Origin of the sequence: Winogradskyella alexanderae (assembly GCF_020166335.1) — a bacterium.
GTDB classification, from domain to species: Bacteria; Bacteroidota; Bacteroidia; order Flavobacteriales; family Flavobacteriaceae; genus Winogradskyella; species Winogradskyella alexanderae.
The window spans coordinates 57,672-115,342 of the sequence record NZ_JAIUJR010000003.1; the positions used below are offsets into that span (position 1 = coordinate 57,672).

At 36.0% G+C, this 57,671-nt stretch carries 54 protein-coding genes (2 of these 54 cut by a window edge); 19 read left to right on the plus strand and 35 right to left on the minus strand.

What is annotated here, in order from left to right; translation table 11 throughout:
- The 3 genes from LBU54_RS06000 to LBU54_RS06010 all read left to right on the plus strand — a co-directional run.
- Window positions 1–46: the end of a nucleoside-diphosphate kinase gene (locus LBU54_RS06000; RefSeq protein WP_224527203.1), read on the plus strand. The gene continues 374 nt to the left of window position 1, outside the view; only the last 46 of its 420 coding nucleotides appear in the window; its start codon lies beyond the left edge, outside the window; it ends in the stop codon at window positions 44–46.
- 342 nt (window positions 47–388) lie between these two features.
- The gene (locus LBU54_RS06005; protein ID WP_224527206.1) at window positions 389–1,579 is read left to right on the plus strand and encodes a tetratricopeptide repeat protein; all 1,191 of its coding nucleotides are present in this window, start codon (window positions 389–391) and stop codon (window positions 1,577–1,579) included.
- Between the two features lie 7 nt (window positions 1,580–1,586).
- The gene (locus tag LBU54_RS06010; protein ID WP_224527207.1) at window positions 1,587–3,182 is read left to right on the plus strand and encodes a toll/interleukin-1 receptor domain-containing protein; all 1,596 of its coding nucleotides are present in this window, start codon (window positions 1,587–1,589) and stop codon (window positions 3,180–3,182) included.
- Between the two features lie 13 nt (window positions 3,183–3,195).
- Here LBU54_RS06010 and LBU54_RS06015 read toward each other — a convergent pair whose 3' ends face one another.
- The 15 genes from LBU54_RS06015 to LBU54_RS06085 all read right to left on the minus strand — a co-directional run bounded on the left by LBU54_RS06015 (window position 3,196) and on the right by LBU54_RS06085 (window position 17,353).
- On the minus strand, window positions 3,196–3,849 hold the full coding sequence (locus LBU54_RS06015; RefSeq protein WP_224527209.1) for an SGNH/GDSL hydrolase family protein: 654 nt from the start codon (window positions 3,847–3,849) through the stop codon (window positions 3,196–3,198).
- Between the two features lie 224 nt (window positions 3,850–4,073).
- A complete protein-coding gene (locus LBU54_RS06020) occupies window positions 4,074–4,460 on the minus strand; it encodes a hypothetical protein (RefSeq protein ID WP_224527211.1) in 387 nt (128 codons plus the stop codon).
- Between the two features lie 26 nt (window positions 4,461–4,486).
- Entirely contained in the window at window positions 4,487–4,912 is a 426-nt protein-coding gene (locus LBU54_RS06025) for a hypothetical protein (RefSeq protein WP_224527214.1), read from the minus strand.
- A 135-nt stretch (window positions 4,913–5,047) separates the two neighbouring features.
- On the minus strand, window positions 5,048–5,671 hold the full coding sequence (locus LBU54_RS06030) for an outer membrane beta-barrel protein (RefSeq protein WP_224527216.1): 624 nt from the start codon (window positions 5,669–5,671) through the stop codon (window positions 5,048–5,050).
- A gap of 61 nt (window positions 5,672–5,732) precedes the next feature.
- Window positions 5,733–6,200, minus strand: coding sequence for a hypothetical protein (locus LBU54_RS06035; protein ID WP_224527218.1), 468 nt, complete (start codon window positions 6,198–6,200; stop codon window positions 5,733–5,735).
- Between the two features lie 147 nt (window positions 6,201–6,347).
- Complete coding sequence (locus tag LBU54_RS06040; RefSeq protein WP_224527219.1) at window positions 6,348–6,776, minus strand: hypothetical protein; 429 nt, start codon at window positions 6,774–6,776, stop codon at window positions 6,348–6,350.
- A gap of 117 nt (window positions 6,777–6,893) precedes the next feature.
- Window positions 6,894–7,355 carry a VOC family protein gene (locus tag LBU54_RS06045; protein WP_224527221.1) on the minus strand — a complete coding sequence of 154 codons (462 nt, stop codon included), beginning with the start codon at window positions 7,353–7,355 and terminating at the stop codon, window positions 6,894–6,896.
- Between the two features lie 319 nt (window positions 7,356–7,674).
- Window positions 7,675–8,037, minus strand: coding sequence for a hypothetical protein (locus LBU54_RS06050; RefSeq protein ID WP_224527224.1), 363 nt, complete (start codon window positions 8,035–8,037; stop codon window positions 7,675–7,677).
- A 15-nt stretch (window positions 8,038–8,052) separates the two neighbouring features.
- A complete protein-coding gene (locus LBU54_RS06055) occupies window positions 8,053–8,715 on the minus strand; it encodes a DUF5041 domain-containing protein (RefSeq protein ID WP_224527227.1) in 663 nt (220 codons plus the stop codon).
- Window positions 8,716–8,788: 73 nt separating this feature from the next.
- Entirely contained in the window at window positions 8,789–12,055 is a 3,267-nt protein-coding gene (locus LBU54_RS06060) for a T9SS type B sorting domain-containing protein (RefSeq protein ID WP_224527230.1), read from the minus strand.
- Window positions 12,056–12,105: 50 nt separating this feature from the next.
- Complete coding sequence (locus tag LBU54_RS06065; protein ID WP_224527235.1) at window positions 12,106–12,312, minus strand: hypothetical protein; 207 nt, start codon at window positions 12,310–12,312, stop codon at window positions 12,106–12,108.
- 3 nt (window positions 12,313–12,315) lie between these two features.
- Window positions 12,316–13,491, minus strand: coding sequence for an aspartyl protease family protein (locus tag LBU54_RS06070; RefSeq protein ID WP_224527239.1), 1,176 nt, complete (start codon window positions 13,489–13,491; stop codon window positions 12,316–12,318).
- A 153-nt stretch (window positions 13,492–13,644) separates the two neighbouring features.
- Window positions 13,645–14,334 carry a uracil-DNA glycosylase family protein gene (locus LBU54_RS06075; RefSeq protein ID WP_224527242.1) on the minus strand — a complete coding sequence of 230 codons (690 nt, stop codon included), beginning with the start codon at window positions 14,332–14,334 and terminating at the stop codon, window positions 13,645–13,647.
- A gap of 241 nt (window positions 14,335–14,575) precedes the next feature.
- On the minus strand, window positions 14,576–15,427 hold the full coding sequence (locus LBU54_RS06080; protein WP_224527245.1) for a hypothetical protein: 852 nt from the start codon (window positions 15,425–15,427) through the stop codon (window positions 14,576–14,578).
- A 117-nt stretch (window positions 15,428–15,544) separates the two neighbouring features.
- Window positions 15,545–17,353 carry a serine hydrolase gene (locus LBU54_RS06085; RefSeq protein WP_224527249.1) on the minus strand — a complete coding sequence of 603 codons (1,809 nt, stop codon included), beginning with the start codon at window positions 17,351–17,353 and terminating at the stop codon, window positions 15,545–15,547.
- Window positions 17,354–17,535: 182 nt separating this feature from the next.
- On the opposite strand from LBU54_RS06085, the gene LBU54_RS06090 reads away from it, so the two are divergent.
- The 7 genes from LBU54_RS06090 to LBU54_RS06120 are packed head-to-tail and all read left to right on the plus strand — an operon-like array spanning window position 17,536 to window position 21,762.
- Window positions 17,536–17,958 (plus strand): DUF2141 domain-containing protein, encoded by a 423-nt coding sequence (locus LBU54_RS06090; protein WP_224527252.1) that lies wholly within the window; start codon window positions 17,536–17,538, stop codon window positions 17,956–17,958.
- Between the two features lie 14 nt (window positions 17,959–17,972).
- Window positions 17,973–18,596, plus strand: coding sequence for a hypothetical protein (locus LBU54_RS06095; protein ID WP_224527254.1), 624 nt, complete (start codon window positions 17,973–17,975; stop codon window positions 18,594–18,596).
- A gap of 15 nt (window positions 18,597–18,611) precedes the next feature.
- Window positions 18,612–19,967 carry a histidine kinase gene (locus tag LBU54_RS06100; protein WP_224527257.1) on the plus strand — a complete coding sequence of 452 codons (1,356 nt, stop codon included), beginning with the start codon at window positions 18,612–18,614 and terminating at the stop codon, window positions 19,965–19,967.
- Window positions 19,968–19,978: 11 nt separating this feature from the next.
- Complete coding sequence (locus tag LBU54_RS06105; protein ID WP_224527260.1) at window positions 19,979–20,293, plus strand: 2TM domain-containing protein; 315 nt, start codon at window positions 19,979–19,981, stop codon at window positions 20,291–20,293.
- 8 nt (window positions 20,294–20,301) lie between these two features.
- Window positions 20,302–20,640 carry a 2TM domain-containing protein gene (locus LBU54_RS06110; RefSeq protein ID WP_224527263.1) on the plus strand — a complete coding sequence of 113 codons (339 nt, stop codon included), beginning with the start codon at window positions 20,302–20,304 and terminating at the stop codon, window positions 20,638–20,640.
- Window positions 20,641–20,643: 3 nt separating this feature from the next.
- Complete coding sequence (locus tag LBU54_RS06115) at window positions 20,644–20,970, plus strand: 2TM domain-containing protein (protein ID WP_224527265.1); 327 nt, start codon at window positions 20,644–20,646, stop codon at window positions 20,968–20,970.
- Between the two features lie 39 nt (window positions 20,971–21,009).
- Window positions 21,010–21,762: a LytR/AlgR family response regulator transcription factor gene (locus LBU54_RS06120; RefSeq protein WP_224527268.1), complete on the plus strand. Its 753-nt coding sequence runs from the start codon at window positions 21,010–21,012 to the stop codon at window positions 21,760–21,762.
- 7 nt (window positions 21,763–21,769) lie between these two features.
- On the opposite strand, the gene LBU54_RS06125 is transcribed toward LBU54_RS06120, so the two are convergent.
- Window positions 21,770–22,942, minus strand: a complete 1,173-nt coding sequence (locus LBU54_RS06125; protein WP_224527271.1) for an LETM1-related biofilm-associated protein — start codon at window positions 22,940–22,942, stop codon at window positions 21,770–21,772.
- Window positions 22,943–23,040: 98 nt separating this feature from the next.
- Window positions 23,041–23,622, minus strand: a complete 582-nt coding sequence (locus LBU54_RS06130) for a superoxide dismutase family protein (RefSeq protein WP_224527274.1) — start codon at window positions 23,620–23,622, stop codon at window positions 23,041–23,043.
- 181 nt (window positions 23,623–23,803) lie between these two features.
- On the opposite strand from LBU54_RS06130, the gene hemN reads away from it, so the two are divergent.
- Together hemN and LBU54_RS06140 are read left to right on the plus strand one after the other, a co-directional pair.
- Window positions 23,804–25,168, plus strand: a complete 1,365-nt coding sequence (gene hemN, locus LBU54_RS06135; RefSeq protein ID WP_224527278.1) for an oxygen-independent coproporphyrinogen III oxidase — start codon at window positions 23,804–23,806, stop codon at window positions 25,166–25,168.
- Window positions 25,169–25,178: 10 nt separating this feature from the next.
- Complete coding sequence (locus tag LBU54_RS06140) at window positions 25,179–26,012, plus strand: universal stress protein (protein ID WP_224527280.1); 834 nt, start codon at window positions 25,179–25,181, stop codon at window positions 26,010–26,012.
- Window positions 26,013–26,115: 103 nt separating this feature from the next.
- Here LBU54_RS06140 and LBU54_RS06145 read toward each other — a convergent pair whose 3' ends face one another.
- The 8 genes from LBU54_RS06145 to LBU54_RS06180 all read right to left on the minus strand — a co-directional run bounded on the left by LBU54_RS06145 (window position 26,116) and on the right by LBU54_RS06180 (window position 34,735).
- The gene (locus LBU54_RS06145; protein ID WP_224527283.1) at window positions 26,116–26,817 is read right to left on the minus strand and encodes a sulfite exporter TauE/SafE family protein; all 702 of its coding nucleotides are present in this window, start codon (window positions 26,815–26,817) and stop codon (window positions 26,116–26,118) included.
- A gap of 2 nt (window positions 26,818–26,819) precedes the next feature.
- Entirely contained in the window at window positions 26,820–27,266 is a 447-nt protein-coding gene (locus LBU54_RS06150) for a FixH family protein (RefSeq protein ID WP_224527286.1), read from the minus strand.
- 6 nt (window positions 27,267–27,272) lie between these two features.
- Window positions 27,273–28,697 (minus strand): cytochrome c oxidase accessory protein CcoG, encoded by a 1,425-nt coding sequence (ccoG, locus tag LBU54_RS06155; RefSeq protein ID WP_224527289.1) that lies wholly within the window; start codon window positions 28,695–28,697, stop codon window positions 27,273–27,275.
- A 21-nt stretch (window positions 28,698–28,718) separates the two neighbouring features.
- Window positions 28,719–29,702: a cbb3-type cytochrome c oxidase N-terminal domain-containing protein gene (locus tag LBU54_RS06160; protein ID WP_224527293.1), complete on the minus strand. Its 984-nt coding sequence runs from the start codon at window positions 29,700–29,702 to the stop codon at window positions 28,719–28,721.
- Window positions 29,699–29,887: a CcoQ/FixQ family Cbb3-type cytochrome c oxidase assembly chaperone gene (locus LBU54_RS06165; RefSeq protein WP_224527296.1), complete on the minus strand. Its 189-nt coding sequence runs from the start codon at window positions 29,885–29,887 to the stop codon at window positions 29,699–29,701. Before LBU54_RS06165 ends, LBU54_RS06160 begins: the two co-directional genes overlap by 4 nt.
- Window positions 29,888–29,893: 6 nt before the next feature.
- On the minus strand, window positions 29,894–32,086 hold the full coding sequence (gene ccoN, locus LBU54_RS06170) for a cytochrome-c oxidase, cbb3-type subunit I (RefSeq protein ID WP_224527298.1): 2,193 nt from the start codon (window positions 32,084–32,086) through the stop codon (window positions 29,894–29,896).
- Window positions 32,087–32,099: 13 nt separating this feature from the next.
- On the minus strand, window positions 32,100–32,285 hold the full coding sequence (gene ccoS, locus LBU54_RS06175) for a cbb3-type cytochrome oxidase assembly protein CcoS (protein WP_224527300.1): 186 nt from the start codon (window positions 32,283–32,285) through the stop codon (window positions 32,100–32,102).
- Between the two features lie 74 nt (window positions 32,286–32,359).
- A complete protein-coding gene (locus LBU54_RS06180; protein WP_224527303.1) occupies window positions 32,360–34,735 on the minus strand; it encodes a heavy metal translocating P-type ATPase in 2,376 nt (791 codons plus the stop codon).
- Between the two features lie 108 nt (window positions 34,736–34,843).
- Here LBU54_RS06180 and LBU54_RS06185 point away from each other — a divergent pair, with 108 nt between their 5' ends.
- Both LBU54_RS06185 and LBU54_RS06190 read left to right on the plus strand, forming a co-directional pair.
- The gene (locus tag LBU54_RS06185; protein ID WP_224527306.1) at window positions 34,844–35,521 is read left to right on the plus strand and encodes a Crp/Fnr family transcriptional regulator; all 678 of its coding nucleotides are present in this window, start codon (window positions 34,844–34,846) and stop codon (window positions 35,519–35,521) included.
- 22 nt (window positions 35,522–35,543) lie between these two features.
- Window positions 35,544–36,701: an alpha-hydroxy acid oxidase gene (locus tag LBU54_RS06190; RefSeq protein WP_224527309.1), complete on the plus strand. Its 1,158-nt coding sequence runs from the start codon at window positions 35,544–35,546 to the stop codon at window positions 36,699–36,701.
- An 85-nt stretch (window positions 36,702–36,786) separates the two neighbouring features.
- Here LBU54_RS06190 and LBU54_RS06195 read toward each other — a convergent pair whose 3' ends face one another.
- Both LBU54_RS06195 and LBU54_RS06200 read right to left on the minus strand, forming a co-directional pair.
- Window positions 36,787–40,002, minus strand: a complete 3,216-nt coding sequence (locus LBU54_RS06195) for a WD40/YVTN/BNR-like repeat-containing protein (protein WP_224527312.1) — start codon at window positions 40,000–40,002, stop codon at window positions 36,787–36,789.
- 86 nt (window positions 40,003–40,088) lie between these two features.
- Window positions 40,089–40,676 carry a hypothetical protein gene (locus LBU54_RS06200; RefSeq protein WP_224527314.1) on the minus strand — a complete coding sequence of 196 codons (588 nt, stop codon included), beginning with the start codon at window positions 40,674–40,676 and terminating at the stop codon, window positions 40,089–40,091.
- Between the two features lie 90 nt (window positions 40,677–40,766).
- Between LBU54_RS06200 and LBU54_RS06205 the strand changes: the two genes are divergently transcribed.
- From LBU54_RS06205 to LBU54_RS06215, 3 genes are all read left to right on the plus strand, one after another.
- Complete coding sequence (locus LBU54_RS06205) at window positions 40,767–41,915, plus strand: vWA domain-containing protein (RefSeq protein WP_224527317.1); 1,149 nt, start codon at window positions 40,767–40,769, stop codon at window positions 41,913–41,915.
- A 1-nt stretch (window position 41,916) separates the two neighbouring features.
- Complete coding sequence (locus LBU54_RS06210) at window positions 41,917–43,380, plus strand: MoxR family ATPase (RefSeq protein ID WP_224527319.1); 1,464 nt, start codon at window positions 41,917–41,919, stop codon at window positions 43,378–43,380.
- A 247-nt stretch (window positions 43,381–43,627) separates the two neighbouring features.
- Window positions 43,628–45,772: a S46 family peptidase gene (locus LBU54_RS06215; protein WP_224527322.1), complete on the plus strand. Its 2,145-nt coding sequence runs from the start codon at window positions 43,628–43,630 to the stop codon at window positions 45,770–45,772.
- 16 nt (window positions 45,773–45,788) lie between these two features.
- On the opposite strand, the gene LBU54_RS06220 is transcribed toward LBU54_RS06215, so the two are convergent.
- The 4 genes from LBU54_RS06220 to LBU54_RS06240 form a co-directional block, all read right to left on the minus strand.
- Complete coding sequence (locus LBU54_RS06220; RefSeq protein ID WP_224527324.1) at window positions 45,789–46,355, minus strand: YdeI/OmpD-associated family protein; 567 nt, start codon at window positions 46,353–46,355, stop codon at window positions 45,789–45,791.
- 3 nt (window positions 46,356–46,358) lie between these two features.
- Complete coding sequence (locus tag LBU54_RS06225; RefSeq protein WP_224527327.1) at window positions 46,359–47,987, minus strand: M1 family metallopeptidase; 1,629 nt, start codon at window positions 47,985–47,987, stop codon at window positions 46,359–46,361.
- Window positions 47,988–49,334, minus strand: coding sequence for a M28 family peptidase (locus LBU54_RS06230; RefSeq protein WP_224527329.1), 1,347 nt, complete (start codon window positions 49,332–49,334; stop codon window positions 47,988–47,990).
- 186 nt (window positions 49,335–49,520) lie between these two features.
- Window positions 49,521–50,663: a DUF6265 family protein gene (locus tag LBU54_RS06240; RefSeq protein ID WP_224527335.1), complete on the minus strand. Its 1,143-nt coding sequence runs from the start codon at window positions 50,661–50,663 to the stop codon at window positions 49,521–49,523.
- Between the two features lie 64 nt (window positions 50,664–50,727).
- Here LBU54_RS06240 and LBU54_RS06245 point away from each other — a divergent pair, with 64 nt between their 5' ends.
- Both LBU54_RS06245 and LBU54_RS06250 read left to right on the plus strand, forming a co-directional pair.
- Window positions 50,728–51,003, plus strand: coding sequence for a hypothetical protein (locus tag LBU54_RS06245; protein WP_224527337.1), 276 nt, complete (start codon window positions 50,728–50,730; stop codon window positions 51,001–51,003).
- A 27-nt stretch (window positions 51,004–51,030) separates the two neighbouring features.
- On the plus strand, window positions 51,031–51,573 hold the full coding sequence (locus tag LBU54_RS06250; protein ID WP_224527340.1) for a hypothetical protein: 543 nt from the start codon (window positions 51,031–51,033) through the stop codon (window positions 51,571–51,573).
- On the opposite strand, the gene LBU54_RS06255 is transcribed toward LBU54_RS06250, so the two are convergent.
- From LBU54_RS06255 to LBU54_RS06270, 4 genes are all read right to left on the minus strand, one after another.
- On the minus strand, window positions 51,560–52,834 hold the full coding sequence (locus tag LBU54_RS06255; protein ID WP_224527343.1) for a nuclear transport factor 2 family protein: 1,275 nt from the start codon (window positions 52,832–52,834) through the stop codon (window positions 51,560–51,562). The two genes, LBU54_RS06250 and LBU54_RS06255, sit on opposite strands and share 14 nt — an antisense overlap.
- A 96-nt stretch (window positions 52,835–52,930) precedes the next feature.
- Window positions 52,931–54,733, minus strand: coding sequence for an acyl-CoA dehydrogenase family protein (locus tag LBU54_RS06260; RefSeq protein ID WP_224527346.1), 1,803 nt, complete (start codon window positions 54,731–54,733; stop codon window positions 52,931–52,933).
- Between the two features lie 25 nt (window positions 54,734–54,758).
- On the minus strand, window positions 54,759–55,949 hold the full coding sequence (locus tag LBU54_RS06265) for an acetyl-CoA C-acyltransferase (RefSeq protein ID WP_224527349.1): 1,191 nt from the start codon (window positions 55,947–55,949) through the stop codon (window positions 54,759–54,761).
- A 4-nt stretch (window positions 55,950–55,953) separates the two neighbouring features.
- A protein-coding gene (locus LBU54_RS06270; RefSeq protein ID WP_224527352.1) for a 3-hydroxyacyl-CoA dehydrogenase/enoyl-CoA hydratase family protein crosses the window boundary here: on the minus strand, window positions 55,954–57,671 show its 3' portion. 691 nt of this gene lie beyond the right edge of the window; only the last 1,718 of its 2,409 coding nucleotides appear in the window; the start codon falls outside the window, past its right edge — the gene reads right to left on this strand; the stop codon is at window positions 55,954–55,956.

The following is a 57,671-nucleotide window of genomic DNA, read 5'->3' on the forward strand; positions in this document are numbered from 1 at the left end:
TGCTATAGAAGGGGCATTTCATTTCTCGGGTAGAGAGATGTTTTAAACAAAAAATTATAAGATTTAAGAAGGCCATCAGAATTGATGGTCTTTTTTTATGCCTGTTAATCATTATTTTGACTCTGCATAAATTAATTCATAATTAATATGTTAAATAAAAATTTAAAACTCACAGTTTTTAGTTCTTCTTTGTATGTCTTGTTTTTCAAGGACCAATCTGATGTATTTATGCCAACTTCTTTAAGAACATAAATAAACCTTTATATAAATATTTAGAAATTATAAGGGCACAAAAAAGGCTAGCTTTTGTTTAATCTTTTGATAATCAAGAGAATATTTTTGTACCTTTAATGAGCTACGAAAACTAACTAACTCAATTTCAAATACTATGAAAACTAAATCAACAAAACACATTAGTTATATAAGTTTAAGAACAGATCTCTTATTTCTGTGTTTTATTTTGTTTCCTATCGCATGCTTTCCGCAATTTCAAATAGTTGGTATGCAAGTTAATACAAATTCGGGATGGCAAAAATCAAATCAAGCACATTTAACCATTCTTGAGCCTGGAAAACAAGCATATACGGGTAATGTAGTTATTGATTATGCTAAGAAATATCCATCAGGTACAACATTTACGACACATGCAAATACATCCATTTCGGTTTTTTATAAAGGACAGACTCAGATTATGCATCCTAATTCTACCCTAAAGGTAATAGTAGACAATAGTGGGATCAAAGCACAGACTTTAAAAGGTACTGTACAACATGCACTGAACGATGTTAAAAATAAAGTTGGTTTTTACAGAGCAGGTAACGGATATACTTGGGCTCATGCTGAGGGTACACAATTTACAGTTGAAGCGGCAGGTAATAAGAGCAAGGCTGTCAGAATTTCAACTTCAGAAGGTCGTGTTATAATTACAGATGAAGTTCCGGTATCTATTAATCAGGCTGCAGTTACTCAAGGAGGTGGGCGTGAAGGTCATCGGGATTTAAAGGCGGTTGTAAGAACAAGTCATACAGCAGGTCAACAATATACTACAGGTTCAAATGCGCAACCAATCAGATATGCTACTTATGAAGAGGCAATTATGGCATTTGAAAGAGAAGTCATTAAACTTGAAGCAACTGGCATGGCTTATTATGAAGAATTGGCGGACAGTTATACGCTTATTGGTGAGCTTTACCTCGATTTAGGATGGTTTGATAATGCTATTTCCCCATTGAATAAGGCTGTCGAGTATACAAATCTTGCAGATCCAGACGATATTTTAATACTCGATTCTATATTATATCTGGCTGAAGCTTATTTAAATTCAAGCGATAATATTAATAGAAATACTGGATATAATATAACAACAGAACTGATTAATGGATTAATACCAGAGCTTAATAGCTACATAGAGCAATACAATTATGCCAATCAGATGCAAGATGAAGATTGGGCGTGGGATCTTTGTTATGATTTGGTTGATATTAATGAGTATTTAGGCTGGTCTTATATGTTGTTAAATAATATCGATAAAGCCAATGAGTTTTATGTTTGGGCAGATACATACAAAAGCAGACTGTAACTAAGATATGAAAATTTTCACGTTAAAACGTCTTGCTGTTTACTTGGCAACATTCGTAATTATTCTTTTAACCTTAATTCTCGCAACTAGTTTTTGGAAAAGTTGGGATTATTCACTTTACAAAACTGTATATATTGACAAAGAATCTGTTGCAGAAAAACTTTCTCAAAATATTGCAATAGTCAATATTGAACGTCCTGATTTAGATAGTAAAAGTGCATCACTTGCAGAGTTTAGAAAACGAATAATTTCATTCTTAAATACGGTTGGTGAATATGAAAACACAAAAAATGAAGATCCTGAAGCTATAATTTTAGATGTTGCATTTTCAAGTGATACCATAAAACTCAAAGAATTAGAGGTAGCGCTTAAAGAACTTAAGGATAGAAGGATTAAGGTCTATGCTGTCTACAGTTTAAAAGAATATTTTAATAATATTCCAATTTTTGAGGCTAATGACGCTCAACAAGCACAAGTTTTATATGATAGCATTTTAGAAGGTGGAAGACTACACTCTGGATTTGAGATAGTTGATGGTTTAATTTCATATCCTTCAGATATATTTTTAAAAGGCGCTTTTAAAGATTCAATTCAGATAGAATCTATTATAAAGCGAGTTGCTTTAGATGATGGTAATACCAAATTCACAAAAGAGTTTCAGAATTTAACTACGCCTTTTGGCCCAATTGAAGCCATGCAAGAGCGAACTTATCAATTTCAAAATTCTGAGAGTGATTCATCTTTAGGTACATTTGAGCCATCATTAAATACAGACGATAAGTTTGTTTTTGTAGGCGATCTTACGCATGATTTTGAAACTAATATGGCTACACCAAGAACTTATTTTTTAGCATGGGCTTTAAATGAAGAGATTGTAACAGACCGTATTGCTAAACAACCTATTACCAATCTATCAATAATTATTGGACAAACCCTTTTCTTTAGCTTGTTCACGGTTTTGATTTTTGCGTTGTTATTTAAATACCTTAAGAGATTGCAAACCAAACCAAAGATACTAGCCCTGTTGGCCTTTTCCATTACATTATTATTCTTAATAGTTTATGGTCTATTGGTTTATGCCTTTGGAAAAGTTATCCCAATAGGATTAACCATTATGGCAATGGCCTTGGTAGCAATTCTGAGTTGGAGATTTGCTCATAAGTTTCTTGTAACTGGAGTTGCAGAAGGTTCTGAAAAATATGATGTTTTCATCAGTTACTCTCATGGTAATAGTGATTGGGTAAAAAAGAATGTTTTTGAGCCATTGAATGAATTTCGAAAACCTAATGGGGATAAGCTAAGTATTTTCTTTGATGTAAAAAGCATTGGTATAGGAGAGCCATTTACCGCTAAGTATATGTGGGGAATTGTTGATTCTAAGGTCTTTATACCTGTTATGTCTGAGGAATATTATGGTAAAAACCACTGCAAGAATGAAATGGATCTTGCCTATAAAAGATTTGTGGAAGAGTTAATAGATATTAAGCCTATTGTTTTTTCATTTGAATGTGTACCGGATATCTACACACATATGAATTTTTTAGATATTAATGTTATACCTGATTTTATTAATAAGATTAAAGAAGACCTTTCAAACAAATAGTTATTTTAAGGTATTATTTTTTGTCTTTAAGTAAATACTCAACAATAACCCTTGCGGCCACTTTACTTCCTAATAAAGACCTATGAAATCCATCTGGTCCATAGTATTGAAAATTGTCAGTTCGGTCAAAATATGCTTTCCAAACTTCACCAACAGGTAGGAGTATAGCGTCATTAAGTTGTGCAGCGTCTCTATGATTTTTAATTACACCATCATAGGTGTGGTAATAGGTTTGTGAAGGCCATACCATATAATAACAAAGTTTAGTATTACTTTTTTCACAAAGTTGTTTATAATCTTTACCAGATTCTATAAGCATTTGCCTGCCTTCATTTTGAGATGATGGCCCTTGTTGTACAATGACATAGTCGTATTTGTTTTTTGCTATTAGTTTTTGCACTTTGCCTTCAGCCCAGTGGTCTACAATGGCATAATTTGGTTTTGCTACTAGGTCATACTTTAACCTAATACCATGGGTTTTTGCATTTTGTTTTACAAGTTCTGGTAAATTGTTATAGTAAGTGAGGCTGTTACCTACAAATAATATTGAAACACCTTTCTTATGAACGGCATTAGCTTGCCCAAAAAGTATTCCTACAAACAAAACATAACATAAAAGGATGCCTGCTAGTCTTAGTGTGCTATTATCGTTTCCAAGTGCCACCATAGCGATAGTTTGGATTATCTTTTTTAACCTCTAATAAGCAAAATTCGCAAACAAAACCCCACGCTTTAGGCTGTTTGTATTGGATCCTAAACATGGTAGGAAAGTCTTTATTACAAATTTCACACTATTTAATTCTCAAGATTCCAGTGTATTTAAATGCCGTTTTTGGTTGTGTTTTGACACATAAATATACTCATGTTGGCCTAGGAAACTGAAGAAAACGTTTAGTTTATCAAATCTTCTGTAATTATAAGCTTGTATTCAAACCGATTTACAGTAGGCTCATCCAATTCCCATAAATCGTCCTCCAGAGGATCTTGTTCGTATACATAAATGAAGTTGTCATTTTCATTTCTGTAGAGTTTTATGGTGTTGAAAACAAATGCCTCAGAAGGTGCAACTGCATTTGCCTCAGAGTTTAATGTACTACCTATTGTTGTAAGTGATTGACTTGGGATATCAATAAAACTTCCCGAATCATTGAGTAACAAAAGGTCTGAATTTGTTGTATTGTCAATGATGTAGGTGGTTTCAAAACCAGTGGTAATATCGTCTTCGCATTGCATCGCCAGAAAAAGTGGCAGTAGCAACAGTAATATGTGTTTTTTCATAGTTAGCTATTAAAAAAATCAAGTGCTTAATTTATTCTCGCCCAATCTTGCGTAATAATTGTATCGCCTTCTGTGAAGTCTATAGTAAGTGTTCCTTGTGTTTCGTCAATTGAGTACGTAATCAACAACTGATCATTATCGTCGTCTATAAAAAGAATGGTTTGGTTGTTTAAGTCTACTTCAAATGTACCGCTATTTACTAAACCTTGGGTATCGTTATAGGTTAATAGTCCAATATTGTCTCTAATATTATCATCTGGATCAAATTCTAGAAATTCACAACATCTAGGAATCATATCTGAGATGTTTCCATTTAAAATTTCATTTTGGATTTCCCAACTTCCCAATAATCCTGTTGACTCTAGATTGTCAAATGGTGCCGGATCGTTGCTTTCGCATTGAAAGGCCACTAAGAATGGCACAAGCATAAGTATTAGAAGCTTCTTTTTCATGATATTGATTTATCTAAAATTAGTTAGTAAAATATAATTCTGTGTTTCGGTTTTGTTATTAAAATGTTAGTATTAATCTGTTCATATAGATTTTGAAATCTTGCTAATAAACATTTAATGGTTGCTATTAATTATCTATAAGTCAAACATAAATAGCAATCCAAAAGTATTTAGATTCCGCATGCGTTGTTTATCTTCAAGGCCAGACCCACTATTGGATTCAAGTTTTGTAAAATCTGATTGTCCCGTAAAGTTAATACCAGTGCTAAATCGATCTGAAACTTGGAATAACAAGCCAAGGCTTAGTTGAAACCCAAAATTCCAACCTTCAAAGACATCTTCTACAACAGTATCAACAAATCGGTACTCGTCTTTTATAATTCCTTGGGCATAAGGGCCTAAGTTTCCGTAAACCTTAAATGTGTCACTAAATCCATAGTCGTACGTAAACAACAAAGGGATTTTTATAAAGTCGCGCTGATGATAAAATTCACCTAAAGTACTAAAACCGTTGCCTGTTAGTTCGTTAAGGCCTACTCCTGTTGCGACACCGTACTTTTCATTGAATTTATAATAAAGAAGTAACTCTGCAGTATTACTATTTAAATTGTAGTCTGCTTCATCATCGTTGTTTACAATACCATAACCAATACCACCATAAGCAATGAACTTAAATTTTGAGTCGCTTTCATCTTGGGCTGTTACAACATTTGCTATTACAAGGCATAGTATTGCTAAAAGGTATTTTGAATATTTCATAAGTTAGAAGATTTAAGATTGGTTAAATGTTAAAAGAAATCATATGTAAGTTATGTAAAATTTAATCTGATAGATTGATGATCTCAAAGGACCAACTCCCATCGTTTTTGAATTTTCTATTAAAATTTGGCGATTTTGCTCCGGCAAAAACCATTCCAGCTCCAGGAAGAATCAACCAATAGGCTGTACTGTCTACTAAAACGCCTATGAGCGCTCCGAATCCAATGGCTAGACTACCAGCATAAATTAAAAAGGTACTAGATAAAATAGAGGTTAATAATGGATTTCGCTTTAGTTCTGCAATTGCATCCAATTCTAATAGCTCATTGTCAATTCTTATTGAATTGCCCTCAATACTAAAACGACCCGTTAGTTTACGACCATCTTGGGTCTTTATTTTAATGCGTTTATTCTCTTTAATGATAATTTCCTTACCTGTACTAATTTTAGTGATTTTTATGACTTGTTCCTGTGAAAAGACGAAGCATGAAATCAATAGGAACAAATTGAGAATAATAGGATATTTCATAGCTTATTTATTTTTATTGTAGATGAAAAACCTTTCAAAAGGTTGCGTAATAATTTTGTTAAAATTAAAAACTCTAATTTACTTTTCGTGATTAAAAAAAGGCTATTCCATTATGAGATAGCCTTTTTTTAATTATAATTAATAGCATCAGTTGCCTGCACTAAGCGAATAACTGCCATCGCCATTGAAAGAGGCCAGGACAATGGTAACTGTCCATTCACCAGGTTCGCCAGCATTAGTTACACCGTCAATAGTATCAGGCTCTGTCCCACCAGTAATTGTTCTGTTTAAAACAACGTCGCCATTAGCATCTGCTACGATCAATTCAAAAACTCCAGTAGAAGTAGCCGTAATATCCGCATTGTAATCTGCCGTGGCCAGATTATTAGTCCAGTTAATAGTTCTAGAACCACTACCGCCATCTCCGGTAAAATCGCCCCCTATATCTCCGTTAGGACCTTCATTGACTGTAATGTTTACAGTTGGGCCATCGTCATCAGAACACGATGAAAATGTTGTAGCAAAAAGTGCCATTGCACAAAAAAGTGTAAGTAGTTTAAAATTTGAGGTTTTCATATTTAAATAATTGTTTAATTTATTTGCTATATAACAAGTAAGCACATAAAATTCCTACCCTAAATTCAATTTTTACAAAGAAATATAAACAAAGGGTGTCCTGTAATTAAATTACTGTTATATCTCAGTTAGTTTTAGCCACTCCGCATACGTTACTACACGTTTTTCTTCTACAGGTTGTGTAGGCCCTGGTAAAATACCAATAAACTCTAAATCATGTCCATCTGGATCTTTAAAATAAATAGATATGGCTGGCATCCAACAGAATACCATAGGTTGTTCGTTATCGTCCTGTAGAAAATTCCAGAATACTAAGTTGTGCGACTTTAAAAAGTTTACGGATTCGTTTAATACCCATTCCGGGTCGCATTCAAAAGCAAAGTGCCTGATATCAATTTCGTCCTTGGGTCTTTCCCAAAGTCCTAGCATGGCCTGTTTATCTTCCCCAATCCAAAAGAAGGCTACTTTGCGTTCTGGATTAAAACGGCAAAGCGTTAAACCTAGAATATCCTTGTAGAACGCCACGGAGCGCTCTAAATCTTCGACAAACAAATGGGTCTCGTAAAGTCCTTTAATCATAAAATTATATTAAATATTGGCACCTATGTAGCAATTCTGTAAGAAATGAAATCTTTTTCGACTAGTGGTGCGTATAACATATTAGTTTATTTGGATTAACCTCAAATTAATTAGTAACTAAAGTTAGGATAAAAATGAAAAAGTTAAATAATAAAATAAGTCTCATAAAACCACAACTCCTATTATTTACTGTATTATTATTGCCGTTTTACGTAGTATATTGGTTGGTAGACGATAATAGAAAACAATTTAAACAGTCTTAAAGACATAGTATAAAAAAGAAAGAAGGCCTCATAAACGCCTTCTTTTTTTATTTTAGCTAGAGTTTTTTAATAAGTACAGCTATATAAGCACCGAGCAACGCAAAAGGAAAGGACTGCAATCCTGCCAATACAATTTCAAATGGTGCTACGTTATGAGAGGTCGAGTCCCACAAAGATACATCGTAAACAATACGCAGTACTATGGATGTTATAACCCCCAACATAAGGAATAAAGCAACATTTATAGGCGCTTTTTTGGATACTAATTTTAATACAAATCCACCAATAAAAGTTCCTGATCCCACAAAAAGCCACATATTGAGATTGTTGAGCTGTAGCTCTTTATATGGAACGTTCCAATAGGCTAGCGCACCTATAACTAAACCAACAAGTATTATCCAATATTTTAATTTATCCATGACTACTTTTTAGCATTACTCCATCTCAGAAATCCTGAAACTCAGCACAACATAATTTGGTGAATTGTCCAACAGTTCTTGGGTGCCTTCATCATTTTCCTTAAGGTTAACCACACCACAGAAACGGTGAAAATTAAACTGTTTGTCTAACCACGATGAAGCAAAGATGAGTAAGGGTACGTTTTCGTTGAGTTTCCACTGGGTGTCTTCATAGGCGCGCCAGTTGTAAAACTGTCTGTGGTCTGTTTTACCAAGATTAATCTCTTTGGTAGAGCCCATAGCATAAGTCCTGATATTGATTTTAGCGAAATTTTCTTCTGTCTTGGTAAAGATCTTGATTTGGTCTATATAGGCAGGATTGTATTCCTCGTCTATCCAAAAGCCGTACTCGTTATTATAATCTACAAGGGTATCTGTTTTTATCAGCTTACTGTTTACATACTCCTCTGCAAAGATTTGGAATTTATACAGTTTGTCCATTTCACCAATGTTGAACTTGTGCACACGAATTCCAGCCAATTCTAATGCTTCTAAAAGATCTAAGGTACTCATATCTGCCTGGTTGTACATGTCGTTTGAATCTTCTTTCTCTAATTGTGATCTGGTATCAACGACTTTAGTCTGGGCGTAGCTTATTAAAGCGTTACATAAGAATGTGATTAAAAGTGTTTTTCTCATAATTCCAATTTTTAATTTTTAGATTGCATTATTATTCTCGCAATTAAATTTACTGGATAAAACAACTTGTTTTCTACCTTTTCAATGCGAAATGTCCAGAAAAAGATCGGCCATCACCAAGATCTGTTGTAAACCAATAATCACTAGACTTCATTTTTTTACCGTTATATAGACCGTCCCATCCTGTATCATTAGACGAGATGAGTGCAATCAATTTTCCGTAGCGATCGTAAACTAAGGTACTTGAATTTGGATAATTCGCTATGCCCTTTATCTGCCAATAATCATTAAAGCCATCGTTATTTGGTGTGAAGAATTTAGGATAATCCACAATGACAACTTCTTCGGCATCTTCGCCACAACCTTCTTTGTCTCTCACAACAACCGTATAAATACCTCCTTGAATGTTCGGGAAATAATTAGAGTCCTGGAAAAATTGTCCATCAATAGAATACTCAAAATCTCCATCACCAGAAGCAATGATTTCAATAAAGTTATTACCTAATTCCCCAAAGTTCACACTTTGTATTTCTGGTAATACAGAACGTACCAGACTAAAGTTAAAGGAAGATGTACAGCTAAGCCCATTACTAATTTCGGTAACCGTAACTTCATAGTTGCCTTCCTCAATAATTTCAGCACTACTTGTAGTTGAAATCGAGGTGCCATCTTCAAAGACCCAATTATATGCATCATAGCCCGAAGCAATATTTAGGGTAATGGACGGTTCTAAATTACAGATGTAGTATTGGTCTTCTAGTATAATTTCTGGTAATGAATTGACGATTAAGTCAAACGAGGTTTCTGAATAACACAGCGGATTTGCACTATCCTCAACACGTACGTTTATGGTTTGTGCGTAAGGCTCGGTATTTTCAAATAGAGTTGGCAAAGGACTTGTTAAGGCATTGTAGTTGGCATCGAAATAACTAATAGTTAAGCCGGTTTGGTTGCCGATAAGCTCTTGCTCAATATTGGAAGTGTTAAATAGTGCAAAGCCATTACCTGTATCACAGGCATATAAATTATTCGGTTGATTAATGTTCGGCTGATTTACCGTTTGAAATTCCAAAGTTGTTTCCGCATAACAGGTCGAAGCCGCGTTGCTGACTCTTACCGTTATAGTTTCACTAAAAGGTGTGCTATTAGTATATGGATTTGGTAACGGACTCGGTAAAGGATTACCGTTGGCATCAAAATAGCTTACCGTCATTCCGGTTTGGCCATTTAATACTTGGCTCTCTACCGTTGAGGTATCAAAATATTCAGATATACCATCATTATTATCATCGCAACCGTTAATGAGTGACAAGCTGTTGGCCACTGGATTTTCACTTACAAAGAGTTCGATGGTTATTTCGGAGGTACAATTTGTAGTGGTATTTGTGGCGCGAGCGGTCACATAATCTTGATTAGCCACAACATTTGCAAAATTGTTATAGTCATTAAATGCAATAAGGTTATCACTACTGTCAAAAAGTTCCAGCGTTAAATTGGGTTGTCCATTTATAATGGCATTCGGTAAACTGGTCAGATCAAATTGTGAAAAACCATTAGAACCATTGTCGCAACTTGCTAATGCAGGAACGGTCTGTAGTTCTGGCAATGGGTATGTGATTAAGTCGAAGGTGGTTTCTGAAACACAACACGGATTATTTGCATTAGCCACACGAACCGTTATGGTTTCGAGTCCACTCACTGTATTGGTAAACGGATTGGGTAAGGTATCATAGGTATTACCACTACCATCTATATAGGTGACTGTTTTACCCGTTTGGCCACCAAGGACCTGAGTCTCAATCGTTGTTATATCAAACGAGGAGGAAATTCCAGAATTTAAGGTGTCCTCACACGCATAAATGTTATTAATGCCATAGGCGTTTGGTGGCTCATTTACCTCAATGGTTTCTGTGAGTACTTCAACACTACCATCTAAGGAAGTAACGGTAGCCGATATGGTGTATGTGCCATCCACTGTAAAATCATGAAATGGTGACAAATCACTAGAGGTGTTGTCAGGTCCAGAGGCAGGGTCTCCAAAATCCCATAATACCGAATTAATGTTCGGATTACTTTCTATACTAAATTCCTTTAAAAACTCGGAACAAATGTTTGTAACGGAAATACCATAGGTATTGCTTACATGATTAACATTACCTGTTACATTTATATAAAAATTGGAGTTGGGAAACCCCATTTCTGTTGCCGTAACAAAGCCATTAACAGGTGTTGCATTTACGATACAACCACGTTGCCAAGAGACGTCATTATCTACTGTTGTACCACCAACAAAGGCTAGGGCATCACCATAGACAATCCCTTTATGCACCTCGACTAGGATACGCTCCACACCAGCAGGCACAGTAATAGGCGTGTCAAATTCAACTTCCACCACTTCGGGATGATCGGTTATTGCAGGACTGAGTGTCTGATACTGACTACTACCTATTAAATTATCCTCTGAGAACGACGCTGGGAAGTTTTCGTCTATTTCGTAAATTCTAAAATTAATTTCCGGTAGCCAACCAACGCCACTAATGGCTACTTGACCTTTTGTAATCACATACTCCTCATTCGTTGATATCCCAAAATCCGCCAAGGTAAAGGTTCTTGACCAGTACAAAAAGGAGGACGAGCACGAGAAAATATTAGTCCTTATAATATCACCACAGGTATTATGCGATAATCGTGTTTCTGGGCCATTACTATACACATCATAAGCTTCACCAGTAATATTAATAAAGAAATTGGCATTGGGCTGTGGGTTGGGTAGGTCTGTAGTGGGTATAAGACTATAGCTTTCGTCACAACCATAATAATACGAAACATCATTATCCTCTTGTGTACCAGCAATCCTAACGACAGAAGACTCCTCTTCATAGATGCCCCAATACTTTTCTACAGCTACCAGTATCTGTTCAGTACCTGCTGGGATAATTACCGGTTCGTCAAAATCGGTTTGTACAATCTCAGGTGCACCAGTAATGGTTGGTGCCTCACCAATACCACGTGTACCAAGTAAGTCTGTAGGGTATAAAGAATATGGGTAATTTGGAAATTCTGGACCCACACGATAAAAACGAAATTGTAGGTTAGCGCCAGAATAGGATTCTGCAAAGGCTATTTGCCCAGAGGTAATGGCAAACTCCTCATTAGGACCAACACCAAAATCGGCGAGATTAAAAATACGCATCCAGGTTTCGTCACCTTCACAAGAGAACATTCCAGTATCTATTGGTGTATTGCCCACATTATGGGATAGGGTAATTTGTGCAAATGAATTAAAAACCCAACTAAGGGCAACCAGGACCAAAAGGTAATATTTTAGGTATTTGTTCATTTATTTGGGTTGACATTTAGCAATGTGAATATAGTAAATGTTTGTAAGAATTATTGCACTTCAGCAATATTATAAAGCCAAAATTCTTCTCCCAATTGCTCTGCAGGACTTAGGCCACAATCTTCCGCGCGTTCTATACTTTCGGGATCATCTATATCTGCAATTATTTCATTTGGACAGTCGTCGTCATTAGAGCAATTGGTTAGCAAGATAATTATTATGCTTAGTACGATGTATGTTAAGCAATTTCTCCTCATAATTTATAACAACCGTTTAAGTGTAATAGTAACTTCTTTTCGAGTTCCATTTTTAGTTTCAAGAACGAGCTGACACATTTTTCCTTCTTGTTTTAAAAGCTCACGATAGGTTTCTATATCCTTGGTGGTAGTTCCATTTATGGAAATCAGTTTGTCACCTTTTTCAATACCTTTTTGGTAGGCCTCACTAATTTCTGTAATACTTTTTACCATAATGTTATCCTCATCCTTGGATAATGTGATGCCACTCATCGGGAATTCAAAAGGTTTTGAATAGTTCGTGTTGGGCTGTAGGTATAAATTAAAAGCGTTGTAGTCTAAAATAACATTGAATCGGCTAATTACCTTTGCGCCTAAAAGCCCTAAGTATCCTTTATAACTGCTAACGCCTTCTTCGTCATTGGCTAGTGAAACTGTCATCTCATCTAGTTTAAAGTCGCCAATGCTCATGGATTTAATCGCAATAACATCTGAGACCGATGTGGTATTAAAATTTTGGGTTTCGTTAGTAATACTTCTGTCGACTTTTTGCCTAATTCGTTTTTGTTTATTATAAGGTGTGTTTATGCTTAAGGTAAGTGCGGCACCGCTATCAAAGAAAATAGTTCCAGAAAGCGTTTCGCCGTTGTTAAGCGTAATAGAAATGTCAAACTGAGGTATAGGACTTCCGTTTTTTAGTTGGAAAGGAATAGCCGTGTAGCCTGCTGTATCTATTTCTTTAATACTGTTGTAAAACTGTAGCTTTTGGTTGTCATAGTCTATTTTTGTAACCCGATTTCTGAGTAAACTATAGCCAATTATACCATCAAAATTTTGTTCTAGCTTGCCTCTTAGTTTTACTAAATCCAGTAGCACAAACATGACATTGTCAATGGTAATCGTATGATTTAGCGCATAACTCTGATTCATAACAATATCTACGGTTGTGATGCCTCCAGCACCTCTAATATCTTGTTTAAAATCGCCTTTTAAACCTAGTTGCTTTGCAACGTTACTATCAAGAACGTCAGTGGAGGCACCTGTATCTAGGATAAAGGTATTTGTAGTGTCCTTGTCATTAATCTTTAGGTCTACTAATACAATATCATTTTTAAGCTCAAAGGGGATTTCAAGGACCTGCGAAGCTAGGCTACTGGTGCCTGATAATAGAGCAACTATAATTATAATGACAATTTTCAATTTATAATCTGGATTCTATTCTTTATACTAAGTTACATTTCGTTATTGAGTTATCAATTGGCTAATTGTACTTAAATAGCATTTTATTTAAAGTTAAACTAATTTTAGAATTGTCAAAAAAAGACCTAGTTACAAAATGATTATAGGTTCAAATTACCATTTTCGTAGTTCTTCTAAATAGGCTTTAATGTAATCTTCTTTAAATTTGAGCTTATATTGCACGATATATCTCGGATGGTCAAAGACAATGATTTCGTTAAATAATTTAACATCGTCATTAATCTTTTTAAAAAATTTTGCATTCTTTTTACCCAATAGATAACACTTGGATGTATCAATTCCAAATTCAATCTGCTTTCGAAGCGTCCCGATAATAAATTCCTTTGAAGCCTCAAATAATTGTGGATAATCGTAATAATTACAATTTACCCAATTTCCTTTTTTATTTTTCTCGATAAACCCAAGAGGGCAAACAGAATTAATATAAAATTTATCATAGAACGCTTTACTCCCGCCATATGACCGTATTAAGTCATACACAAAGACTGAAGATGGTTCGTGGGTTTGAATTGACGTTGAATGAATGCCACATTCTTGTGATAGTCTTTTCGTGTCTGTAAAGGGAATTCCAGTAGCACCAGCTCCAAGTCGCCCTGGATTAATACCTAATAGAATTCTTCTTGGCTTGTTGTCACTGAAAAACTTTTTATAAAATTCATTAAGTATTAAAAGAATCTCCTGATTGGCCTTAAAGGGATTCATCACTTGGATGTTTTCTTTAAGTTGGCCTTTGTATTCGAGATTTTTGTGAAATTCTATTACTTTATTAGCAAAATTGGCCATAAATGGTATTTATTTCAATTAGAATGTGGTAGAAGGATCAATGTGCAAATTCTATTTGGCATTATTTCGAGCGATAAGTGTAGTTTTTTAATGGATTTTAAAATTAAGTAGCCTTTATTTAGGACGAGTCAAATTGTACATCGGTCTTGTATATGAAAAGTAGCGAGTTTAATGAACTAACTTTTCGGTTTATAATAGGCTTTTAATTTATTCATTTTGTTTCGATTAAGCGATTAAACCGCTATTTTTTATATTCCTTGTTGGATTCAGTATTTTCTTTAATTTTCAGTTTGTTTAAGAATAACAGCGTTAGAATTGTTCCAATCAAACCAATTATACACCATAAAATGATTAAAAAGTAATCTGGATTCAGATCCTGCAAATACATGCTCAGTGACATAGCCATAAGAGCAAATCCAAGAGTACTTGTTTTCGTTAGAATAATCCCGCTTAAAAGATAGCCCCAATTGGTTTTTTGATAAAGCAAAATGGCTGATGTAAACATTAAAGGAATTATCACAGCTAAGTCCAGCGTGTAGATGATTAAAGGTGCTTCTCCATTAGGTGTGTCCGATTTATGTGCAGGATTAGTGATATGCGCAATAATATCGCTTAACCAAATAAATGAAAGCATTAGTGCAATTAGACTTAAATAGATGACGATTATCATTTTTAGGTTTCTGCTAGGCAAATTAAAACTGCACTTATGGTTAAAAATGCCTATGCAAGAAATAACAAATCCAATCAGTGAAAGACCAAATATTGAAGCTTGAAAAAAATACAAATAAGTCAGTTTTGCTACAAATACATAAAAGCTATATGTATAAGCAAAATAGAGAAGGACTCCACAATTTAAAATTTTCCATTTTTCCTTGTTCTTTTCAATCCCTTTTCGAATGCTAATTAATAAAAGAGGTAAAGCAATAACTAAGGTTATAATGTCTTGCCCTAGCCATTGTGCATTAGCCCATTCTCCATCCCTGTAGATATCATTATCCGCAATACTGATTATGCAATGAATTGCTGTTAATATAGCAACCGAATAATTCATCACTTTTTGAGTTCCCATATTCGGAATTATAGTTTTATCCATATTGAGCTCAGCAGTTAGCTAATAACAATGTTTTTATTCCCACTATGTTTTATCCTTATAAGTTAAACTAAAATGTAAGCTATTCAACACGTATACTTAGGTATGCTTTACTAAAATTTAGTCTTTTTTCCGCGTCCCTATAAAAGTACCGTTTGGCTGTACAAACTTAATTTCTGTTATGGCATCACCTTCCTCTATAAACTCCACCTTGAAGCCCTCTAAGGTCTTAAAGTTAAATTTATGTTCGGCTGTGGGTACCAGAGGGTATTCCGGTTGGCCCGGTACAAAGACATAGAGTACATTTTCGTCCTTGATATAGGTTTTTATTTCTGTACCCATTAGATCGTAAAGCCCTACATACTGCTTTAAGGTCTTGGCATCTACATCTATCGTGTTTGGTGTGCGCTTAAAGGGAATGGCGTCTGTCATTGGTTCTATGTTGGCTTTCATATAATCAATGTCTCCCGCCACATTGGTAGTAAAGGTTACTTTTAGGGCACCACCAAATTGTGTGGTGTCTATGACGCCCTCCTTAACATCTATTAGCTCGAAGGTATCGTAATGGAAATGATGCAGGTACTGTCTATTGTTATCCAATTCGGCATACATGGTATCGTTTTCTACGACAACCTCAAACTTGCCATAGCCTTTATTTTCGTAAGTGCCTGTATAGTCTAATAAAATATGTGAAGGTCTCGTGTTTTTAACATAAGATTCTTCCTTACCACCATCATCTGCCTTAGCTTGGGCTTCTACGGCCTTTTTTACTTCTTTTTTATAATCTTCTGCCCAATCGGTTTTTTCAAGCTTAAGCATATGGTCTGTCGCAATGCGGCGGATTAGTCGTGGAACAGCAGAGTTGTTTTGGTTGGTGAGCACCACAATACCCAAACTATCCCTAGGGTAGAGTGCCACGCTTGCCGAGAAGCCGTCTATATTGCCACCATGCTCCACTAAATAATGGCCTTTGTAGGAGTGTAAAAACCAACCGTAACCGTAATTGGCATAGTGTATACCTGGTAATTCCTCAGAGGGGAAACCTGCCGCTGCAACCATTTGCGAGCTCATTGCTTCTTGTACATAGTCTTCTGGCAGTAGTTGTTCTTCACCAACTTTACCTTTATTGAGCCAAAGCATCATCCATTTGCTCATATCGTTTACACTGCTGTTAATGCTTCCTGCTGGAGACATACCCGAGATATCGTAGTAGTCCATAAGCTTTACGTTTCGGTCTTCACTAAGCGTATAGCCTTTGGCAATGTTGCTGGAGTTTTTCCAACCGATAAGCGTGGTTTGTGACCGGTCCATTCCCAGTGGTTTAAAGAATTGCTCTTCAATATTGCGTTCCCAGGATTTGCCTGTAAGCTTTTCTGCAATAACACCTTGAAGCAAAAAGCCAAAATTGTTATAATACCATTGCTGGCGAACACCTGTAAAGGGTTCGTGGTATTTTATCCGTGCCACAAGGGTATCCTTGCTTTTATTTGGGAAAAAGTACCAGGCACCATCATGTCGTGGCAGTCCTGTACTGTGACGCATTAAATCTTTAATGATTATATTGTTGTTCATCTCGCCATTATAAAACGCCAAACCTGGAACATGCTTAATTGGGCTGTCGTCAAAATCCAGCTTGCCTTCCTCGCGCAATATACCTAACAAGGCAGCCGTAAAGGCTTTAGTAGAAGAACCAATAGCATAGAGCGTGTTGGCATCTGCTGGCAATTTTTTCTCGTAGTCCTTATAGCCAAAACCTTTGGCGTAAACAATTTTATCGCCTTCTACAATAGCCACTGCAAAACTTGGTGCCTGGCTAGTTTCTAAAACGGAATTGAAATGTTTTTCAATGCCTTTTAGGCGTTTATCGGTCTGTGCATAGGTGGTTGAGAGTATTAGGGATAGAGCAAGAAGAAGAACATTGCGTTTCATAAATGGATTGATTTTAGTTATTGCTACATGGTATAAGTAGCAGATCGAAGCAACAAGTTACTGAATTTTGGAGCTAATTTTCCAAAAATTACAATTCGTCCGTAAAATTTTACAATTCGGTAATATGCGTTTTAATAAACTGGAAATGTGTCGGATATTTGTATCAAACAAAAGCAAACGTAATGAATGTAGTATCAAAATTAGCAGTAATCCTTATTATGAGTATCACAACACATGTAACAAATGCCCAAAGTGGTTATAACCTTACGGTTACTATTGAAAATGCGAAGAGTAACGACGGTAAAATGATGATTGCACTTTACGATAATGCTTCAGATTTTTTGGAGAACGAGCTTAAGGGGTTGTTTAGCAAAATAAGTAATAATGGATGTGTAGTAACATTCGAAAATGTACCAGAAGGGATTTATGCGGTTTCAATTTTTCATGATGAAAATGATAATGACAAGTTAGACAGCAATATTATTGGCATCCCCAAGGAAGATTACGGTTGTTCTAATAATGCAAAAGGGTTTATGGGACCACCAAAGTGGAAGGATGCCAAGTTTGAATTAAAGGCAGATAAATCAATAACAATAACACTTTAAAAATCAATCAAAAAATGAAACAGTTACTATTAATAGTGCTATTAGTTGTCTCAGGGATGACACAGGCGCAGAGCAATTACGAGAAAGGAATGGTTAAGGCTTTTGAACTTTGGGAGGCCGATAAATGGGATGAAGCCGAAAATCTTTTTGAACGTATCTCAAAAGCCGAAGCAAACGAGTGGTTGCCAAATTATTATGTGGCTTTTATGAACAGTCTTAAAAGCTGGAATGTAAAGGACGAAGCCATTTTAAAAGCACAGTTGGACAAAGCCCAAGAGCACCTTGATATTGCTATGACAAAAAGCGAAAACAATCCAGAATTGTTAGTGATGCAAGCGCAAGTTTTGACCAACTGGATCGCTTATGATGGTGCCGTGTACGGCATGAAGTATGCTGCCAAGGTAAGTGAGATCTATGCAAAGGCGTATGAGTTGGCTCCTAAAAACCCTAGAGTGGCTTACGGTAAGGCAAGTTGGGCTATGGGAAGTGCCAAATATTTTGGGCAGGACACAAAACCCTATTGTGCAGCTATTGAAGCTTCCTTAGAACTTTTTGATACCTTTAAAGCAGAGAGTCCTTTTCATCCTAAATGGGGAAAAGACAGAGCAGAGCAATCAATTGTAGATTGTAAATCCTAATAATTCATAAATGAAATGAATAAGTCAATTAAGAATATAATCGTTGTTTTTATCATTGGATGCGTCATTTTTGCCATCAGATACTTTTTGATAGGCGATGAGGTTGAATATGAAAACATCAACTTTTACTTGATTGATTTTGGTATTACGCAGCTGTATACCTTTATCTTGAGTTATGTTAATATGCTGTATTTTAGGTTTATTAAAAGACTTAATATCAGAAATTATGATGTGCTAAAACGCATTGTTTACGGTATTTCTGGAGCAACGGTAATTACTTTAACAACCATATTCATATTACGAATTATGATATTGGTCTTTTTGTACGGTCAGTCGTTTAAAACATTTCTTCAGAATGATGGATGGGGTGGCTATTCATTCGGGCTATGGGTTACACTCAGTATACTTTCAATTTTTTATGTTGGGTATTTCTATAACCGCTATCAGAAGAATAAGGTAAAGGAACAAAAAGTAATTGCGGGAGCAGCAAGTGCTAAGTTTGATGCTTTAAAGAATCAATTGGATCCGCATTTTCTGTTCAACAGTTTAAATGTACTTACGAGTTTAATAGAGGAAAATCCTGAGAGTGCACAGAAGTTTACCACTTCACTTTCTAAGGTGTATCGCTATGTACTAGAGCAGAAAAATAAGGAACTGGTAACTTTAGACGAGGAGCTTAGTTTTGCAAAAACGTACATGTCGCTTTTAAAAATGAGGTTTGAGGACAGTATCATATTCGAGATACCGGAAAAAGCATTAAATCCAGAAAGCAAGGTGGTGCCTTTATCGCTGCAGCTGTTATTAGAAAACGCCGTAAAGCACAATATGGTTACCACGAGTAAACCCTTGCATATAAAAATATACGAAGACGGTAATCACTTGGTGGTGATGAACAATCTTCAACCAAAACAAATTGTAAAAAAAGGTAGTGGTGTAGGCTTAGAAAACATTAAGCAACGCTATGCGCTACTAACCGAACGCAACGTATACATCAATCAACGAGATAAGGATTTCGCAGTAGCAATCCCGATGCTCACAAAACAAGTATCAATCATGAGATCAGCAAAACAATCAGACGACAGACTCAGAGACGAGTATGTAAGAGCACGCAAGCGCGTAGACGAGTTAAAAGGATTTTATTACAGTTTAATTTCCTACGTCATAGTTATACCATTTTTATATTTTATTTGGTACAATTTTACACCTTTTACCATCCAGTGGTTTTGGTTCCCAATGGTATTTTGGGGCATAGGATTACTATTTAATGCCTATCGTGTATTTGTAGACCAAGGGGCCTTTGGCGCCAAATGGGAAGAGCGTAAAATACAGGAGTACATGAAGGAAGAAGAACAAAAAAAGCGTTGGAATTAAAATCAATCATCATGGAAAAAAAGTATTCAAATTTAAGTTATACAAGAGCTAAAAATCGCGTGGAGCGCGAGAAAGGCTTCTACACGCACCTGGCAATTTACCTTGTAGTAAACGTAGCACTAACGGGTTTTAAAGTTTGGGGTGATCTAAACAATTGGGACGATTTTATCAATGCGCTAGTAAGCATCAACGTCTTAAGTACCTGGCTACTTTGGGGCATATTTTTAGGGCTACATTTCTTATCGGTAAAGTACGGACAAGCGTGGGAAGAGCGCAAAATAGAACAGTTTATGAACGACGAATTATCTAATAATTCAAGAAAATAGAAGATATTATGGAAAAGTACAGTATAGAGCCTTATGAAGAAAAGGACAAAGTTTCAGACTATAGAAAAGAAGAAGCATACATAAGAGCAAAGAAAAAAGTAGAATCCCTGCTTGGGTTTTACTGGCATTTAGCCGTTTACATTGTGGTTAATCTTTTCTTGATTATCCTCATAGGTGTTAATGCAGGTTTTGGTGGCTTTGGTCCATACGCCACAGCAATTTTTTGGGGCATTGGATTGTTCTTTCACTTTATCGGTGTATTTGGTCCTGATTTCTTTTTTGGAAAAAATTGGGAGAAACGCAAGATGCAGGAGTTTATGGATAAGGAACGTCAAAATTGGGAGTAAAATATGAATCATTCAGACCATAATAAAGAGCGACTTGCAGAAGCCAAAAGGCAGGTTAAGCGCATTAAATTATTCTATATTCATTTGGTTGGTTATTTAGTAGTCGTCGCTTTAGTCTTATTGAATTTTTACATCATGGATAAGGGACTTCATGAAAAGGCCATTACATGGGTTAACACAACGACCTTAGTAGGGTGGACCATATTTATCTTTATCCATTATTGGACTGTATTTAAAGGTAGGTTCCTATTTAAGAAAGAATGGGAAGATCGTAAGATTAAGGAGTACCTCAATAAAAATACAGAGGAAGAAACAAAAATGTGGGAGTAGGTTGATTTTAAACCAACTAAAAAAACTTATTTTTAAATAATGAATGTAATAATTATTGAAGACGAAAAGCCCTCAGCACGACGTTTGCAACGCATGCTCAGTGCAGAAGGAATCCAAGCTGAAACCATGTTGCACTCCGTAGAAGAATCCATAACCTGGTTTCAAAATAATGCACATCCAGATCTCATTTTTTTGGATATTCAACTTAGTGACGGCCTTTCGTTTGAAATATTTGAGGCGCTTGAGATTAAATCTGAAATAATCTTTACAACTGCTTATGATGAGTATGCGCTTCAGGCCTTTAAACTCAATAGTATAGATTACCTGCTAAAACCAATTGACGAGGACGAACTCAAAGCAGCTATAAAACAATATAAAGGTACGAATCAGCAGAAGTCCGTAACTCTAGATTTTAACGATATAAAGAAGTTGCTGGTAAACCCTATTGAACGTGAATACAAAAAACGATTCTCAGTAAAAGTTGGGCAACATATTAAACTCATTAATATTGAAGATATTGAATGTATTTACAGTGAGAACAAAGGAACTTATGCTTATACCAATGAAGGCAGAAATTACTTGTTGGATTTGACCTTAGATCAGTTGGAAGATGAGCTTGAACCACATGTGTTTTATAGAATAAGCCGAAAGTTTTACGTCAATATCAATGCGATTAAGGATATTATAAGCTACACCAATTCAAGGCTTCAGATAAAACTAAACCATTATAGCGAACAAGATGTTATTGTTGCCAGAGAGCGTGTTAAGGATTTTAAAAATTGGCTAGAATAATACTGTTTTAGTCGTCATCAATTCTATTATCATCAAAAGCAGACGGTAAAAGTTTGGGTATAAACTTTACAAAGAGTGGCAATAAAAGCATACCACCTGGTAACATAAAGATTGCCAGGCTAGGTATGGATTTAAAGATATCCAATAATTGAGATTGAACTTTTTTTTGCTCCTCGTCGGAAAGGTTACGTTGTGTAGATTGTGCCAACAAATACATAGCTTCTTTACTTTCTGATAGTTCTCGAATAAGTCGTTTGCTATTACGTTTAATCAATTTCGTTACCACTTTACTACTGTTATCGTAAAAACTTTGTGCAAGATTTTTAGAACTTAAAAAGGCTACCTTTTGCTTATGTGCGTCATAAAAGGTATTTATATCGTCTACAGAGCGCGTTATATCCTTATCGCTAAGTGCCAATATATTCTTAAGTTCATATAAAAATTCAAGTTCTGCATGGTCTATAACCTTGTCTGTCCATGAGGCCATGCATACCAAATCGATTACGTAAAGTTTTTCAAAGGTCGTGTCAATATGTTTTATTGCATCCTGATAGGATAGACCTTGAAATTTTTTATGCCGAATTGAACTCTCAAACAATTTGATGAGGTTATGGTCATAATCCGTTTTTTGGGTTTTCTTTTCTAAGACGGTAAACACAATAGTTTCGAGCGATGCTTCAAGATTATTGACATAGTCTTTTATTGCACCAGAATCTGTTAAGTAGCGTTGGTATCCCAATACATCTACAAACAATAAGGCATTAATTAAGAAATAATTGAAGTTTTTAGTAATAAAATTATCATCTATGTGAATACGCTTATGGATCATTTTTTCTAATAAGCTATCCGATGATTTGTCGCCAAATAAGTCTTGAAAAAAGGAGCGCTTATGGTCGCTGATTGCCTTGTAATATCCAATAAGACTTCCGATAAAATCTAAATTGGTATCTGATTTTTTATAAATAAAATAGTAGGTGAGCAGTAGGTTGATTTTACAACGTTCTTCCTCAGTGAAATCAAAAGGCTTAACGATATCTAGAACAACTTTGATATTACTGCCATAGATAAAACCTGTCTGTTTCAGCTTACTGTAGAATTCGGTCAGTTCGGTTTCTGCGTATATGGTTTCTGAAACTTCCCGAATTAACTTCTTTATCCAGCCGTGAGCTGATGGATTCATAAAGTTGGTTTTATCTTATAAAGATAATTTTTATCTGTAAATAGCAATGAATAAAAAATCCTCAAAACTGATGACTTTCTATTTATGTTTTAATAAAGTTATTCGATTATTCCCGCGCAACTTACCCTAGCACCTGCAGCTCCAGAAGGTTGAGAGGTTAAATCATCTTCACCTTGATGTACAATTACAGCTTTGCCCATAATATCCTTAGTGTCATCACCGCAACCTATACACCATTCATCCGTTGTTAGTGATATTGTAGCATTTCCTTCGGCATCTGCAGTCATATTCCCAATATCACCTTTATGGAAACCGGTTGTTGCACCCCAAGCACCGTGAGGTTGTGCCGTTGGGTTCCAGTGCCCACCTGACGATGTTCCATCTGGCGAGGAACAATCAGCCTTTTCATGCAAGTGAATGGCATGCACGCCTTCGGTTAAACCACTAAACGTTCCTTCCATTGTAACCATACCATCTATTTCCGTAAAAACAACAGTTCCGGTAACGTTACTGTCACTTTTAGGTGACATGGTCACTGAAATAGTCTTCTCGATTTTAGTTCCTTCAACAACCTCCTCAACTTCAGTTTCAATAATTTCTTCCGTTTCTTTTTTATTCTCTTTACACGACGTGGCAACCATAATTGATAGTACGAATACCACTAGTTTAAAATATCTCATGTTCGTCATTTTTGTTTTAAGTAAAGTTAAGTAACAATTGGCTTCAATGCAAATGGGATAAAGCTTAAGTCATAAAAGAATTCCAAAGATTCTAGTAAATGTGTATATAATAAAGGGCATATGACAAAAATCATATTTTTTAAGCACCCTGACAACTAATTTTGAGTAAGATTGATTAGTCATGTGCATTTCCCTAGTAAATAAATATAATGTCGCTGGACCACGCTATACCAGTTATCCAACGGTGCCGTATTGGGATGTTAAGACTTTTACTGCGAAAGCTTGGAGGCAATCACTGGTAAAATCATTTAATGAGAGTAATTCTAAAAATGGTATTAGTCTCTATATTCACTTGCCATTTTGTGAAAGTTTATGCACATTTTGCGGATGCCAAAAGAGTATTACCAAAAGACATGAAGTTGAGGAGCCTTATATAAGAGCGCTATTAAAAGAGTGGGAACTATATCGTAATCTACTCGGTTACAAACCCAAAATAAGAGAACTGCATATAGGTGGTGGTACACCAACCTTCTTTTCGCCAAATAACTTAAAAAAATTAATTACAGAGTTATTGCATGTCTCTGAAGTAGCGCGTGATTATGAATTTAGTTTTGAAGGGCATCCCAATAATACCACAAGAGAACATTTACAGGTATTATTTGATTTAGGATATAGACGTGTAAGCTATGGCGTACAAGATTATAATCCTACAATTCAGAAAGCCATAAATAGGATACAATCCTTTGATAATGTAAAACGGGTTACTGAATGGGCAAGAGAAATAGGGTACACCTCAATAGGTCATGACATTATTTTTGGACTACCTTTTCAAACTGAAGGAGATATCATTGAAACTATTGCTAAGACAAGAGCATTAATGCCAGACCGAATAGCATTTTACAGCTATGCACATGTGCCATGGATTAAAGGTAATGGTCAACGTGGTTTTAGAGACGAGGATTTGCCAACTCCAGAATCCAAACGACAGCAATATGAAACTGGTAAAGCTTTGCTGGAAAGGGCAGGTTATCTTGAAATTGGAATGGATCATTTTGCCCTTAAGACGGATTCCCTTTTTAAGGCGATGCAAAACGAAAGTTTACACAGAAATTTTATGGGATATACCACATCAAAAACCAAAACAATGATTGGACTTGGTGTATCGTCTATAAGTGATAGCTGGTATGGTTTTGCACAAAATGTAAAATCTATAGAAGACTATTACAATCTGGTTAACCAAGGGAAATTACCTGTATACAGAGGCCATATTTTAAACAATGAAGATCTAATAATTAGAAAGCACATTTTAAATCTAATGTGCCACTTCAAGACCTCGTGGTTAGACACGCATATGGCTTTTAAACAGCTACCAGAAGTCCTTATAAAATTAAAAGAATTTGAGCGCGACGGTTTACTTGAGTTTGAGAGAAAACAAGTAAGCGTAACTGATAAAGGGAAACCATTTATTAGAAATATATGTATGGCTTTTGATTTGCAATTGCAACGTAAAAAACCAAACACCCAATTATTTTCAATGACCATATAAAAAAGAAAGAATGAAAAGAATAATAGTACCTATAGATTTTTCTGAGCAATCTGAATTTGCTCTAGAAGCGGCCGCTAACTTGGCGCAAAAGTATGGTTCTGAACTTATTGTGTTGCATATGCTAGAGTTGTCTAGTGCAATATTAACATCAAATGGTGCAGCCATTAATGACGAAGCTGTTTTCTACTTGAAGTTGGCCGAACAAAAGTTTGATGCTTTTCTAGATAAACCTTACTTAGAAGGAATAAAAGTTACACCTATCGTTAAACACTTTAAAGTTTTTAGTGAAGTCAATGATATTGCTAATGAGCACCAGGCCAACCTCATTGTAATGGGTTCACATGGTGCAAGTGGTGTTAAAGAAGTTTTGGTTGGTTCAAATACGGAGAAAGTTGTGCGTCATTCTGATATTCCTGTGTTAGTTATTAAGCATAACCCAATTTTGTTGGATTTTGAGAATGGAGTTTTTGCAAGTGATTTTTCTGAAGATGCTATAAAACCATATCTAAATGCAAGAAGAACCTTCGCTAAACTTGGAGCAAAAATGCATTTGGTATATGTAAACTCACCTGATGGTAATTTTAGAAGTTCTTCTGAAATTGATAAGAGTGTATCCTTATTCTTGAAGAAGGCCGATGGTGATTTAGATAATCTAGGTAATGTACATATAGTATCTGATTATTCTGTTGAAAAGGGTATACTGAATTTTGCGAATATGATAGGTGCAGATTTAATAGCTGTGGCCACACATGGTAGAAAAGGACTGGCACATTTCTTTGAAGGTAGTATATCTGAGGATATAGCCAACCACAGTACATTGCCAGTAATGACTTTTAAAATATAGTTTCTTGATGTTTATTAGTTAGTATTGTTTAAAATGTCAAGTTAAACGCCAGAGAAGTAATTCTCTGGCGTTTTGTTTTAGATAATAATTAGTAAGTAATTTTTTAATGACACTCCATTGTACTCGTTGCCATTTCTACAACTGGAGCAGGAGAAATATAAGGTATTCCAAGGCCTAAGCCTCTAAGGATAAATAACACACCTATTATTACAACAAATACAGGAATTGCTTTTTGAATATGTTGTTTTACTGTGCTATTCAAAAATTTACCCAAATAAATAGCTGAGGTCATTAAGGGAATTGTTCCTATACCAAATAAAATCATGTATAAACTACCTTGTAACAGACTTCCCGTAGCTATAGATCCAAATACGGCCATATAAACTAAACCACAAGGGAGGAAGCCATTTAAAAAGCCAATTGTTAAAAAGGTATCTCCTGTTTTCTTCTTTAATGCTTTTCCTAGGTTAGATTTTACTTTAGATATTATCTTATGAAGCGGTTTAGAAAGATTGTATTTGTTAAACGTATGGTATGGTATTAAAACCACAATAATCATTAAAACACCTATGGCAATTGATAATTGTTGTTGTATCCCGAACAAATAAAGACTTTTACCTACTAAGCCAAATACAAGGCCAATAATACTATAGGCTAATAAACGGCCAAAATGGTACATACTAATTTGGCCTATTTTCTTAAATGAATTCTCTCGTTCTACCGGAAGCATAAAGGCAATTGGCCCGCACATGCCTACACAATGTAAACTTCCCAATAGTCCTAATATCAAGCCAGATAAAAGCATATTTAATAGTTAATTTCGGCCTTGTAGAGATAAGGTTTATTATTGTAAGTCCAGTCTACCTTAATGTTCCAGCGACCATCTAACAAACGGTTGTCAGGTATGAGCAAATTGTGGTCAGATAATGAAATCGGTGTTTCAAAATCCAATTGTTTATTAGATGGTCTGTATAGGAACACTTTACCTTTAATTTTATTGATTTTCAATTCTTCAGGGAATGTTATAACAATTCCTTCTTCTGATTTTTTCCAACTTATATTTGTAGTTAATGCTTTTGCATTCTTTTCTTTATCAATATCTTTTTGAAATTCTAGTTCTTGCTTGTAATAATCTTCAACGACTAAATCATGATCGTATTTATCGTTAGTACTCATATTTACTACGAAGTACATAATAAATCCAATGAAGCATATAAATGCTATAACAATTGCCGTTCCCCAGTTTATTTTCATAGTTTTTTAATTAAAGCTTCGTGGACCTAAGAAACTTACTGTTGTTGTTTCAATGAGTCGCTCACCGCTGTAAACATCTATTCTAATTTTCTTTTTATCACCGCCAATATCACTTTGTTTCATTTCAATGAACATGGTCCCTTCAGCTAATCCTTGAGCATCAACAGTAACTTCTCCTGTTGCTGAAACGAGTTTAATTGTACCGTTTATACCTCTAAGTTTAAAACTAACGTCTTCTATGGTTTCACTTGTTTTATTAACCAACTTGTAGGTAAAAACATTACTAATAATATTATTTTCTTTATGCTCATAGAGTTGTCCAGGTAATCTCAAAACTCTCGCCTCTACATCATTTCTTAATGCTAACATACCCAGCAATACACCAATAAGAATAACAAGCACAGCAATATAGCCTTTCATGCGTGCTGTTAATTTAAATGGCGTTTTCTTTTCAATATTTTCCTCACTTGCATAACGGATTAATCCTTTAGGTAAATTTATTTTCTCCATTATGGAATCGCACTCGTCAATACATGCGGTACAATTAACACATTCCAATTGTGTCCCATTTCTTATGTCAATACCAGTAGGGCAGACATGTACACATTGAAAACAGTCAATACAATCGCCATGACCCAATGCCTGGCGATCTTCATTTTTCTTAAACTTTTTACGACCGTTTTCACCTTCACCACGTTTATGGTCATAGGCTACGACGATTGATTTTGTATCCAAAAGGACACCTTGCAATCGCCCGTATGGACAAGCGATAATACAGACTTGTTCTCTAAACCAGGCAAATACAAAATAGAATACACCAGTGAATATGATTAAAGGTATAAGTGTACCCATATGTTCACTCGGTCCTTCTTTTATGTATCGCAACAGTTTGTCACTACCAATTAAATAGGCCAAGAAAATATTTGAAATTAGGAAAGATATAACTAGAAAGATGAACCATTTGGTTACACGTTTTCTAATTTTCTCTGCATCCCACTTCTGGCGAGCTAATTTCATTTGCTTGTTGCGATCGCCGTCAATCCAATATTCAATACGTCTAAATACCATTTCCATAAAAATGGTTTGAGGACAAACCCAACCACAAAATATTCTACCAAAACCAACGGTAAAAAGTGTAATAAAAACAACACCAATAATCATGGAGATTACAAACAAATGGAAGTCTTGTGGCCAAAACGGAAATCCGAAAATATTAAATCTTCTTTCTAATACATTGAACATTAGAAATTGATTGCCATTTATTTTAATGAATGGCGAAACAAATAAAAACGCTAATAAGAAATAGCTAACTAATTTTCGCTTTTCATATAAGGGGCCTGAAGGTTTTTTAGGAAATATCCAGTTGCGTTTACCTTCTTCATCTATTGTGGCAATTGAATCTCTAAATACTTCGTTTGATGGTGCTTCCATCTTGATGTGCTTTTACCTTTACTAATTATTTGAGGCTACGGTCGTTGTTTCCATCGTTTCAACTGCATCTTCGGTAGTTGATTCTTCTTCGTTACCTTCTTCAGTTTCATTGCCAGTTTCTCCTGCACTTTCATCTACCCAAATTTCACCTTCAGGATCCTTAGGATTGGCTGGTGTAGTACCTTGGAACTGTAGTAAGTAACTTGATACCTGTGCAATTTCTAGTGGCTTTAAACTCGCTTTCCACGCAACCATACCTTTACCATCTCTACCACCTTCAGAAACCGTTTTAAAAACATTCTTTATTCCACCACCTAATATCCAATAGTTGTCTGTTAGGTTTGGTCCAATACCGCCACCACCGTCTGCCATATGACATACCACACAGTTAGTTTCGAATATTTTTTGGCCGGCATTTAAATCAGCTGCCTCGGTTAAGACTTCAACAGTATTTATGTCAACCAAGTTTTTAGCAGTTTTTTTGTATTCTTCGATTGCGCGCTGGGCTTCGGCATATTCTATTTCATATTCTGCAAATTGGTCGTCTGCATTAAATACATGATAACGCACCATATAAACAACTCCAAATATTATGGTTGCATAAAAACCATAGAGCCACCAAGGAGGTAAACTGTTGTCTAATTCTTTAATACCGTCATAATTATGGTCTAATATAATTTCACCTTCTTGCTCAATTGGTTTAGATCCAAGAAGTTTTTGGTAAGTATCCTTGACCCAAACAACTAATTTAGAGGGCGCAGCCCGTTTTGCATCATATCTAGCTTTGGCTTCTTCATCCAAGCTCTGGTACAAAATATTATCCATAGAACCCACAATACCTTCAATTGCCAACAGCACAAGAAGCACAAGTAATAAGAATAGCATTATAACCGGTTGTTCCATAAAAGCTGGTTGGTCACCAGATTCTACAAAGTATTCAACTAGTCCTACAATAATGAAAAACACTATCGGAACCCTGATGTATGATGGAATTAAATTTCTCATGATGTTGTGTCGTTTTGATGGTTATCTAAAGGTATATTACTTACAGTTTTGATGTATTCTTTTTTTGCAGTAAAAACCCAATAGAATAAGACTACAAAAAATATAAAGAATATGAGGAGCGAAATAATCGGGTATATTTCTATACCTGTTATACTTTCCATATGATTTTTTACGAATTTTAACATGGCTGATTAGTTTTGAGCTGTTTTACTTACATCCTTAACCTTTATATCGGTACCTAGTCGTTGCAGATACGCAATCAATGCAACTATTTCTCTATTGCGCATTTCTACAAAATCAGCTCCAGCTGAAGCTTTGTCTGCTTCATAAGCTTTAACAAAATCAGGATCTGCATATAGATTCTTTTCAATCTGGGTTCCTTGCTCTAGCATTGCTTGTTGTGCACTCGCAATGTCTTCTTCAGTGTAAGGAACTCCAAGACTTACCATAGTCTCCATTTTCTTTTCGGTCATAGATTTATCCAATTCATTTTTAATTAGCCATTGGTATGCTGGCATTATAGATCCACTCGATGTACTTTGTGGATCGTACATATGGTTAAAGTGCCAGTTATCTGAATACTTACCACCGACTCTGTGTAAATCTGGTCCAGTACGTTTACTTCCCCATAAGAATGGATGATCGTAAACATATTCTCCAGCTTTAGAGTATTCACCACCATAACGCTCAACTTCACTTCTAAATGGTCTTACCATTTGTGAATGACATCCAACACAACCTTCTCTAATGTAAAGGTCTCGACCTTCTAATTCTAGCGGTGTATATGGTTTAACACTGCTGATTGTTGGAATATTAGATTTTACTACTAAGGTTGGGACAATCTGAACGATTCCACCAATCAATATGGCTACAGTAGCATATATTGTTAATAATACTGGTTTACGCTCTAACCAAGTGTGCCATCCTTCACCAGCAACACGACCTTTAGCCACGCGCTTAAGTGCAGGTGCTTCAGCCAATTCATCTGTTACCTTATTTCCTGATCTAGCAACAGTTACAATAACGTTGTAAACCAAGATTAACATACCCGTAATGTACAAAGTACCTCCAATGGCCCTCATCCAGTACATAGGGATAATTTCTGTAACGGTTTCTAAAAAGTTACCATAAACCAATGTGCCGTCTGGATTGAATTGTTTCCACATACTAGCTTGTGTAAATCCAGCAACGTACATTGGTAAGGCATATAGGATTATACCTAATGTTCCTACCCAGAAATGTAAGTTTGCCAGACCAACTGAATGCAGTTTTGTTTTAAACAGTCGCGGTATTAACCAATAGATCATACCAAAGGCTAAGAAACCGTTCCATGCTAATGCACCAACATGCACGTGAGCAATAATCCAATCTGTAAAGTGTGCAATTGCATTTACGTTTTTCAGCGAAAGCATTGGGCCTTCAAATGTTGCCATACCGTATCCTGTAATAGCAACAACCATGAACTTTAGTACTGGATCTGTACGTACTTTATCCCAGGCACCACGTAAGGTTAATAGACCGTTTATCATACCACCCCAAGATGGTGCAATAAGCATAACCGAAAATGCAACACCTAAATGCTGTGCCCATTCTGGTAGCGCTGTATAAAGTAAATGGTGAGGGCCAGCCCAGATATAGATAAAAATTAAAGACCAGAAGTGTACAATTGATAGTCTGTAAGAGTACACAGGTCTGTTAGCCGCTTTAGGAACAAAGTAATACATCAGTCCTAAAAAAGGTGTTGTAAGGAAAAATGCTACTGCATTATGCCCATACCACCATTGCACCAAGGCATCTTGAACACCAGCATATACTGAATAGCTTTTAAGGCCACTTACAGGTAATTCTAAACTATTAAAAATATGAAGAACAGCAACTGTAACAAATGTAGCGATGTAGAACCATATCGCAACGTATAAGTGCCGTTGTCGACGTTTAAGAATAGTTCCAATCATGTTAACTCCAAAGGCAACCCAAATGAGGGCAATGGCGATATCGAATGGCCATTCTAATTCGGCATATTCTTTGGATGTTGTAAAGCCTAGTGGTAATGTTAATGCGGCACCTACAATGATCAACTGCCAGCCCCAAAAGTTAATGTTACTTAACAAGTCACTAAACATTCTTGCTTTAAGTAAACGCTGCAGAGAGTAATAAACACCTGCAAAAATAGCGTTACCTACAAAGGCAAAAATAACAGCATTGGTGTGTAAAGGTCTTAAACGACCAAAGCTTAACCAAGATATACCATCGGTTACATTTGGGAATAAAAACATGTAAGCCAAAAGCAAACCTACCAACATCCCAACTACTCCCCAAAGTATCGTGGCGTAAAGGAATTTTTTAACGATTTTATTATCGTAGTAAAATTGTTGCATTTCCATATTAATAATCTAATTAGTCAGTTTTTGAATTTATTGATTCGTTTGATGTTTCTTTTACGAGTTCGTCTTCAAACAGCATACGTACGGAAGGGGTATAACTATCGTCATACTGGCCTGATTTAACAGCCAATAAAAACACGACAAAGAAGGCAATGCCAACAATGACGCTAACAGTTAAAACAATATATATAACACTCATACCTACTTGAAGTTATGGTTCAAAAATAATTTTGAACGAGTTTTTAAAACATGACATTTATCATGTCTATTAAATTATTTTAATTTTCTGCCTATCAAATTTGTACATATGGTTGTAAATACCACAATACTGATAGAACTCAAAGGCATTAATATTGCAGCCACAACAGGAGCTAGTTGTCCGGTTACTGCAAAGTATAAGCCAATGACATTATATATAAACGAGAGTACAAAACTCCACTTGATAATTTTAATACCTGATTTTGAAGCGCTAATAAATTTATAGAGCGAATTTAACTTTGTTGCATCCAAAATGGCATCACAAGCAGGAGAAAATACATTTACATCTTCAGAAATGGCGATACCAACACTACTTTGTGCTAATGCACCCGCATCATTAAGTCCGTCGCCAATCATCAGTACTTTGGCACCTTCATTTTGGTGGTATTTTATAAACTCGAGCTTATCATCCGGTTTTTGATTGAAGATTAGCTTTGTTTTAGCGGGTAAAAGCTTTTCAAGATTTTTGCGCTCACCTTCATTATCTCCGGATAAAATGGCCAAATCGTAATTATTTTTTAGCTGGTTAAATAGTTTTGAAATACCTTTCCGGTAGCTGTTATAAAATGTAAATTTCCCTTTATACTTATTATTACTGCTTATGTGCACGGTTGTATTGAGTGTGGCATTATGATCCTCATTACCTACAAAACTTGCAGACCCAACCTTTAAACTGATATTATCATAGGTGGCTTCAATTCCTTTGCCAATGTGCTCTTTATAATTATCAAGTGTCACAATGTTATTTTCTTCTAAGATTTGGTATAAGGTTCTGCTCAAAGGATGATTGGAACCGCGTAATGAATTTTTAAGAACAAGACTTTCTGAGTCCGTTAAACTTAGACCATCATAAACTGCATTGCTAGTTTTATTGGAGGTTATTGTACCGGTTTTGTCGAAAATAATGGTGTTGATATGTGCTAACTGTTCAATAACACTAGCATTTTTAATATAGAATTTAAGTTTTCCAAAAATGCGTAATAAGTTGCCAAAAGTAAAAGGTGCAGATAATGCTATGGCACAAGGACAAGCAATAATTAAAACTGCGGTAAACACATTCATAGCTTTGCTAGCATCAGTGAATAGCCAGTAAGTGGTTGCAATAACCGCAATGGTTAAAATAGTGATAGTGAAGTGCTTGCTTATTTTGTTTGTAATGTTTGAGAATTGATCTTCCTTGTTTTTACTGAATACATCATTACTCCACAATTGTGTGAGATAACTTTGTTCAACGGATTTTAGAGCTTCCAGTTCAATTACGCCAGAGGTCTGTTTGCCACCAGCAAATAGTTTGTCGCCAGATTTCTTTCTAACCGATTGCGATTCACCAGTAACAAAGCTGTAGTCAATTTTTGCATTTCCATTTATAAGAATACCATCAACAGGAATCAGCTCTTCATTTCTTATTAAAAGACGGTCCCCCTTTTTTATGTCATAGACTTGAACCGCCTCCTCACTTCCATTTCTATTGATTTTAGTTATAGCAATAGGGAAGTAGGATTTATAGTCACGTTCAAAAGATAGAAAATCATATGTTTTTTGCTGAAAAAACTTACCCACCAATAAAAAGAATACCAAACCAGAAAGACTATCGAAAAAACCAGAACCTAAATCAAAAACAATTTCTATGGTACTACGCAAGAAGAGTACGGTAATACCTAATGCAATAGGCACATCTATATTCAGAAGTTTTGCTCTAAGGCCTTTAAAAGCCGAAATAAAATAATCTTGCGCAGAATAAAACACAACAGGAACTGAAAGTGCAAACATGAGCCATCTAAACATGTGTTTGTATTGTTCTAACCAGAACTCATTGATTTCAAAGTACTCTGGAAAAGATAAAAACATAATATTACCAAAAGCAAAACCGGCAACACCAAGTTTATAAATAAGCGTTCTGTTAATCTGTTTTTTTCCAGCACTAAAGTCGTCTAAACTTATGTAAGGCTCGTAACCTATGGTACTTAAGAGTAAGACAACTTCTTTAAGATTCGTAGCTTCTGGATTATAAGTAACCCTAACTGTTTTTTTACCGAAGTTTACCTGAGAATCAGAGATGTCTTTGTTAAGTTTATTCAAGTTTTCGAGTATCCAGATACAAGAACTGCAATGAATATGAGGTATATAAAGTGTCACAATTTCTAATTGCTCACTTCTAAATTCGGTTAGTTTTTCAATGATGTTGTCTCGGGAAAGGAAATCGTATTTTCCTTCTATTTCTTTTGGCACTGCGCCTGGTGATTGCTGTAGATCGTAGTAACAGGTTAAATCGTTCTCATTAAAGATCTCATAAACCGTTTTGCAACCGTTACAGCAGAATATTTTATCATCAAAAGCTATGGGATGTTGACCACAGTCATCACCGCAATGAAAACAAGATTTGTTTTCCATCTTTATTTGCTCATTTTACCTGTAACAAAGGTGACATTATCATCAAACTAAAAATATGATATTTGTCATGTTTGTGTTATATTTGATACTATCACTAAATCAATAGGTATGAGTAAATGTGAATCTTGTATTGTTAAAGAATTTAATTCATTAAAAGCTTTGACAAGAGAAGAACTAATGCGAGTTTCTAACTGTAAAACGGGTAAAATCTTCAAAAAAGGTCAGGTAGTTTTTGAAGAAGGCGAAACTTTAAATGGCGTGTACTGTGTTAAAGATGGCGTCTGCAAACTGACCAAACTTAGCGAAAACGGAAAAGACCAAGTCGTAAAATTGGTTGTTAAAGGCGGTCTATTAGGAAAGCGCTCTTTGGTTACGGAGCAAAAAACAAATTTAAGTGCTATTGCGTTAAGCGATATGGAGATGTGTTTTATTCCGAAAAGCGAAATCATGGAAGATCTTCAAAAAAATCCAAAATTTACAATGGATGTTTTAAAGAAAATGGCACACGACCTTAAGGAATCAGACGAGTCTTTGGTCAATATGGCTCAAAAATCGGTTAAGCGCAGAATGGCGGAAATTCTTATGTATATCCATGATAATTTTGGGACTGATGACGAAGATTACCTCAGTATAGTAATCTCAAGGGAAGATTATGCGAGTATTGTAGGTACAGCTACAGAATCTGCCATTCGTATCTTGTCTCAATTTAAAAAGGAAGGAATTATCTCAACACGTGGTAAGCAAATTAGGATTGAAGATTATTCGGCCTTAAAATGGATGGAATAGAAGCTGACTTTAATTTGCTTTAATGTCTTATCAGAACTATCAAACCAAATATTCTAATCAATTCCCTGCCATAAAGGATCTATCAATTAAGGCAAAAAAACGTATTCCACATGTGGCTTGGGAGTATTTAGAGTCTGGTACAGGTGATGAAGCGTTATTAGAGCACAACAGAACTGCATTTCACAGAATTCAGTTTACACCACGATTTTGTAAGGGTCATCTAGAAGCAGACATAAGTACTAAACTTTTTGGCAGAGCGTATTCCTGTCCAATTGGTATGGCTCCTGTTGGTTTAACAGGTTTGATCTGGCCAGAAGCTGAACTCATTCTTGCTAAAGCCGCAAATCGACTTCAAGTGCCCTTCAGCTTAAGTACTGTAGCAACAGAAACACCTGAACGTGTAGGTAAAATCGTTGGGGAACAAGGTTGGTTTCAGTTGTATCCACCTAAGGATTTGGATTTAACGTATGCTTTGCTGGATAGAGCAAAACAATCAGGGTTTCATACTCTTGTTATTACTGCTGATGTACCTATGGCAAGTCGAAGAGAACGAACTAGACGTGCTGGTATGCAAATGCCACCTAAAATTACAGCTCGGCTACTATGGGATGGTATAAAACATCCTATATGGTCCTACTACACGCTTCGTAGAGGAATGCCGAGGCTTCGTATTGTTGAAGACTATGCTGAACAAACCGATTTTAAATTTGTCAGTGGTTTTGTTGGCAATAGATTAGGTGGAACGCTTGATTGGGATTACTGCAAAACTTTGAAGGATTATTGGGGTGGACCTGTGATAATAAAAGGAATTATGCATCCGAATGATGCTAAAAAAGCTATTGAAGTCGGCCTTGACGCTATTTGGATCTCTAATCATGGTGGTCGCCAATTTAACGGAGCACCAGCTTCAATTGAAGCATTGCCAGATATTGCAAATATTGTGAATAAACGTGTCCCAATAATCTTTGATAGTGGCGTAAGGACAGGATTGGACGTAATGCGTGCCTTATATCTAGGTGCAGATTTTGTTATGCTGGGTAGACCGTTTTTATACGGTGTTGCAGCCTTAGGGAATTATGGACCAGACCATGTGATCCATATTTTTACCGATGATCTAAAAAATAATATGATTCAACTAGGCGTAAGCAGTGTAAAGGAACTCAAGGCGTTAGATAAATAATATATTTTAAGTTTTGCAATATAAAAACTGTCCAAATTATTGTTTCAATTTATTTGGACAGCTTTTTTAAACTCTTAGAGATTGTCTAATCGATACCAAATAGTTTGGTTTCCTTAAACGGATCCATTTTTACCGATTTCATTTCTTCCTGATAGATTTTCCATTCATTATTAAAGAAATTATTTGTTTGGCCGAATAATTTATCAAGAGCCTCTTTGGCATGTTTAATTAATGTTGTTTCCGTTGAGGTAAGACCAGTCTGACTATTATAAACATAACTCGCTGCCGTACCTAATCTCTGGAGCGGAGTAACTTCAGGGTTTCTGGTAATACCTTGACGCTTATCAACCTTACCTAAATATTTGTCAATTAAACTATCAATTACTTTAACCACGTTCTCAGATTTTTCGATATGATCTTTGAAACCATCTTTATCGATCTTGCTCAGATCATTTTTGAACTTCTCCGCGATGTTTTTACTTTCAGTTAGTTGTTTTACGGCATCTGCTGCTGTTTGTTGCAATTGCTCAAGTTCTTTCGCAGCAGTATAGACGTCATCTATATTTTTCTTTGAAATATCCAATCTTGGGTCTGATTCAACCGTCACTGAAGTTTCTGAAGTCATATCTCCATAATAAAGAACCGCTTTATATGTTCCCGGTTTTGCAAATACTCCTCCAGGTTCAATGTTGTTATTTCTTTTTCGTCTCGATGGTCTATCAACCCCAGCCTCATCCACGTACCAAGTCCATTTATGCATACCATTTTTTTCTGGTGCTTTACGTTTTAAGGTTCTGATTAAACGGTCACCATCATACAGTTTTAAGGTTAATGAGTCCCATTTGACAACACTTTTACTGTCATGCTGAACTTGTTTCAGGATTTCATCATCTTTTTTCTTTTTTTCAGCCTTATCACTTTTAAGTTGTTCTTTTTTATTGAACAGATAAGTAAATCTTGCGCCACCACCACGATTTTCACCATGATACATGGCATCTGCGCCAAAGCGACTTCCTGTTGGTTGTTGGTAAGCTGCTTGATATGCTGTTGGTGGATCAAATAATTTAATATTCGATTGTATCACCGAGCTATTCTTTGCAATATCGCGTAACGGTCTAATATCGTCAAGTACCCAAGCAGCACGTCCAAAAGTACCAATTACCAAATCGTGTTCTCGTGGATGAATAACGAGATCCTTAACAGAAGTTGTTGGGAAACCTTCTGTCCATTTTGTCCAACGCTCACCAGCATTAATAGAAATGTAAAGGCCATCATCAGTTCCTAAGAACAAGAGGTTTGGTTCTTCTAAATCTTCTACAATAGCTAATGTGTAGCTCTGTACATCATCTCCATCTACGATGCGTTCCCACGTTTTACCGTAATTTTTTGTTCTGTAAGCATAAGGTGTGTAATTGAAACGTCTATAATCATTAGCAACTAATAGGGCTTCACCTTTATTTTTGTTCGATGCTTTTATTTGTGCAATCCAGCTACCCGCTGGTAGCCCTTTTATGTTTTTTGACACATCTGTCCAACTTTTGCCTCCATCAGTTGTGTAGTGAACTCGTCCATCATCACTACCTACCCAAAGCAGATCTTTTTCTAATGATGAAGGTTCAATTACCAAAATAGAACAGTGGTTTTCTGCTCCTGTAGCATCCATGGTTAATCCACCACTTTCTGATTGTTTTTGTTTTTCAGGATCGTTAGTGGTAAGATCTGGTGAAATAATAGTCCAAGTTTCACCTTTGTCGGTTGACTTATGCACAAATTGACTACCGAAATATATTGTACTATTATCAAATGGATCAATATTAATTGCAGAATTCCAATTGAAGCGTAATTGAACATCTGGATCTGGATGTGTTGGTCTTACCGAATAATTATTACCTGTTTGCCAGTCGTAACGACTAACAAAGCCTTGCTGACTCATAGACCAACCATATCTAGAATCATCGCGGTCTGGCACTACATCAAAGCCGTCACCAAAACTAATTTCTTGCCAATAACTATTTCTGATACCCTGAGCACGCCATACATAGGCAGGTCCTCTCCACGAGCCATTATCTTGCATACCACCATAGACATTGTAAGGATATTCATTATCTACTGCAATATGATAAAATTGGGCTACAGGCAGGTTGCCAATAAAACGCCATGTCTTTCCACCATCGTGTGTGATATTCATGCCTCCATCGTTACCATCTATCATAAAACTACCATCTTCGGGGTGTATCCACCAAGCATGATGATCTGGATGTACACCATTACTCACTCCGTAGGCTGGCATAAGCTGATTAAAGTTTTTACCACCATCTTCAGAGACATTTACGTAAGTAAAAACGGAATACACTCTGTTTTCATTTTGAGGATCAACATAGATTTCAGAATAGTAAAAGGGTCTATTTCCAATATCATTCTTGTCATTGACTTTTTGCCATTTAAAGCCACCATCAGTGCTTTTGTAGAGCGCATTTTTTTTAGATTCAATTAAGGCATACACAATATTCGGTTTCCCAGGTGCAATGGCGATACCAATTCTGCCGAGTTCTCCTTTTGGTAAGCCATCTTCATCCGTTATTTTTTTCCATGTTTTACCACCATCATGGGTCATATGTAACCCAGATCCTTTACCACCTGATTTAAAAAACCAAGGGTCGCGTTTGTGTTCCCACATGGCTACAAATAGTTTATTTGGATTTGTAGGATCCATAACCATATCAGCAACACCGGTTTTATTATTGGCGAACAGGATTTTATTCCACGTTTTTCCACCGTCGGTAGTTTTAAAAACACCGCGTTCTGGATGTTCGCCCCAAGGTGAACCAATCGCACCAACATAAACAATATCGGGATTTGTTGGATCTACAATAATTCTATGAATATGACGTGTTTTTTCAAGACCCATAGCCTTCCAAGTTTTACCACCATCGAGCGATTTATAAACACCAAAACCACCGTTGAGTGAGTTACGTGGATTGCCTTCTCCTGTACCGACCCAAATAACACTTGGATTGGATTGCTGAATTTCTACAGCACCAATCGAGGCTGTTAGTTCCTTGTCAAAAATAGGTTCCCATTTTATACCACCAGAGGTAGACTTCCAAAGTCCACCTGAAGCAGTACCTACGTACATAATATCAGGATTATTTATGACGACGTCAATGGAAGTCACTCTGCCAGACATTCCGCCAGGACCAATATTACGTGGGGTTATATTTTTTAAAAGGTCCATTGATAATTCTTGGGCAGAAAGCGCAGCTATGCAAATAAGCATAAACAAGGAAAAAAATTGTCTCATTAGTATTAGGTTAGTTAAATGAAGCCTAAAAATAATGAAAAGATTTTTTGAAAATCTAAAAGAGATGTTAAGGTATTTCTGAGCTTTTATGGATCTATCGCAATAGGACTATTAGTGCTATTACTCTTATCATTGTCATTTGTTAAAAGCCATTTTGATCCATAGACATCTTTGTAAATTATTTTATATACAATTTTCTTTTTCGATAGCGCGAACCTTGTTAACTGAATATGTTCAGGATTGTTTATTTCAAGCAAATTGATTTGATCATTCGCTGGTAAAACAAATCCTTTTATAAGTGTGCTGTAAACATAGGGAATGGTATCAAGGCCTTTCGTATTATTAAATATATACTGAAATAAATCTTTTGTGTTATCATATTTGTGAACTGAATCGAGAACAATTTCAACCTCATCAATAAATGCAGGGCCAACACCCTTGTTGCCAATAATATATTTGAAGGAACCATTAGAGTTGCTAAACCATTGGTTAAGATGTGGTAAGACCGATGCACTTTGCTGCTTCTGAATAAGTTTATTCTCTTCCCTAGCTAAATAGCTCTGGTACAAAAGTGCTGTTAGCGAAATGACACTAATAAACAGAGCTGAAGAACTCATAATTTTATTAGTAGTCCATTTTATTCCTTTTTTTGGTTGTTCCGGTTCTTCAGACATTTTGATTTGTTTTCAGGTAAAGTTAATAAAATGTTAGAATCAAAATATTACCAATGAGAGGTTATTAAAAAGCAGTATTTTTATACTACTATGAACGAGAATTTAAAAAAGTCCGGTTTTGTATTTAAACAATATGAAGCACCTTTCCAATCACCTTTTGATAAACTCTTCGAAATTTTTAAAGAACTTATTACATACACCTCAGGAGATTTTGATGAGGCTATTGACTGGTTAAGACAGTTAGACCAGGAATATAGTCTTACGACCCCAGAATATACCATTGAGGATTTTATTGAAGATCTAAAAAATAAGGGTTACATAAGAGAAGAAATAGATATTGATGGCTCTGGTGATGGTGAAGGAGAAGGGAAAGGCCGCCTAAAAATAACTGAAAAAACAGAACGCGCCATCCGAAAGCAAGCCCTTGAACATATTTTTGGAAAAATTAAACGAAGTGGCGCGGGAAACCATAGAAGTAAGGGTGTTGGAATTGGTGATGAGCATACAGGCGAATTCCGATCTTACCATTTTGGAGATGCTTTAGAAAAAGTCTCTATGACTGAGAGCTTGAGAAATGCTCAGATAAATCATGGTATAGGAGATTTTAATCTCACCGAAGACGATTTGGTTGTAGAAGAGACTTTGCATAAAAGTCAAATGAGTACCGTTCTAATGATAGATATTAGCCATAGTATGATTTTATATGGTGAAGATCGTATTACGCCAGCGAAAAAAGTTGCTATGGCATTGTCCGAATTGATAATGACGCGCTATCCAAAGGATACACTAGATATTTTGGTATTTGGTAATGATGCCTGGCCCATTAAAATTAAGGACTTACCTTATTTAAAGGTTGGACCATACCATACAAATACAGTAGCTGGTTTGCAGTTAGCAATGGATATGTTAAGGCGTAAACGTAATACAAATAAGCAGATTTTTATGATTACAGATGGTAAACCAAGTTGTTTGCGTTTACCAGATGGCCAGTATTACAAAAACAGTAATGGATTGGATCCGTTTATTACCAACAAGTGTTATGCTACTGCACAACAAGCGAGGCGTTTACATATTCCTATCACAACATTCATGATTGCTGAAGATCCTTACTTAATGCGCTTTGTGCGAGAGTTTACGCAAGCGAATAGAGGAAAGGCGTTTTATACTGGATTGAAAGGCTTGGGCGAAATGATTTTTGAAGATTACGAGAATAATAGAAAAAGAAGAATAAAAGGATAAAATGAACAAAGACAAGATTACAACTTTAGGAGAGTTAAAACAATCAGGTTATCAGAGTAAATCAATAAAAGATGAATTGCGTGATAATTTAATTAAGAATATAAGGGAAAAGAAAGTCACTTTTGAAGGTATTCATGGTTATGAGAATACCGTAATACCAGAATTGGAACGTGCCATCTTATCCAAACATAATATTAATTTGTTAGGTCTAAGGGGGCAGGCTAAAACTCGATTGGCTAGAATGATGGTCAATCTTTTAGATGAGTACATTCCTTATGTGGAAGGTTCAGAAATACATGACGATCCATTACGTCCTATTTCACGCTATGCTTTAGAGTTAATAAATGAGAAAGGTGACCAAACACCAATTGCATGGATTCATCGCAGTGAACGTTTCGCTGAAAAATTGGCAACTCCCGATGTGACTGTAGCTGATATTATTGGAGACGTAGATCCCATTAAAGCGGCCAATTTAAAACTGAGTTATGCGGATGATCGCGTAATACATTACGGCATGATACCACGTGCCAACCGTTGTATTTTTGTTATTAATGAGTTGCCAGATTTACAAGCAAGAATCCAAGTTGCATTATTTAATATTTTACAGGAAGGAGATATTCAAATCCGTGGATTTAAATTGAGACTACCTTTGGACATGCAGTTTGTATTTACAGCAAATCCAGAAGACTATACCAATAGAGGTAGTATTGTAACACCTCTAAAAGATAGAATAGGTTCACAGATTCTCACCCATTATCCAAACAACACCGAAATCGCTAAAGTGATTACGAATCAGGAATCAAGATTAGATGAGCGCCAAAAAGCTACTATCTACGTTCCTGAATTAGCAAAAGACTTAATCGAGCAGATAAGTTTTGAGGCTCGCGAAAGTGAATTTATTGACGTGAAAAGTGGTGTGAGTGCGCGAATGAGTATTACAGCCTTTGAGAATTTATTGAGTACAGCAGAGCGAAGAGCATTAATTGCTGGTGATGAATCCACCACAGTAAGATTAGCTGATTTTATAGGCGTTATTCCAGCAATTACTGGAAAGGTAGAGTTGGTTTACGAAGGTGAGCAAGAAGGAGCAGATTTTGTAGCACAAAATTTACTTGATAATGCTATAAAAACTTTATTTCCTAAGTATTTCCCAAAAATTGAAAAGCTCCAGAAACAGGATGAAGAGACGCCTTATGATGATTTAGTGTCTTGGTTTTTCAATAGTAACGGATTTGAGTTGTTAGATGACTATAACGACGAAACTTATAAAGCAAAGCTAGATGAGGTGACACCTTTAGATAAGTTGATTGAAGAATTTCAGCCAGATATTGATCCGAAGGATGTTTATTTTGAAAAAGAGTTTATTCTTTGGGGCTTGGTGCAATTTAAAAAGCTAAGTAAGTATCGTTATTCTGAAGGACTTCAGTTTCAAGATCCTTATGGAAGCTATATCAGTGGACTGTAGAATAAAGGGAAGCGATATTGCTTCCCTTTTTTCATATCCAACCCTATTTGAATTTAGAATTCTTTATCGATAAATGAACAAAGCGACTTGAAGAGTTGAGTTATCATATTTGTGCTAAAATACTCCAATCAAAAATATTCCATAAATGCGCTAAATACATAACTTTAAATTTCACCAAAACTCAAGTAATTTTTATCTTTAGAGACTTGAATAACAACCAATAAACTTTATAAACAATCAACATAAAATGAAAAGAATAAATTATCTTCTAATCACACTTTTAATTGCACTACCATCACTCATTTTTGCTAATGAAGGTATGTGGTTTTTAATGCATATCAAGCGTCTTAATCAACGTGACATGCAGAAAATGGGACTTCAGTTAACACCTGAAGAAATTTACAGTATTAATAACCAAAGCTTAAAAGATGCTATCGTTCAATTTGGTGGCGGTTGTACCGCAAGTATTATATCAGACAATGGCTTGGTGCTTACCAATCATCATTGTGGTTATAATGTTATTGCCGAATTGTCAACTGCAGAGCAAAACCATTTAAAAAATGGTTTTTGGGCAGGTTCCATGGATCAGGAACTAAAGCCTCAAAACCTATCGGTACGGTTTTTTGTTAGAATGGATGACGTTAGTGAACGCATTCTATCACAAGTTAATGCGTCTATGACAGAAAAAGAACGTGAAGCTGCTATAAATAAGGAAATAGCGAAAATTCAAGAAGAGAATAACGATGGTGGAAAATATACCGTTTCGGTAAGATCGTTTTACCAAGGTAACGAATATTATTACTTCGTTTATGAGGATTACACGGATGTAAGATTAGTTGGTACACCACCAGAAAGCATTGGCAAATATGGAGGTGATACTGATAACTGGGAATGGCCACGTCATACAGGAGACTTCTCATTATTTAGAGTTTATGCTGATGCTAATGGGCAACCTGCTAGTTATTCTCCAGACAATGTGCCTTTAAAAGCAAAGTATCATTTACCAGTAAATATCAATGGTGTAAAAGAGAACGATTTTGCCATGATTCTAGGTTATCCAGGTCGAACAAATCGATGGATGCCAGCCGAGGGAATTGAACAAAACGTGAAGTATGCTTATCCGGCATGGGTAGAAGGTTCTAAACGAAGCATGGATGTCATGAAAAAGTATATGGACAAAGATGAGTCTGTTAACTTGATGTATGCTTCACAATACGCTGGAATTGCCAATTATTGGAAGAATCGTCAAGGTATGATTGATGCTTTGACCAAGCACGGAACGGCAGCAACTAAACGTAAAATTGAGGCAAAATTTGATAAATGGGCCAATAAACCTCAAAATAAAGATAAGTTTGGTGATGTTATAAAAACAATAAACAACTATTACAGCTTAACTAACGAGAAGGCACAGCACGATAATTATTTAATATCATTGTTGCGCTCAAGCAAATTTGCCATTCTTCCATACCGAATAGGAAGTGGTCTCGAAAACTATGCAACTTCTAATGAGGCAAAACGCAAGGAGTTAAGACCTCGCTTATTGGCACTCATCAACAGTTTATATACAGACTATCATTTACCTTTGGAGAAAGAAGTAATGGCAGCACAATTAGAATTATACACCTCAAAATCTAATTATCCGTTGCCTGAATTAATTAGTCAAGAAGAGATGAAGCTAGATTTTAATACTTACGTTGATGCTATTTTTAATCTTAGTATGTTTTCGTCTAAAGAACGTGTAGAAGCGTTTTTAGAGTATCCTGATTCCGATTTACTGGCAAATGATCCACTATACAAATTATCCTCGGCATTATTGGATAAATACAGGGAAGATCCTGAAGAGCTTCAGCAGCCTTTAAATGATTTTCAAAGATCATTTAGATTATTGGTCGAAGGTTTACGTACCTCTGGTATAAGTAGAATAAGGTATCCGGATGCAAATTCTACGTTACGCTTGTCTTACGGTAAAGTGAGAGCATTACCAAAAGACCCAAGAAATGACGCAGATAAGAATAATTATACCACTTTTAAAGGTGTTATCAATAAGTACAAGCCAAATGACGACGAGTTTGATTTACCAAAAGACATGCTTGAGATTTATGAAAAGAAAGATTATGGTCGTTATGCTAATGAAAAAGGACAACTCTCAGTAAACTTCTTAACGGATAATGATATTACAGGTGGCAATTCAGGTTCACCAGTTCTCAACGGGAAAGGCGAATTGATTGGACTTGCATTTGATGGTAATATCGAAGCAATGGCTGGTGATGTTATATTTGACGATAATCTGCAGCGAACAATAAATGTAGATATTAGATATGTACTTTGGTTAATTGATAATTATTCTAACGCTAAGCATATTGTTGACGAATTGACAATTGTAGAAAACTAGGCTATTCTAAAAAAGATTATTGACGACTTTTAATATTCGAATCGCAGAGTCTTATGATTTCTGCGATTCTTTTTTCTTTAGTGGCCTCACGTTTTGCACTATTTAGCCAAGACAAGTAGCTTTTTTGATAGCCGCGACTAAAGTTCTTGTAATTTTCATATGCTCTAGGATTAGCGTCAAAGGCTTTTTGCAATTGCGGTGGGATAATGCCATTTTCAACATCGTCCATTGCTGTCCAAGTACCCATTTTTTTGGCAAGGTTTATCATATTATAACCTGGTTCTTGTATTAAACCAGTCTCTTCCAGTTCTAAAATATATTTTTTATTGAGTGCACTCCAGGAACTCTTTGGATTTCTGGGTGAGAAATATTGCTTACGTCTACCATTGCCTAAACTTTTTACTGTAGAATCTATCCAACCGAAACAAAGTGCAACTTTTACTGCTTCTTCCCAGCGCATAGTTGGCATACCGCTTTCCAGTTTATAAAAGATCAGGTAAACGGCACTGTGCCGATTATGGTTTTGAAGTAGCCAGTCATACCAATCGGTATCACGCTCAAAATAAAGTTCTAAAAATCCCACAAGTTAAATCTGCTTAGTATAGATGTAATAATCTCTATCTACTTTAAAATCCGTTGCGTTAATTGTTTTTGTTTTCCATTCTGAGTTGGGAAAAATCCATTCCGTTTTACCATTGATTTCCACTTCAATAGGCATATCAAAATCTTGAACAATATCGGTATATCGAAATTTTAATTCACCGTTTTCAATCTTATATTCTAGTGTTGGAACACGTATATCCCTTAGGTATTGGTCAAAAAAAGCCGTCAAGTCTTTGTTGGTTTTATGACTTATATATTCTTCAATTTGTTTTGTTGTTACCGTCTGATGATAAAAATCAGTATTTAAACCTCTTAGTATTTGTCTCCACAATTCATCATCTTCAATTAACTGACGTAATGTATGTAGCATATTAGCTCCTTTGTAGTACATGTCACTAGAGCCTTCGTGATTCACATCGTAATGTCCAATAATTGGCCGATCGTTTCTAATATTAGTCCGACAACCAATTACATAATCTGCCGAGGCTTCTTTACCATAATAGTAATCTAAGAATAGATTTTCAGAATAATTGGTAAAACTCTCATGAATCCACATGTCTGCAATATCTTTATTTGTGATATTGTTGGCAAACCATTCATGACCGGCTTCGTGAATAATGATAAAATCAAACTTTAAACCCCAACCAGTACCTGATAAATCCCTACCTAAATAGCCATTTTGATAACCATTCCCATAGGTTACTGAGCTCTGGTGTTCCATCCCTAAATAAGGTGCCTCAACCAATTTAAAACTGTCTTCATAAAAGGGATAGGGTCCAAACCAATGCTCAAAAGCTTTCATCATTTTTGGCGCATCTTTGAATTGCTTTTTGGCTTTTTCAAGATTATAGGATAGCACCCAATAATCCATATCCAATATTCCTTTTTCCCCTTCGTATTTCTCTGAAAAATTGGTATAATCTCCAATATTAATATTTACACCATAATTGTTAATAGGGTTGTTCACAAACCAATGTGTGGTAAGTGTATCACCATTATCTTTAACTTCTCTAAGTCTACCATTAGAAACATTCATTAATTCCTTAGGATGAGTAATACTTATAAGCATACTATCAACTTCATCATACATATGGTCTTTGTTTGGCCACCACACGCTAGCGCCTAAGCCTTGACAAGAAGTCGCTATAAAATGCTTACCATTTTTATCTTTTTTCCACGATACACCACCATCCCATGGCGCACGTTTGGCCTCTCTTGGATAGCCTTCATAATGAATTTCAATAGAATTGATAGCGCCAATCTCTTGATTGGGTAACATTATAAAAAAGACATTGCCTTCTCGTTTTAACGCGAGCGGTTTGCCTTTTTGAAGGACGTTTGTGATTTTCATTGGCTCCTGTAAGTCAATTTGCATCACATTGTTCGATTTTAAAACTTTGTAATGAACCGTGTTCTTGCCAGAAATAAACTTTTCGTCCGGTTTTACCTCAATGTCTAAATGATAGTAGGTAAGGTCCCACCATTCTCTTTCTGGTGTAATACTTCCTCTTAACGTGTCTTGTCTCGTAAACTGGGTTTTGACTTGCAAGAGTTGAGCAAAACAGATTGTTGTAAAAAGGGTGATTGATAAAGTTAATATTGATTTCTTCATTTATCGTTTAATTGAATTTGGAAATACTACAACACTTTCGTGTCCATTATCTCCAACAGCACAAACGCCAAAAAGAAAGTTATCTATAACAATACCATCTAGAGTAAATTCCGTGACATCACCGACATATCTGCTATAATCCCAAGTAGGTGAGGTAGTATCTCTCCAATAGATTTTGTAACCCTTAGCACCTTCAACCTTATTCCATTCTAATTTTGCTGAGGCTTCAACAATTCCTCCAATTGCAACTTCACTTGGAGAAGGTGGAGCAGAGGCTAAGCTTGCCATTGTAATGGCATTTACTGCCGTTAATTTTTTGCAGTAAGGAAAATTGACATGTTCAAAGGTGTCACCATAGTTTATGCCATCCTCAACCCTAATATCTTGATGTTGTTGTGTATAATTTTCATGGGCCTCCATAATTCTTAATCCTGCAAATCCCAGATCATTAAATGGTCGGTGATGACCACCACGACCAAATCGGTCTAAACGGTAAACCATCATTGGGTTCATTTCTGGCATGTAAGTCTTAGTTGTTTTATAAACATAACGGGCAAGTTGACGTGAAATTCCGTCTACCTCACCACCATAGAATCGTCTTGCTCTTGCTTGCCGTGCCAGCAGTTGCGGATCTGTGACATCTGTCGTAATTGGCTCAGAAAAAATTCTAAATGTACGATTGTCAATAACACCGTCAACCCCTTCAATATTGCCAATCATATCATTGTTTAAAACACCAATGATATCCCAATTATTTTCCTTAGCATAGCGCGCAAGACCCTGTCCGCCAAATAATCCTTGCTCCTCACCAGAAAGGCCAACATATACAATACTGTTTTCAAACTTATACTTAGATAGAACACGAGCGGCTTCCATGGCACCTGCCATTCCTGTGGCGTTATCATTGGCTCCAGGTGAGTCAGAAGTATAATCCGTAGGATCAGAAACTCTGGAGTCAATATCTCCACTCATTATAATATAACGATTGGGATATTTTGTGCCACGTTGTATAGCAACTACATTTACTACCATTACATCTTTGACAATTCTTTGGTTTGTGCCTTTCTCGACCAAATCTTTTTGATAAAAAACTTCTAAACAATTGTTGCAGTCTTCTGAGATCTTGTCAAACTCAGATTTTATCCATCGCCTTGCCGCACCAATTCCACGGGTATCTGAGAGTGTGTCACTAAGTGTGTGCCTTGTTCCAAAATCGGCTAATTTTTTAACATCATTGCGTAGACGATCTTCGGAAACAGCATCAATGATATCATAAATTTTTGGATCAGTTTGGGCATATGCCAAAGCAAAAAATGCTAATAATAAAGTTGTAATATTGTATCTCATAATAATATAGTCATTATGGTAGTAAAATTAAGGTTTTACAATTTTTATTCTTCTAAAGAACTGTTAATACCTATGAAAACACCCCTTGGTATTTCTTTCTAAAATAAATACCGCCATTAAAGTAGACGCAAAAGCAAAAATACCGTCACTTAGTGCTGCGACACGACCTCTCGAATGATTCATTTTTTATCGTTTTAAGACTAAGGTTCCAAATATATTAGCATCTATCCAGCCTCTATTTTTATCCTCTCCTTCAACTGGAATAGAACCAATAAAATTTTCTCTGCTTTTGCTGTTATCATTATCACAATAGGCCAAAGCGAAACCAATGTTTTTATTTGCAAATAATTTTACTGGATAATTTTCAGCTTGGTCATTATAGGTGTTATCGTATAGTGAAATACGTACTTCCCAAATAGAAATATTGCCATCAGTTTTGCGTTTTGATTGCACATGAGAATTGTACAATTTACCCTCTTTTTTTGTGGACATGTCTACTACATTCCCATCTAATGCTATATGATACGCAAAAGCGTTATGATTGTACTGGTGTTCACCACCACTATTATCTTCATCGATAAATACTTCCAAGCAATCATCGTCCCACCAGAATTCTAATGGATTTTCATAAATGTCTATAAGATTATCATCTTCTATCTCAGCAAGTAGATAAAGAGCATCCTCTGTCCATGTTAGTTTATATCGACCTTTAAAATCACCTTCAGTCAATTTATCACCTAACCAAATTTGATCTAAAGGATGCCAGCTACAATTTTCCCAAATATTTTCATTGGCAATTCCATCAATTACAGGAGCTGTTTTTGCTTGTTTTACCGCTATTAACTGTTTAATAGGTTTTGTATTTTTAATTTGTTTATGATAGTTGAATTTCACGATTTCTGTTTTTCCTCCTTCATCGATATCAACATACACATTCATTTCAGCATCACTAATTCTCTCAAAGCTCATACCTTCAAAAACTACTTTGTTATCGGTAATTTCCTTTAAGGGAAAGTCAACAGTTTCATCTTTTGTTTCCCAACCCTTCAAATCAGGGCCAAAATGTTTTAATTGAAGGACAAGACTATTTTCTATCTCCCTAATTACTTCAATCTCATAAAAGGTGACTTTGCCATCATTAATAAGTTTAAAAGTGGCCATCATTGAACCACCAGATGGTTCGCTCCATATTTCTTCGGTTATACCACCAAAGGCTTCACCACGCCATGTACCAGCGATCCAAGCTATATTCTCTAGTTTTGGATCAAGTTTTTCTTGGGAATTTAAAGTAAAGCTAATAAGAGCACAAAGTATAATGATATTTTTCATTGACTGAAGCTTTTAGTTTTTAAAGCACTTGTTATCTTACCTCAAGATACTATAAACTTTGAATATGAACAATATACTCCGTATTGCCCTTTTACTCCTTCTTTGTTTTTCTTGTGCACAGAACTCCGATGAAACATCTCAAATAAACCCAGAAACATATTGGGGCGAAAATCCATGGCCCGAAATTAGAACCCAGCGTATTAATCAACTTTTACCGCCGGCACTTAAGTCAGCAGGCGTTGATTGTTGGTTGGTTATATGTCGTGAAAACAACAACTATCCTATAGCAGACCATATTGGTGGAGAGAATGCAGGTGGGACAGCAGCCTTTTTATTTTAAAATGATGAAGCAGGATTTCATTCTAAGGTGTATTCACCATCTGGTGAAGCCACTGCACTAGGCGATCTCAAAATTCATGATGAGGTTATAAGTGTAGCGCGCGGCACATCGGCCGTAAAGATGGCAGTTGATTTTATACTTGAAAAAGATTTTGAAACTATTGCAGTAAATTCTTCAGAGACAAACTCTATGGCAGATGGGTTGTCCTTTACACAACGACAGACTATTGAAGAATTTATGGGAGCAAGCGCGGATAGATTAGTATCGGCGACCGAAGTAGTGTACGAATGGCTTTCCATAAAACTGCCCGAAGAAGTAGAAATATTGAAAACAGCCGCACAGCTTACGGCAGATTGGCAAATTGAAGCTTATAAGCAAGTTATTCCAGGTAAAAGTACTGATGCTGATATAGCGAGATTTTTAAAACAAAAAATGGCGGAATATGGTGTTACGGATGCCTGGTCACCAGATCAAAATCCTAATGTAAATTCTGGTGCAGATAGAGGCCATTCACATGCCACAGATAAGGTAATTTTACCAGGAGATGTGATACAAATTAATTTTGAATAAAGGTAACTGTTGTAATTAATCCATTTTCAACTTCATAAATGGCAACAGCATTGAAGATTTGACCATTGGCTGTAACTTGCTCTTCGTCAATTACTTTGTTGCCAATTACTATTCGCTGTTTGATAAAAGCTCTTAAGTCTGGAGTTCTATCAAACCAGTCCTTATAACCTTTGCGCATCGTTTCTTTGCCTTCAGTACGAAGTGTGTTTGGATAAGTATAAAGCTTTATATCATCAGCATAATCTTTCATAAAAGCATCAATGTCTCGAGCATTGTAAGCATCAAGATTGCGTTGTACAATAGCCTCGATATCTGAGACTTCAGATTTACTTTCTGCAGGTGTTTCAATAGTTTCTGTTTCTTCATTTTGTGTTGACGTTTCATTGGTTTGAGATTCTACTGATATAGAACCCGCAATTGCCAACTTAGTCATTGAAGGATTTACAGCCAATCTTGTAATTGATGTAATTCCTAAAGAAGATAGATCGGCTATTTCTTTCCAGTTATTGTCCTTTTCTAAGGTTAGCTTGTATAGTTTAGCATCTTTTCCAGATAGAATAGTCTTACTGTTTAACCAGCAAATATCTTCAACACCGCTTATGGTATTCGCAATAAGTTTTGTTTCACCTGTTGAAGGATTTATAGATTTTATCTGCCATTGTTCATTATTCTCTTTTGAAATAAAACTAACAAGGTTTGATCCAGGAATTTCATGAAATGACCTACCGATATTTGTGGCATATTTTCGGCTTGTTCCTGAGTTAATATTTGTGCTGAATAGATTGAGATTTTCATTTTCAATAACCGCCGACACAATCGTATTGTCGTTTGACCAAGTGTAATAGGCCACAACTAAGTCATTTATTAGTGTGGTGGATTCGCCATTGCTTAAGTTATACCTATATAAACGTTGTTTGCCGTCTGTATCCAGTCTTACCGCTGAGACTTCACTTTTATTTGGAATTTTTTGAGGTGAATATTCGCCACCTTCTGTAAAATTGATCCAAACTTTAGAATTGTAGTTAATGAAATACTGTGCAATATCAGTCTGGCCATTTCTGGTTGATGAATACAAAAGCCTTTCATCATTTAAGAATGAAGGCTGGTTATCATAACCTTCATTATTGGATATATTCTCACCGTTTGAGACAGTTATTGAATTATTGTTTGCCTCTATATCATAGAGAAAAATTTCAGTATTAGTCTGTCCAAAATTAAATTGCGATATAATGGAGAAAAATAAAAGAACTCGTAACGTCATGATATAAAAATTTGCCCTTTAAAGTTAACAAAATAAAATAGCCAATTCGTAAAGTTGAATTGGCTATTAGATTTCTCATAAAATTTTATGGTCTACCTAAAAACAGTATTTGTTTTCTGTTTTTACTTTTTCTGCAATTGTATTTCTAAGCTCAACAACATTTGGATAATTCGTGTACTTTGTAAAGCGTTTTAAGCCCATTAACATCATTTTTTGTTCATCACCTTCAGCAAATGAAATAATGCCTTCCATACCATTCTTTTTAATAATTTCAACAGCATTAAACAAATACAGTTTAGCCATAGCAATCTGCTCTTTTTGAGCTTCTTCGCCAAAGCGTTTAGCGTTTTTCTCAGCTCTTAATATTGCAGATTCTGCCATATAAATTTCAATCAAAATATTTGATGCATTAAGCAATAGTTGTTGGTGTTTTTCCAAGTCTGGTCCAAATTTCTGAACAGCAGAGCCAGCTACCATTAAAAATACCTTCTTCAGTCGCGCAATTAAATCTTTTTCTTCCGATAACAATTCGGAAAAATCTGGAACATCAAATGAAGGTATGCCCATTAATTCATCGGCAACTTTCATTGCTGGACCTAGTAAATCTACATGACCTTTCATTGCTTTCTTAACCAACATACCAACTGATAGCATGCGGTTTATTTCATTGGTTCCTTCATAAATTCGAGCAATTCGTGCATCTCTCCATGCTGCTTCCATAGGTGTTTCTTCAGAGAATCCCATACCTCCAAATATCTGTATACCTTCATCCGCACAGTTTTGCACGTCTTCAGAAACAGCTACTTTAAGAATAGAACATTCTATCGCATATTCTTCAACACCTTTTAATTCAGCTTCCTGATGTGTATTGCCAGAAGCTTGTCTGATTGCAATTCGATCTTCGATATTCTTGGCTGCACGATATGAAGCCGATTCACCTGCATAGGCACTAGCCGCCATTTCAGCAATTTTGGATTTTATAGCGCCAAAATCTGCAATAGCCGTTTTGAATTGTTTCCGCTCGTTAGCATATTTAACGGCTGTAGTAGTTATTCGTCTTTGTGAATCCAAACATGCTGCGGCCAGTTTGATGCGGCCTACGTTAAGTGCATTCATTGCAATTTTAAAACCTTCACCACGACCAGCCAGCATATTTTCTACAGGCACCATAGTATCATTAAAGAAGACCTGTCTTGTAGAACTTGCTCTAATACCCAATTTATGCTCTTCTTCTCCTAGCGTTATACCATTTGATGGATCGTTTTCAACAATGAATCCTGTTATATTTTTATCGTCTTCTATTCGAGCAAAAACAATGAACAGTTTACAGAATCCAGCGTTTGATATCCACATTTTCTGACCATTAATCTTATAATGTTTTCCGTCTTCTGTTAGTTCTGCTGTAGTCTTACCTGAGTTGGCATCACTACCAGCACCTGGTTCAGTTAAACAATATGCGCCAAACCATTCTCCAGAAGCCAATTGAGGCACATATTTTTGTTTTTGTTCCTCTGTACCGTAAAGTGTTATAGGCATTGTGCCAATTCCAGTATGTGCGCCAAAAGCGGTACTAAATGATCCTGTACCACTAGAAATATAATCACATACCAGCATTGTAGAAACGAAGCCCATACCCAATCCGCCATATTCTTCTGGTACAGCAATACCCAAGAAACCAAGTTCGCCGGCTTTGCGCATACATTCTTCTGTGAAGGCGAAATCCTTCTTTTCAAATCGTTCTCGATGAGCAATAATCTCACGGTCATTAAATTCTATAACCGCTTCTTTCATCATACGTTGCTCTTCGTTAAAATCTTCAGGTGTGAAAACATCTTCACTGTTTGTTTCCTTAACCAAAAACTGACCACCTCTTAATAATTCTTTCTCAACTGTTTCCATTGCTTATATTATTGATATTGTTGTTTTAGTTTAAAAATTCGAAAATCCCAGCAGCACCTTGACCTGTACCCACGCACATAGTGACCATACCGTATTTATTTTTCATGTCTCTTTTTCGCATTTCATCAAATAATTGAACTGATAGTTTTGCACCTGTACAACCAAGTGGATGCCCTAATGCAATTGCACCACCGTTTACATTAACGATGTCTTGATTTAAATCTAACTCTCTCATCACTGCCAGTGACTGAGATGCGAAGGCTTCATTGAGTTCAATCAATTCAATATCGTTTTGTGATAGTCCACCTTGTTTTAAGGCCTTTGGAATTGCAGCGACAGGGCCTATACCCATAATTCTTGGCGGTACGCCTGCTGCCGCGTAACTTACTAAGCGTGCTATTGGTTCTAGTTTTAAATCTTTAACCATAGCTTCACTCATTACTAGTACGAATGCAGCGCCATCACTGGTTTGTGACGAGTTACCAGCGGTAACAGAACCACCTTGTGCAAAAACTGGTCTTAGTTTAGCAAGCGCTTCTTTGCTAGTTCCCTTTCTTGGTCCTTCATCTTTGGTTATGGTGAAATTACGATTCGTTTTTTTGCCATTTTCATCAACATAAGTTTCTTCAACATCTATTGGAACGATTTGGTCTTGGAATCTATCTTCTGCCAATGCTTTTAAAGCTTTCATATGTGAGTTATAGGCAAATTCATCTTGATCTTCTCTAGATACATTAAATTTGTTAGCCACTGCTTCTGCTGTATTTCCCATTCCCCAGTAATAATCCTCATGTCCAGAATTTACGATATCGTAATTTAATTCTGGTTTAAAGCCAGTCATTGGAACGGAACTCATACTTTCTGCACCACCAGCAATAATACAATCTGCCATCCCAGCTTTTATTTTTGCAACGGCCACGGCTATAGTTTCTAGTCCGGAGGAACAAAAACGATTTACTGTAACGCCTGGAACATCAACGGTGTTTAAGCCAATCAATGAAATAATGCGAGCCATATTAAGACCCTGAGAGCCCTCTGGCATCGCATTACCAACAATAACATCATCTATACGAGTAACATCAAAGTTTGGTAACTTACCCATCATATATTGGATGGTCTCTGCAGCCAATTCATCAGCTCTCTTAAATCTGAAACCACCTTTTTTGGATTTTCCTACGGCAGTTCTATATCCTTTTACTATATATACGTCTTTCATTTTCTTAGTTTCTTAAAGGTTTACCTGTTTTTAGCATGTGCTGAATTCTTTCTAATGTTTTACGCTCCGTACAAAGCGATAGAAAAGCTTCACGCTCTAGATCTAGTAAATACTGCTCAGTAACCAAGGTCGGTTCTGATAAGTCACCTCCTGCCATAACATAGGCTAACTTGTTCGCAATTTTTTGATCATGTTCACTAATGTAGTGGCTTGCTTCCATAGAATCTGTACCAACCAAGAACATACCAAGAGCCTGCTTACCTAGCACTTTTACATCTTTTCTTCGAACAGGTTGTGTATATCCAGCGTCAGCTAAAAGTCTTGCATGTGCTTTGGCTGTTGCAATTTGTCTGTCTCTATTTACAACAACGATATCTTTACCCTTTTGAAGAACGCCTAAATCATAAGCTTCATAAGCAGAAGTAGCGACTTTGGCCATACCAATGGTCAAGAAATATTCTTGAAGAACATTTAGTTCTACATCACCTTTTCTAAATGTATCTGAGGCTCTCAATGCCATTTCCTTTGACCCTGCACCTCCTGGAATAACGCCGACTCCAAATTCTACCAAGCCAATATAGGTCTCAGCAGCGGCTACAACTTTGTCTGCGTGCATAGATAATTCACATGCACCGCCTAAAGCCATGCCATGAGGGGCAGCAACTGTTGGAATTGCCGAATAGCGCATCCGCATCATAGTATCTTGGAAATATTTGATAGCCATGTTTAATTCATCATATTCCTGCTCTACAGCCATCATGAAAATCATTCCTATGTTTGCACCTACAGAGAAATTAGCACCTTGGTTACCAATAACTAAACCATCAAAATCTTTTTCAGCTAAATCAATGGCCTTGTTAAGTCCAGCTAAAACGTCACCACCAATAGTATTCATTTTAGATTGGAATTCGCAATTAAGTATTCCATCCCCTAGGTCTTCAATTACAACACCAGAATTTTTAAATACCTCATTCGTTTTACGAATGTTATCTAAAATGATAAAGCTATCCTGTCCTGGAATTTTTTCTTGTGATTTTTTAGGAATGTCATAGCAGTATGAAGCTCCATCTTTTACTGTATAAAAGGAATTACTGCCAGAAGAAAGCATTTCACTGACCCAAGCATTAGGTTCTAACCCTTCAGCCTTTATCATTTCAATTCCTTTTTCGACTCCAATAGCATCCCATATTTGGAATGGTCCATCTTCCCAGCCAAATCCGGCTTTCATAGCATCATCAATCTTATATATTTCGTCTGTAATTTCAGGAATACGATGAGAAACATAAGCAAAAAGTGCGGCGAAGTGCTTTCTATAAAATTCTGCTGCTTTATCCTTTCCACTCACAAGAACTTTAAATCGATCTACTACACGATCTATGGTTTTAGTTAGTTCTAATGTTGCAAATTTTGCGCTTTGTTTTGGTCGGTACTCTAAGGTATTAAGGTCCAATGAAAGAATTTCTTTCTTTCCTTCTGCAGACACACTCTTTTTATAAAAACCTTGGCCAGTCTTACTTCCCAGCCATTTGTTCTCCATCATGGTATTTATAAATCCTGGTATAGTAAATAGCTCTAATCGCTCATCTTTTGGGCAATTATCTTTAATTCCATTGGCTACATGAACAAGAGTATCTAAACCAACAACATCAACTGTACGGAAGGTTGCGGATTTTGGACGCCCAATAACAGGTCCTGATAATTTATCCACCTCTTCTATGGTCA

Bases quoted from the DNA above. Each gene is read 5' to 3' on its own strand.
- LBU54_RS06080 (WP_224527245.1), bottom strand. From the start codon at position 15,427: ATGGATAAAACTATAATTCCGAATATGGGAACTCAAAAAGTGATGAAT.
- LBU54_RS06115 (WP_224527265.1), top strand. From the start codon at position 20,644: ATGAATCATTCAGACCATAATAAAGAGCGACTTGCAGAAGCCAAAAGG.
- ccoG (WP_224527289.1), bottom strand. From the start codon at position 28,697: ATGGAAGCACCATCAAACGAAGTATTTAGAGATTCAATTGCCACAATA.
- LBU54_RS06050 (WP_224527224.1), bottom strand. From the start codon at position 8,037: ATGGATAAATTAAAATATTGGATAATACTTGTTGGTTTAGTTATAGGT.
- LBU54_RS06165 (WP_224527296.1), bottom strand. From the start codon at position 29,887: ATGTTAAAATTCGTAAAAAATCATATGGAAAGTATAACAGGTATAGAA.
- LBU54_RS06030 (WP_224527216.1), bottom strand. From the start codon at position 5,671: ATGAAATATTCAAAATACCTTTTAGCAATACTATGCCTTGTAATAGCA.
- LBU54_RS06255 (WP_224527343.1), bottom strand. From the start codon at position 52,834: ATGACGTTACGAGTTCTTTTATTTTTCTCCATTATATCGCAATTTAAT.
- LBU54_RS06040 (WP_224527219.1), bottom strand. From the start codon at position 6,776: ATGAAAACCTCAAATTTTAAACTACTTACACTTTTTTGTGCAATGGCA.
- LBU54_RS06090 (WP_224527252.1), top strand. From the start codon at position 17,536: ATGAATGTAGTATCAAAATTAGCAGTAATCCTTATTATGAGTATCACA.
- LBU54_RS06240 (WP_224527335.1), bottom strand. From the start codon at position 50,663: ATGAAAAATATCATTATACTTTGTGCTCTTATTAGCTTTACTTTAAAT.
- LBU54_RS06160 (WP_224527293.1), bottom strand. From the start codon at position 29,702: ATGAGAAATTTAATTCCATCATACATCAGGGTTCCGATAGTGTTTTTC.
- LBU54_RS06125 (WP_224527271.1), bottom strand. From the start codon at position 22,942: ATGAATCCATCAGCTCACGGCTGGATAAAGAAGTTAATTCGGGAAGTT.
- LBU54_RS06065 (WP_224527235.1), bottom strand. From the start codon at position 12,312: ATGAGGAGAAATTGCTTAACATACATCGTACTAAGCATAATAATTATC.
- LBU54_RS06020 (WP_224527211.1), bottom strand. From the start codon at position 4,460: ATGAAAAAACACATATTACTGTTGCTACTGCCACTTTTTCTGGCGATG.
- LBU54_RS06005 (WP_224527206.1), top strand. From the start codon at position 389: ATGAAAACTAAATCAACAAAACACATTAGTTATATAAGTTTAAGAACA.
- LBU54_RS06095 (WP_224527254.1), top strand. From the start codon at position 17,973: ATGAAACAGTTACTATTAATAGTGCTATTAGTTGTCTCAGGGATGACA.
- hemN (WP_224527278.1), top strand. From the start codon at position 23,804: ATGTGCATTTCCCTAGTAAATAAATATAATGTCGCTGGACCACGCTAT.
- ccoS (WP_224527300.1), bottom strand. From the start codon at position 32,285: ATGAGTGTTATATATATTGTTTTAACTGTTAGCGTCATTGTTGGCATT.
- LBU54_RS06145 (WP_224527283.1), bottom strand. From the start codon at position 26,817: ATGCTTTTATCTGGCTTGATATTAGGACTATTGGGAAGTTTACATTGT.
- LBU54_RS06150 (WP_224527286.1), bottom strand. From the start codon at position 27,266: ATGAAAATAAACTGGGGAACGGCAATTGTTATAGCATTTATATGCTTC.
- LBU54_RS06225 (WP_224527327.1), bottom strand. From the start codon at position 47,987: ATGAAGAAATCAATATTAACTTTATCAATCACCCTTTTTACAACAATC.
- LBU54_RS06120 (WP_224527268.1), top strand. From the start codon at position 21,010: ATGAATGTAATAATTATTGAAGACGAAAAGCCCTCAGCACGACGTTTG.
- LBU54_RS06205 (WP_224527317.1), top strand. From the start codon at position 40,767: ATGAACGAGAATTTAAAAAAGTCCGGTTTTGTATTTAAACAATATGAA.
- LBU54_RS06100 (WP_224527257.1), top strand. From the start codon at position 18,612: ATGAATAAGTCAATTAAGAATATAATCGTTGTTTTTATCATTGGATGC.
- LBU54_RS06060 (WP_224527230.1), bottom strand. From the start codon at position 12,055: ATGAACAAATACCTAAAATATTACCTTTTGGTCCTGGTTGCCCTTAGT.
- LBU54_RS06085 (WP_224527249.1), bottom strand. From the start codon at position 17,353: ATGAAACGCAATGTTCTTCTTCTTGCTCTATCCCTAATACTCTCAACC.
- LBU54_RS06055 (WP_224527227.1), bottom strand. From the start codon at position 8,715: ATGAGAAAAACACTTTTAATCACATTCTTATGTAACGCTTTAATAAGC.
- LBU54_RS06195 (WP_224527312.1), bottom strand. From the start codon at position 40,002: ATGAGACAATTTTTTTCCTTGTTTATGCTTATTTGCATAGCTGCGCTT.
- LBU54_RS06075 (WP_224527242.1), bottom strand. From the start codon at position 14,334: ATGGCCAATTTTGCTAATAAAGTAATAGAATTTCACAAAAATCTCGAA.
- LBU54_RS06015 (WP_224527209.1), bottom strand. From the start codon at position 3,849: ATGGTGGCACTTGGAAACGATAATAGCACACTAAGACTAGCAGGCATC.
- LBU54_RS06185 (WP_224527306.1), top strand. From the start codon at position 34,844: ATGAGTAAATGTGAATCTTGTATTGTTAAAGAATTTAATTCATTAAAA.
- LBU54_RS06130 (WP_224527274.1), bottom strand. From the start codon at position 23,622: ATGAGATATTTTAAACTAGTGGTATTCGTACTATCAATTATGGTTGCC.
- LBU54_RS06045 (WP_224527221.1), bottom strand. From the start codon at position 7,355: ATGATTAAAGGACTTTACGAGACCCATTTGTTTGTCGAAGATTTAGAG.
- LBU54_RS06210 (WP_224527319.1), top strand. From the start codon at position 41,917: ATGAACAAAGACAAGATTACAACTTTAGGAGAGTTAAAACAATCAGGT.
- LBU54_RS06190 (WP_224527309.1), top strand. From the start codon at position 35,544: ATGTCTTATCAGAACTATCAAACCAAATATTCTAATCAATTCCCTGCC.
- LBU54_RS06025 (WP_224527214.1), bottom strand. From the start codon at position 4,912: ATGAAAAAGAAGCTTCTAATACTTATGCTTGTGCCATTCTTAGTGGCC.
- LBU54_RS06245 (WP_224527337.1), top strand. From the start codon at position 50,728: ATGAACAATATACTCCGTATTGCCCTTTTACTCCTTCTTTGTTTTTCT.
- LBU54_RS06035 (WP_224527218.1), bottom strand. From the start codon at position 6,200: ATGAAATATCCTATTATTCTCAATTTGTTCCTATTGATTTCATGCTTC.
- LBU54_RS06010 (WP_224527207.1), top strand. From the start codon at position 1,587: ATGAAAATTTTCACGTTAAAACGTCTTGCTGTTTACTTGGCAACATTC.
- ccoN (WP_224527298.1), bottom strand. From the start codon at position 32,086: ATGGAAATGCAACAATTTTACTACGATAATAAAATCGTTAAAAAATTC.
- LBU54_RS06230 (WP_224527329.1), bottom strand. From the start codon at position 49,334: ATGAGATACAATATTACAACTTTATTATTAGCATTTTTTGCTTTGGCA.
- LBU54_RS06105 (WP_224527260.1), top strand. From the start codon at position 19,979: ATGGAAAAAAAGTATTCAAATTTAAGTTATACAAGAGCTAAAAATCGC.
- LBU54_RS06180 (WP_224527303.1), bottom strand. From the start codon at position 34,735: ATGGAAAACAAATCTTGTTTTCATTGCGGTGATGACTGTGGTCAACAT.
- LBU54_RS06200 (WP_224527314.1), bottom strand. From the start codon at position 40,676: ATGTCTGAAGAACCGGAACAACCAAAAAAAGGAATAAAATGGACTACT.
- LBU54_RS06140 (WP_224527280.1), top strand. From the start codon at position 25,179: ATGAAAAGAATAATAGTACCTATAGATTTTTCTGAGCAATCTGAATTT.
- LBU54_RS06260 (WP_224527346.1), bottom strand. From the start codon at position 54,733: ATGGAAACAGTTGAGAAAGAATTATTAAGAGGTGGTCAGTTTTTGGTT.
- LBU54_RS06265 (WP_224527349.1), bottom strand. From the start codon at position 55,949: ATGAAAGACGTATATATAGTAAAAGGATATAGAACTGCCGTAGGAAAA.
- LBU54_RS06215 (WP_224527322.1), top strand. From the start codon at position 43,628: ATGAAAAGAATAAATTATCTTCTAATCACACTTTTAATTGCACTACCA.
- LBU54_RS06110 (WP_224527263.1), top strand. From the start codon at position 20,302: ATGGAAAAGTACAGTATAGAGCCTTATGAAGAAAAGGACAAAGTTTCA.